The sequence below is a fragment of the Halopiger thermotolerans genome, assembly GCF_054654555.1.
The window spans coordinates 55946-112275 of the sequence record NZ_BAAIEU010000001.1; the positions used below are offsets into that span (position 1 = coordinate 55946).

Below are 56330 nucleotides of genomic sequence, written 5' to 3' on the forward strand. Positions count from 1 at the left end.
GAGGACTTGACCGACATTCGTGAGCGTACTGGTGCGTCGTGGGGACACAAGTGGGCGTTTGACCGACTGTACGAGTACGTTGAGTACAAGGCCGAAGAATACGGCATCACGGTCGAGAAGGTTGACCCTGAGAACACGAGTCGGCGTTGCTCTGAGTGTGGGTTCACGCACCCAGACAACCGCGAGGACGAAGACTTCGAGTGTCTGAAGTGCGGGTACAAAAATCACGCGGATTACAACGCCGCGAAGAACATCGGGTTACGGTATCTCCGTCGCAACCAAACTGGGGGCGACGGAGGCGCACCCTTGGGCGTGCGCTTGAACAGCGGGACGTTGAACGTGAACGGAGGCTATTCTCCTGCCGACGATGAGTCGGCCAGAACGGGAGTCCACGCTGAATCCCACCGCTTTAGCGGTGGGTAGCTCAAACGCACCGTAGCCCGTTCCATCGATCTCCTCGAGTATTCGTTCGAGATCAGTCTTAGACTGCATTCTTGGGCTGTAGTCTTCCCACAGGAGACAATGATGCTTTCGAGTTCCGGGATTAGAGCTACCAGCCGAATTCCTCGTTTCCTCGAAGTGGGAATTCCTCCCGTGCCATCGAATCCGACGACGGTTTTGAAACGATGCGATCAGTCCCCGCCGTCGGGTTCCGCGAGGAGTTCGTCGCCCGCACCCGTGTCGAACGAACTCTCTCCCTGTGGTTCGACTTCCTCAAGTGCCTGTTCGAAGTGCTCGTTCGTGAGCACTATCTCGTCGACCGGCGACTCCTCGCCCGCCGCCGTCGCAGTGACGTGTTCGCGAACGGCGATCTGGGCTGCTTCTCGGCAAATCGCCTCGATGTCGGCGCCGACGTAGCCCTCAGTACGCTCGGCCAACTCGTCGAGATCGACGTCGTCGGCGAGCGGCCGGTCGCGAGTGTGGACCTCGAAGATATCCCGGCGAGCGTCATCGTCCGGCTCGTCGACGGAGATGTGTCGGTCAAGCCGACCGGGGCGCAGGAGCGCGTCGTCGATCAGGTCCGGCCGGTTCGTGGCGGCGATGACGACCACGTCCTCGAGCTCTTCGAGGCCGTCGAGTTCGGTTAGCAGCTGCGAGACGACGCGCTCGCCCACGTTCGAGTCGCCGGCACCGCGCCCGCGCTCGGTCGCGATCGAATCGAGTTCATCGAAGAAGATCACGGTCGGGGCGTTCTCGCGGGCCTTCGAGAACACCTCCCGGACCCCCTTCTCCGACTCGCCGACGTACTTGTTGAACAGCTCCGGGCCCTTGATGGAGATGAAGTTCGAGTCGGCCTCGTTGGCGACGGCCTTCGCCAGCAGCGTTTTGCCGGTGCCGGGCGGACCGTGCAGCAGCACGCCCTTCGCCGGATCGAGCGCAACACGTTCGTAGGCATCGGCGTACGCGAGCGGCCACTCGATGGTTTCGCGGAGGCGCTCTTTCGTCTCGTCTAGGCCGCCGACATCGTTCCAGGTGACGTCGGGCGTCTCGACGAACACCTCGCGGAGCGCCGAGGGCTCGATCCCCTTCAGCGCCTCCCGGAAGTCACGGTCGGTGACATCGATGGATTCGAGCACCGACGCGTCGATCTCCTCGGTGTCGAGATCGAGTTCCGGTCGAAGCCGCCGGAGCGCGGTCATGGCCGCTTCCCGGGCCAGGTTCTCCAGGTCTGCGCCGACGAACCCATGGGTGTTCTCGGCGTATCGTTCGAGATCCACTTCATCGCCCAGCGGCATTCCGCGGGTGTGGATCTGGAGGACCTCCTCGCGGCCGTCGGTGTCTGGGACCCCGATCTCGATCTCTCGGTCAAAGCGACCGGGACGGCGCAGCGCGGGATCGACGGCGTCGACGCGATTGGTCGTGCCGATGACGGTGATTTCGCCGCGCTCTTCGAGACCATCCATCAGCGACAGCAGCTGTGCGACGACCCGCCGCTCGACGTCTCCCGAGACGTCTTCCCGCTTGGGTGCGATCGAATCCAGCTCGTCGATGAAGACGATCGCTGGCTCGTTCTCTTCGGCCTCCTCGAAGACGTCACGGAGCTGCTCTTCGCTCTCGCCGTAATACTTCGACATGATCTCCGGGCCGGAGATCGTCTGGAAGTGAGCATCGATCTCGTTGGCGACAGCCTTAGCGATGAGTGTCTTACCCGTTCCGGGTGGACCGTGCAGCAGGACGCCCTTCGGCGGATCAATGCCGAGTGCGCCGAACAGCTCCGGGTGGCGCATCGGTAGTTCGATCATCTCGCGGATCTGATCCAGCTCTTCGTCAAGCCCGCCGACGTCCTCGTAGGTTACGGTCGGCGCCGCGGTGCGGTCGGGAGCACTGTCGCCGCCTTCGCCCGGCGAGACCGCGACTTCGTCGGTCGACTGATCGACGACCTGGATGTCCGTCGAATTACGGATTACGACTGTCCCGCCTGGCTCTGTGTCGACGATCTGGAGCGGGACGCGCTGTCCGGATCGTCCGGAGAAGAGTCCGAGTCCCACCGAGAGCGGAATCTGTTGTCCGCTTGTCACTGGCTGGTCGGTGAGCTTGTCTCGCAGGTACGATCCGAGATCCCCCCTGATACGGAGGTTGCCCGGAAGGGCGACCGTGACACGCTCGGCCGGTTCGACCTCAGCCGGTTCGACCTCGACACGGTCGTCGATGCGGGCACCAGCAGCCTGACGGAGTTGGCCGTCGATCCGGATGATACCTTGACCGGTGTCTTCCGACTGGCCAGGCCACACGCGGGCGACGACGCGACCGTCCCGTCCTTCGATAGTGACGAACTCACCACTCGAGACGCCGAGTTCCTTCATCGCCTGTCTATCGATCGATGCGAGGCCGCTGCCTGCTTCCTTCCGTTTGAGTTGTTTAACGCGTAGTTGCATGGTTTCGTCTTGGAGGGGGCCACCTTCGGCGATGGGAACACGCCCCTGTTCAAGGGGGGACCGGCAGTAGCTCCCTCTTCATCTCTTAGAGGCTGTTAGTGCCATAGCCGAGGTGGCTTAGCTGCTTGGTACGCCCCTCTTCTGTTTCGAATATTCCATGGCAGTTCTGTTAAACCTACGGCCTGGACCCACATCGCGGGACGATTGCGGTTATGAAATGTCGCCGCGAAGGCGATAGCCCTGTACAGAGAACTGTGTTTAGCCGACGACATGCTCGGAGCGTCGTAATAATAAATAGACTCGATTCACAACATTTGAATCGAGACACAACCCGGAGACAGCTCCACGTCACGAGGTGATTCCTGATGAAAGAGAGCGTTTCCGGCCATTCGTCTTTAGCTAAGACTCACACCTCGGTTGTGTAGCGGTAGCGATCGTCTCTTGCAGTATCGGTCGTTGCTGGTGAATCTTCTGAGCATCCTCGATCAATCGCTCCAGCAGCGGCGGTGGCGAGTAACCGAGATACTCACCGAGTTCGTGGAGGATGAGCTGGGCGTGCGACCGGAAGGTCGCCGCCCAGCGTTCCGGCGGAAACACGATCTCGGTACTTCCCGAACGTCGCTTCGTGAACTGTGCTGAGTCATGGACGAACAGAGTGAATGCCGGTGTGGTAACTGAGTGAACAGGAAGTAGAATCCACGCATGAGGAGAAGTGAAGTAAGAAGGCTGAGATACGCTGTTCTAGGCGAATGCTGTTGCTCACCAGGAGCTTGCCCAAGGCCGCGGGCTGGCGTCAGCCCGCGGCCGGCGCGTATGCTTCTGGCACACCTGTTCCGTTCATTTCGATCTCCCAAGTCCGCTCTAGCTCTTCCTCTAATGCATGTCTGATCCAGTCAGAGAACGTCTTGAACGTGAATTCCTCGGGCAGGTCGCGCCCGCCCCGCTGGGGGCGGGCGACGACCGCCCATCGAAGCACAAGCCAGAGGTTCTCCAACAGGAATCCAACCAGGACGAACGCGAAGCGGATGATTGGGTCTTGTGTCGTCGTTACCACTCGTGCTTGGCGAAATACACGGTAGCTCGTTTCGATCGCTGACCGTTTCCGATAGAGCCGTTCGACTTGTTTCGGCGTGCGATCGGCCAGATCGCACGCCACATAGCCTCGCACGACCTCGCCACTTTTCCCGCGATCTCCGGCGTGATATGACACAGCGACCGCGAGCGGGAATTCCAGTTCCCGCTCGCGGCCTTTGTACATCCGATAGGTTGTCATGTACGAGCAGTGCGTATCCAGCTTCTTCCTCATGCGCTTGCCCTTCTTTTGGACGGGAACGACAGTCGCAGCAACCTCCCGTGAGCGGCGCAGAATACGTTCGTTGTAGAAGCCGCGATCAGCCAACAGAAGCTCTATCTCGAAGGGATAGGCCTCGACGCGGTCGAGGACGCGCTCGACCGCGTCGGCCTCTTTCTCATCACTACGGACGTACGTCATCGCCAACGTCACTGGCTTTCCGTTCGAGACGAGATACGCCGTGCAGTACCGGTGGCACGTCGTTGTTCCGTCTTTCGCGTGCATGCGACAGAGTTCACCTTCTTCATCGGCGTACGTTCCGTGGTAGGGGTTATCGACGAAGTCAATGGAGACGATCCTCGACCGATCAGGGTCGAGGATCGTCATCGCTAACTCTCTGAGAAGGCGGTTAGCAACCCGCTCAAGCCACTCCCGGTTGAGCGTATGTAGCCAGTCCATGACAGTATCGTCACAGACAGCGTTGTCGTTGTCCTTGCACGTCTCCCAGATGGACGTCTGATTGACTGCTGCAAGAATGACAACAGCCCAGATATCGCCGGGATCGAGGGGCGAGCCCTCGATCCCTGGCAAGGGGAGCTGGCAGATGACGTCTTCCGCTAAATCTTTCACGTCCGAATCCGAAAGAACACCGTCTGGCTGAGGGATACTGAACACATTCACTCAACCAGACATCTTCCTCATGAGACCAACGCTTTAGCTCCAGCTCTCACACCAGTCGGGAAGTACCGGATCTCGTCGTCAGCCTGCTCGGTGACCAGATCCAACAGCTCACGACTCACCAGCAGTGACAGCAACGCCGCATACAGCAGAATTCTCACGACATCCGGGTCGCTTGTGTCGAACTCATCCAACTCGTACTGCGTCTTCAGCTCACGGAACAGCGTTTCTACCTCCCAGCGACACCGATACAACGTTGCTAGATCCTCCGGGAAGAACTCGTCTCGAGGCAGATTCGTGATGTAGAGATGGTAGTCGTCGGCGTCCTCGTTGCGGACGCCGACGACGCGGAATCGCTTCGTATCCAGCGAGCGCGTTCCTTCGTACTGGCCTCGCTTGAACGCCGCTTCAACCTCTACGTCGATGTACTTCCGCGAGAGATCATCGACTACATCGTGGATCTGCTTGCCCTCCAAGGGAATGGCGCGGCCGCGCCATTCCCGTAACTCCTCCGTTATCACCGGATTCGCGCACTTCTTCAGCCGACTCACGAAGTAGCCGTCGTTCTCATCAATCAATGCGAACCGGCGGTACTTGAAGTACGCGAGGTCAAGCAGAACCAGCCGTCCTTGCAGCCACGAACCCGTCTTGAACAGTGTGCTGTCGTGCGTTTTCTCATCCGTTACGTCGATCCGTTCAATCGTCTCATCGGTGGCGTTGTGGAGCAGGTGGAGCTTCGCTCCAGCCTGCTCCTCGTGACGGGCCTGGAACTCATCAGAAAGGAACTCGTGCAACCGCAACACCGTTCCATCAGCGATCATCACGTCTCTGAACCGATCGATATCAGCGTCAACAGCGTCGGGAACAGCGACCTCGTCGAGCACGGCCTCGACGAGGTCGCGGAGGTACTCTGCCAACGTCGGCGTCAACCGGTGATAGAAGCCACCGGGAGAGATCGGTTCATCGGCTGTCGAGTTGTAACTGCGTACCCGATCTGGGCGCGGGGATACGAGACGAAGGACGCGACCGCATTCCGGGACGAACTCCGGGAGCGACCAGCACCCGACCTCGAATGTCCGGAGTGCCCGAACGACGACGTCCGCGTCGGAGAGAAGACGGCCGACGGCGCGAAGGTACAGCGCTGGTTCGACTGCCCGAACTGCGGGTACGAGGCACCCTCAAAAATCGTGCACGGTAATGAACGGTGAGTCACTGTCGAGTCTCGAAACGATCGAACGGTATAGTCCGTCGGTGTTCGAGTTCCTCTGGTGTCCAGTCTGTGGGCACGAGGTGTTCACTCACAACCCCTTCGAGGGGGTGTTCTGCAGGAACTGTAACACCCAGGTCGAACTCCAGGAATCCCGAGAGGGGCGCGGCTACGAGGAGGCCGTGCTCGCCTGCTTCGATTCTACCACCACCTGGAACCTCCACGTCGACGAGAAACTGCGTCGCGATCTGTCCGATGGATCGGCGCGCGTGAAGATCTTCGGCGCACCGAAGGCCTATGAGGTCGACTGGTGGAGTCCAGAGCCCGGTGAGGACTGGGAACCTGTCGAGCGCGGCGAGTTCGACGACGTCGAGGAACCTGACGAGGTGGGGCATTTAGCGTAGGCACTCCCCAGAATTCAGCTCGGTAGTCGATCGGGTGAACTCCGTTGTCGAAGAGGTCGTCTACGCTGTCTCAGCCACTATTCGGTCAATTAGTCCGTCGCGGAATAGTTGTCGTGTCATTCGTCTTTAGATAAGACACACAACCCGATTGCGTGACGGTAGCAAGTGTCTCTTGCAGGCTCGATTGTTGCGTGTAGATCCTCTGTACCCCTTTGAGCCGTCGTTCCAATAGCGACGATGGCGAGTAATCGAGGTACTCGCCGAATTCGTGGAGGGGAACTGGGCATTTGACCGGAAGGTCGCCGCCCACCGTTCTGGCAGAAACACGATCTCATCGTCCGTCTGTTCGGTGGCTAGATCCAACAGATCACAACTCACCATCAGCGACAGCAACGGTGCGTACAGCAGGATTTCCACAACATCCTGATTGCTCGTATCGAACTCGTCCAGTTCGTACTGCGTCTACAGCTCACGGAATAGCAATTCCCTCTCCAATCGACACCGGTAGAGCGTTGCTAGATCCGTCGATAGAAACTCCTCTCGCGTCAGAATTGTGATTACAAATGGCAGTCATCGGTGTCCGCGACAAGGACATCGACGACGCGGAACCGCTTCGTATCCAGCGACCGGGTCCCATTTTACGACCCACGCGTAAACTCGGCTTCAACCTCCACGTCGATGTACGTCCGCGAGAGGTCATCGACTACATCTTGAATCTGCTGCCTTCCAAGAAAATGGCGTAGCCGCGCCATTCCGTGATTCTTACGACGACGAACGTAGCCTAGACGAACCCGCCAGCGATAGTCGCACCGACGTCGAGAACAGCAAAATACCGCCGCCCACCATACCTCCAACGGCGAACGATATCGCCTCAATCAGCCCGACTTCGTCGGAACTCATGTGACGGTTCTCCGGTGGGAGCCCGCGGAAGGGCGTTATCCAACCTCGCCGAGCCCTGCATCAGCGCGAGAATCTGCAGGAAGTCGTCTCCAGAGACGAGTCCGAGAACCCTCCCTCCGTGTTCGACCAGCACGCAATGTGCGTCGGATTCACCTAGCTTCCGAAACAGCTTGAACGCATCATCGTCGCTGGAGATCGTCGGTGGGTCCTCGGTCATCACGTCATCAACCTTCGTCTCCTGACCGATCATCTCCGGGAGCGTCTGGATGTTCGCGAGCGTGACGACGCCTAGCACCGTCCCGGACTGATCGACGACCACGTATTCGGTTCGGCGGTCGCGCAACATCCGATCAATCAGTGCCTGGACCGATGTTCCGGCACGCACAGTTGGCAGTTCTGGGCGAATCAGATCGCGGACTCGGACACCACTCAGTAATTCCTGCGTCATGACGATCGTCGCCTCGGAGCGAGCAGCGAGGAAGACGAATCCGGCAATCAGCAGCAGCAGAATATCCAGGGTAAAGATACCGACGAGGGCGAGGAGGATCGCCACGACCGTCGCGACTTGCACTGCACGCTGGGTTGCCTCCACGAACGGCCGCGAGCGAGCAAGCAGGGCCCGCAGGATGCGCCCGCCGTCCATTGGGAACGCCGGCAGTAGATTGAACAGCGCCAGCCCCACGTTCGTCAGTCCGAACCAGCCGAAGACAAAGCCGGCCACGGGGGCCGACGGTGGCGTCACCTGAAGTAGCACGTATCCGAGAGCGCCGAGCAGCAGGCTTGTGATTGGGCCGGCGATAGCGATCCAGAACTCCTTGCGCCATTCCGTGGGGAGATCCTCGATATGAGCGACCCCTCCGAACAGCCACAGCGTGATCGAGCGGATCGTGAGATCATATCGGAGCGCGACCCACGAATGGCCGAGCTCGTGAATTGCGACGCCCACGAACAGGCTCACCGCCCCAGCAATTCCGATCAGCCAGGGTGTCGAACCCGACAGCAACCTGTCCGCCGTCATCGACAGTGGCGAGATGGAGTTAATGATCCCCGTCCACGTTTCGATGTACTGGGGACTGGCGAGTTGCCACGCGAGGAACGGGAGAATCACGAGCAGTGAGACGTGAATCTCGATCGGAATGCCCATCACCGTCGCGATCCTGTATTTGCTGCGCATGGCTACTGAAAGTCCGCTGGAGCAGCCTGTTCGTCAGACGATTCGCCACCCAGATCGTCGACGAGTTCCTCGTAGAACTCGTGCATTTCTTCCGTGACCGAGGGTTTGACTTTCCGAACAGCTTGCTCGAAGTGCTCCGCTTCGATTATGATCCCGTCAGCAGCCTCGTCGAGTTCTTCGGGCGATTCGACCCCGTCGCGTTCGATTGCCGTCACGGCCTCGTCCAGCGCAAGCATGCTCGCTTCTCGAACGATACCCTCGATATCGCCGCCCGTGTACCCATCTGTGTTCTCCGCGAGGGTGTCCAGATCGACATCGTCGTCTTCAGCCCAAAAATATGGAGCGGCACCCTTCTGTATCGGGACTACCTGTTTGAGTTTGACGTGCCTTGGGGAGTTTCGAGAGAGAACTTCCCCGAAGTGAAACTCCTCCGACGAAAGTGTGAACTCGGCCAAGACGCTCATAGTCTACCTTGGTGGCTGTGACGATAAATAGGTTCGTATAGCTTCCCTGAGAGGAAACGCCGTCCAGATCGTACATCCTGTGATGAGGGACATGAGAGGGAACAATCCCACTACTAGGTAGGTGTCGTAGATTCGCTGGCTGTTCGATCACTGCTCTGCCAGCGACGCAGGCGAATTGCGAGCGCGAGCAATAACACGCCGAAGACGATCGCGTAGGCGGCAATCAGCCAGACTACCGCGAGGGCGCCGGGTCCGGGAAAGAAGATGAGGAGAAGCCCAAAGATTACGGACGCGACGCCGCTTAGTGCAAGCCACCACTCGCTTTCGAGTTCCCGGCGGAGTTTGACCGCCGCGTACAGCTCAACGGCTCCAGTTATGAGGGCCCAAGCGGCGATGACGTACAGTAGTGCCACTGCCGAAATATTCGGCCACAGAAAGGCAACGATCCCCGCGATAACGCCGAGGCTTCCTTCAAGAAGAAACGGCCACGCAGTATCGCGATTTTGGGAGGCCCGGTATGCACTTACAAAGGCGAACACACCATCCACGATGGCGTACGCACCGAACAGGACCACTAGTACGAATAGTGTGAGACCCGGCCAGATGAACGCCAGTATGCCAAATACGATCGCTAGGGCGCCTCGGAGCGCAACCAGCCACCAGTTCTCTCCCGTGACGGTGAGTATACTTTCTGGAGTGTGGCTCTCTGTAGCGTGGCTCATTTGACCTACACCTAACTATGGTAACGACCCACAAGCGCAAAAAGGGCGAAGTTGCTGAGACAACCCATTTTTAACCGTTTAAAAGCCCCCGCTTTGGGGTATGCTGATCGAACTCGCCAAACCAGTAATACAAGATGTTTTGTCCAGCCGTTCACCGGTGCACTATTCCTCCCATCTAAGTCACGGAAATTGCTCACCGTTGACCAAGAATTGTATCGGGGTTGCAGCGCCGATCATGCAGAAATTGGCGCTCATACTGATGGCTCTGAGAGCCACTGTGTTCGTCATACGGAATGTTGTCGGAGCAGCGACGGACAGCGCTATTCTCTGTATTCCACGAATAGGCGGTGAGCACGACCAAACGTAAATGGGAGGAGCTCCGATGTAATCGACCTACGACGCCTTCTGGGGGGGTTTTACCTAGTATCGCGGCCAACGTCTACAGGTTATGGTCGCCACGGAATCGGTTGTCTCGTTGCTGGTCATCTTTGCCCTGTCACTGCTAATCGTCCGGATCGGGTCAATCGCACTTCGGATGACGGGGCTCTCTCCGGATGTCGCCTCGTTTCAATCGACGTCGGCGTTCTCCGGTGCGGGATATACGACAGAAGAGGCGGAACAGACAGTGGCGACACCGGAACGGCGGAAAATCATCAAGGCGCTCATCCGACTCGGGAGCGTGGGGTTAGTCAGTGTCATTGCGTCACTCGTCCTCTCGTTCACCGATGCTCAGGGTGAAAACCTTCTCAACCTCGTCTACATCCTTACCGGGGTCGTTCTACTGGTCCTCGCCGCGCGAAGCGAGTGGTTGAATCGATTGCTGACTCCGCTCATCGAATGGTCACTCGAACGGACGACGGACCTCGAACTTCGAGATTATACAGAAATGCTCGGTCTCCAGCGAGAGTACCGGGTTGCGGAAATTGACGTAGAGGAAGACGACTGGCTCGCCAATGAAACTCCTGATTCCTGTGACCTCAACGATGAAGGCGTCCTCCTGCTCGGTATCTCGCGGGAGGGGACGTACATCGGAGCGCCCGGTCTGGAAACGGAGATCGAGCCCGGAGACACGGTCCTCCTGTATGGAAAGGAAGATCGATTGATGGAGCTCTCAGAGCGCGTCGCGGGTGACGAGGCAGCCCACCAAGAGGCCATCGAAGACCACGAAGAAGAGTTGGAAGAGCAGGAGCGACGGACGAACGGCTGATTATCCCCGAGCCCCCTTCCTGTGTCCTCGCTACCGTTGATCACCCGCGTCATCCGTGATTCAATCGATTGGGATCTCCCTTCGACATAACGCTGATCGACTGATTGCCTCCTCCAAACCGGACTCCACCCACGGAGACGAGTCGTTCCTTATCTCTACACTCCACGAAGGGAGCACTATGCCGAGATCACACCCGTTCAGAATCAGCGACTTCGTTCAGCAGATCGTCGGCGGTCTCTTCGTCGCTAGCCCACTCGTGCTAACCGAAGAGACGTGGCGCCTCGCGGATGGGATGCAAATTCAGCATATTATGCTGACGACCGCCATCGTGTTCGTGGTCGGCTACGCGCTCCTCTACGAGACTGATAGCCAGCACAACATCGGGTCGGATAGTGACGCTGGCATCGGCGGAGTGATCCCTCGCCGATTCGTCTCGCTCATGCTTGTGGCGTACCTGTCGGTCGGACTCCTCGCATTCGCCTTCGCCGCTCCCTCGACGTTCGAGGAAACGCCTCTTGAGACGCTCAGGGCCGTCAGCATATGTGCGATCTTTAGTATGATCGGTGCCGCGACCGCCGACACGATTCTCGGACAGGGCTGAGGAATCGCTAGCTCCGCTAGTAGCGACCCCAATCACTTTTACCTATGCTAGCAAAGAACAAGACGAACTACTACCTGTACTGTACCGGTGGTGGAAAGCCGAGGAACGCTCTTCTGTAGGAGATTGTTGATACTGCTGAGCTATCGCTGTGGAGTCGAAGAGGACAAGGACACCGCGTCAGCGGTGTCCGACACGAATGATTCCGCTGGATGTGTTTGGGTCGGAATCGGTCGCAGCGGACCTGCTCCAACAGGTTCGCTGGCGTGACGGCGTTTCTTGTCCTCGCTGCCGTTCTGACCGAACAGTCAGAAACGGCAGCTACGGGCACTTTCAGCGGTATCTCTGTAAGGATTGCGGCCGCACGTTCAACGATAAGACTGGCACAATCTTCGCTCACTCGAAGATCGCACTCCGCAAGTGGCTGTTTTCGATCTACGCGTTTTTGCGGTTTAACACGAGTCTCAGGCAGTTACAGTGCGAAATCGGTGTCACCTACAAAACGATTCACAGGCGTGTCGAGCGCTTCGCCGAAGCGCTCGACGCGCCGTCACTCGATCTCCGTGGCCCGGTTGAAATTGACGAGTTCTACGTCTCTGCCGGCTTGAAAGGCCGCGAGCGCGACCGCTGGTCGCGCTCTCGCGGTCTCTCTCGACGCGGACGCGGAACGTATGATCAAGACAAACCACCCGTGTTCGTCCTCGTGGATCGTGGCACCGAGCAGCGGTACGTTGTGCCGGCGAAATCCGCAGACGAATCGACGATCCGGCTCCTGCTGACTGACCGCCAGCAGGAGCCTCTCACGGTCTATACCGACGGATTTCGTGCGTACGATCCGCTTGATGAAGATGAGCAATTCGACCGCGAATACGTCGTTCACGGAGACGGTGAGTACGCCGACGACACGGTCCACGTGAACACCTGCGAGAGCCACGCGTCGCTGGCGCGACGGTGGCTCTCGCCACATCGAGGCATCTCAAAAGATCGCCTCACACAGTATCTCCGAGCGTTCCAGCTCAGACGAGAACTCTACCGCAAACCCGGACGAGAAGCGCTCAAACACGCCGTCAAAGCAACTCTCTGAAATCAACAATGTGCTACACAAGAGCGGTCCTGATATCCTCCGCGATGGACTACGAGCGGTCGGAGAACATAGACCAGATTGATGTACGCCATGTGGTCCGCGATGTGATCACGAAGATCGGTGTTTGCCTCCCGTACTTCATTCAGAAAGTCCCGTCCCCGGTTGTTCGAGAGCGAAATGAACTCTTTGCGAATGTCGTCGATAGCATACTTCTCCGCGGTCTTGAGGGCTAGTGTATCGAAAACGCCGGTGATCAGGGAGATCGCATTGTCGAAATGGTACTGGACGTTGAGCTGCGTCCGGTTATCTGGCTCCTGGAAATACTGATACCCGATCTCATCGACGGCGATAAGCAAGTTCTGAAATCGGATGCTAAATCCCCGTAGATAGTCGTCAGCCGCGTCGGCCTCCACGTGATACCGCGGAACCAACGCCCGGAAGAGATGCCAGTACCAGCCGAACATTCCGACGGTGAGGTTCGGACTAGCGTAGAACTGCTCCCGATACCGGATATAGAGCCCGAGATACTCGACTGCCTCGCCGAGGCTCATGATATTCAACTGCCCACCGGGGAAGTGCGCTTCGAACCACCGTCGGTTGGTGAGGAGGACCGTTCGGTTCGTGATGAACAGGTGTCCCTCATCACGATGGTTGAGCGCGGCGTGGACGAACACCTGCCGGACTGTCGCCAGCTCTCGTTCGGTGACGTCCTCTACTTCGGTCGCATACGCGTCGATGTCATCGGAGAAGACTCGTGCTGTAGTCCGCCGAATCGCCCGTTCCTGATATCCGAACAGATACGAGAATGACGTGGTTGTTTGCTGCCCATCATCATCGCTCCGGACAACTCGAGCCCCGTTCTCTGCCGTCTCAATTGTATACGGTGGGATACACTCAAGCTCCTCATGCCGTGGCGTGTCTGGCGACCGAATGAATTCGAACTCGCGGTTCGCTGCATAGTCGAGTACCCGCTGGGCGGCATCGTTACCATCGGCGAGCTGCTCGTTCAGTGACGCGGTATCCACCAGTACGCGCAGCGGGTCCTCACCGTCACGTGAATCATGGTCTCGACGGATGATATCGCGTGGGTTCATAGAGAACGAGGCGGATACCCCGACCCTTGAGGTCGGGGAGGAAGCCGACAGCTGATGACACAAACCACGCACGATGGCAAGGCCGACTCCCACACGTCTGAATAAATACTTTCAAGTATCTCTAAGCACACTAATGAAGTATGGAGGTCGTCCGCAACATCCAGATAAAGCTCGACGTTCCCGAGGACGCTCACAGCGTTCTCGATGAGACGTTCGAGCAATTCCGTCAAGCGGCCCAACACGTCGCTGACGCTGGATGGAGCGACGACCCCACGCAGATCGAGGACACCAAGAACACGCTCCACGACCAAACCTACACAGAGGTTCGGGAGCAGACCAGTCTACAATCCAGTCTCGTCCAATCCGCCCGCAACCTCGCCGCAGACGCACTCGGCAACTGCAAAGACCGCATCCTCGACGACGGTAAGAAGGCAAGCAAGCCCGAGTTCCGAGGATCAGTTGTCGTGTACAACGGTCGCACCATCACCTATCACGACGACCACGTTACCCTTGCCACCGTGGACGACCGCGTGACCGCCGAGTTCGTCACTCCCAACGAGGAGGACGGCACTCCGTTTGCGGAGTATTGGACGGACGACTGGGAGAAAACCGAGGCAACGCTCCACAAACGGGACGGCACGTACTACCTCCACGTCGCAGTCGAGAAAGAAGTCGAACCCGCTGATTCTAGCGACGAGCAGACCGAGAACGGAGTGGTTCTCGGCGTCGATTTGAACGTGGACGGCTACCTCGCCGTCACCAGCACGGGAGCCTTCCTTGGCAATGCAGACTACCTCAACCACAAGCGTGACGAGTATGAGCGTCGGCGCGGCAACCTCCAACAGACCGGCACTCGCTCTGCCCACCTCACCATCAAGAGTATTGGCAGCCGGTTCGCTCGGTGGAGCGCGGACTACCTCCACCGCGTCTCGAAGGCCATCGTTCAGGAGGCCGTGGAGAACGACTGTACGGCGATTGCGTTCGAGAACCTGACGCATATCCGCGAGCGCATCTCGAACGCCTCGAAGTTCCAGCAGTGGGCGTTCCGCGAACTCCAACGCCACGTCGAATACAAGGCCGAAGAGTACGGTATCGACGTGGACGATGTTGCCCCTGCGTACACGTCGCAGCGGTGCAGTCACGGCGAGTGTGGGTTCACGCATGAGGACAACCGTGATGGTGACGAGTTTGAGTGTCTGAAGTGTGGGAAGGAACTCCACGCGGATTACAATGCCGCTCGGAATATCGGGTGGCGGCTTGTCCAGCACTGGCTCAAGTCTGGTGCTGGACGGGCCACCAGTCAACTGGCCCTCAAGTCAGGGACGCTGAACGCGAACGGTGATTACACGCCTTCCGCCTTGCGCGGGTAGAGCGGGAGTCCACTGACAAGCCTCGGGGCTTGACCCCGAGGCGGTTGACACCTGTGTCTCGTAGTGCCGGCAAGTCAACGCTGTGGGCACGTCAACAAGCCCCTCCACCTTGTTTTTGAATACGATCGGGATTTTGTATCGAATGACTAATTCGAACTCGATCCAATGTCACATCAAAAGCGGGACCAGCCAGAAGACGGGGTTGGAAGATACTGCCGACAGAATCTGCCACATCCGATTTGTTCATCCACAGTCCCCACAGTTCTTAACCAACACATATCTATTGGATGATTTGGTGTTGGTTAAGGAAGCTAAGAAGGATGAGGCAAGGCTAAAGCAGGTCTGAGACTATATTCTATGTAAGAAACGCAGGTATGAATGCCATAGAACAAACGCAAAATATACGCCAGGGGCTCTCGACTCGAGAAAGTCGACTCCTTGCACGACTCGCTGGCGCGGGGCACCAGATCATCTCCGTTGACGATATCGAGACGACGCTGGAGGTTCCCCCACACACCGCCCGCGAGATAGCAGCCCGGCTCACCGAGAAGGGCTGGCTCGACCGACTGTTTCCCGGCCGATACCTCATCATCCCACTCGCAGCCGGTGAAGAGGGCCTGTACACCACCCACGAGTACCTCATCGCCGCCCACGTCGCCGAGCCGATGTACATCGGCTACTACAGCGCCCTCAGCCACCACGGGCTGACCGAACAGGTCCCACGGACGGTGTACGTCGTTACGCCGACCCGAGCGCAAAGCCGGGAGATCCACGGTGTTTCGTACCGCGTCACGACAGTCACCGAGCGGAAATTCTTCGGCTGTGAGCCGACATCGATCGAGGGTACGACCGTTCAGGTCAGCGACCTGGAGAAGACGCTGGTCGACTGTGCGGACCATCCCGAGTTCTGCGGTGGCGTTCGGGAACTCGCAACCGCGATGCGTACTGCCGACGACCGTGGTGTCGACTGGTTCACTGTCGGCGAGTACCTCGAGCGCCTCGACAACGGCGCTGCGACCAAGCGGATCGTCTACCTCGCCGACAAGCTCGGCATTAATCTCCCGGCGCGTGAGGAACTCGTCGCGTCGTTCACGAGTGGCTACTCGCTGCTGGACCCGACGCGGCCCGACACCGGGTCGACCGACAGTACGTATCGCCTCCGGATCAACGTCGAGCCAGCCATGCTGGAGCCCACGGAGTCCTGACACGTAGCAAGCGGAAGCCCACTCCTTCAGGGCTGTCTCTTACCCACAAATCGAGTTGCTAGCAGAGACTGTCCAGTAACAAGAAACGATAGATGGCCCTTATTCGGCGGCTTCACCAGGTTTAGAACGGATTCCTGTTGTGAACTCGGGGCGATTTGAACACCCCCGTGATCGGGAGTCGATCTCATTTCGTCTCCCGCGTGTGTCTCGTCCAGTCACAGATCGCTGTCGAGAGCGAACGAGAGGCTTCTCTAGAGACTCCCAGACTTATGAGTAAGAGACAGTCCTTCAGGGGTGGGTGTAAGCGACAACATAGCCCATCAGTCCACGCGCTACGACTCGTCTGGATGTTCCACCGCCTCTAGACCGGCTTCGATAATCTCCTGATAGGCTTCTTCGAGGCTCACGTCTTGCTGTTCGGCGTAGTCTTTCACCCGCCCATTCAGTGTGTGCGAAATGTCGATGTTCGGTCGCATCGTTTGTGTCCAAAAGGCATTTAGACATTCAAGAACAAATGTCTGTTGTCGTGAGGCGAACCAATACGTTCGCGGTGCGACCGCTCTCCGAGCAGGATGAGCAGCTGCTCCGCGAGCTGTTGGACGCCTCCGCCAGCCTGTGGAACGAACTGAACTACGAACGCCGCCAGAACTTCTTCGACGGCGAATCGGTGTGGGACACCGCCGACTACCGCAAGCAGTACGTCGGCGTCCTCGGCTCCGCCACCGCCCAACAAGTCATCCGCAAGAACAGCGAGGCATGGCGGTCGTTCTTCGCCGCCCGAGAGGACGGCGAGGACACCGCTCCGCCCGGCTACTGGGGTAACGAGGACGAGGGGCGGGAGTTGCGAACGTACATCCGCAACGACCAGTACACTCTCGAAACCGGCGAGCGGAGCCGGCTCGAAGTCCCCGTCGGCCAAGACCTGAAAGAGGAGTACGGGCTTGGCTACCACGACCGTCTGCGCCTCGAAGTCACTGGCGACCCAAAATGGGACGGCGAGCAGGGTCGGTTGGAACTGTACTATGACGAGGTGGAAGACACGTTCAGGGCCATTCAACCCGTTACCGTACCTGATTCTCGACGGGATTCACCACTAGCCGAGGAATCGGCTGCCTTGGACGTTGGCGCGAACAACCTCGTCGCCTGCACCACCTCGACCGGCCAGCAGTACTGCTACGAGGGCCGCGACCTGTTCGCCCGCTTCCGCGACACCACTGAGGAAATTGCCCGCTTGCAGTCGAAACTCCGCGAGGGCCGGTACAGCAGTCGGCGGATCCGACGGCTGTACCGTACGCGGACACGCCGGCGCGACCACGCACAGGACGCACTCGTCCGCGAGTTGATGGAACGACTGTATGACGAAGGTGTTGCCACGGTGTACGTGGGCGACCTCACCGACGTTCTCTCGAAACACTGGTCGGCAGAGGTGAACGAGAAAACGCACCAGTTCTGGGCGTACCGGTCGTTCATCGACCGGCTTGCGACAACTGCTGAGGAGTACGGCATCACAGTCGAAGTCCGGTCGGAAGCGTACACGACGGCGGAGTGCCCCGCGTGTGGTGAGCAAGAGGATACGGAGCGGGACGGCGACGTGTTCCGGTGTTCGTGTGGCTACGAGGGGCACGCAGACCTCGACGCTTCGCGGACGTTTCTCGAACGACAGGCTGGCGTAAATCTGGACGTCGGGTCGATGGCACGGCCCGTGCGCCTCAAGTGGGACGACCATATCTGGTCGGAGTCACCACGCTCTCCCGCGAGGGTAAGTCCCAACGAGGAGCGCACAAACCGGAGTACCCGCAAGGGGAAACTTGCCTCCGTGGGAACGGCATAACCAACATCCCCACCAGAGGAATCCAACCCCTTCAGGGGTTGGAGGATGTCAACAAGGTACGAAGTCGGCATATTTTCTCTGCAGCGTCGAGAACGGTGCTGTTCAACGACGAACTATGGGTTTGTGCCACCATCGACGGCGTCGAGATCGGGCTCGTCGAACTCGAGGGCTTCCGCGACGACATCCGGAAGCTCCGGGCGAGGGGCCGATTCGTGGCGCTCGATTTTCTCGGTCTTCCGCGTGTTTTCGTAGAGGGCACGTGCGACCGGAAGCCCACGGAGATACTTGTAGTCGTGAAGGACCTCGACCCCCCGCTCGGTGAACCCGTAGAACTGTGAAGGGAGATCACGTTTCCCCTCGCTTGGTTCGTACGTGTGGCGTGCGAGGAGCCCGGCGTCGATCAACGTCTCCAACTGGTCTTTGATGGCCGCCTGGCTCTTCCCGGTCATATACTCGAGTTCGGCGAGCGACATCAGATGGGCGGGATGGCCCAGCAGCTCCTGAATGATGAGATGGCGCGTATCCTGGGACAACAGCTTGAACAGCCGCTGTTGTTCCGCGAACGGCCCCGCATCGGCCGCGCCAGTGTCGGTTTCGCTCATACGTGACGATACGAGGAGGGGCGCTATAACAGTTAGGGTCATCCAAGTTGGTTAAATCAGAAAAAATCAAAGTGATTCAGAAAGGATAAGGTGTTGTGGTTTGAATCGGCAGCTAATGACCGACCCAAGCCCGCCGCCGGACGCTGGGGAGATTATGGCCGTTGTTCACGAGGCCGTGGGGGGCATCGAACTTGAGCCTGCAGAGAAACGGGAAATATGGCGGTTCACCCAGCGTGAATTGCCGTATCTTTGGAGTCAGCGGACATCGTATTTCATCCTGGGAAGCTATCGCGACCCCTATATCCGTCGGCTTCGCGCCGTCCAGAACGAACTGACAAAGCAGCTCGGTGCGTATCCGTTCATCATGGGCGATCTCCTCGAGCTTCCGACTGACCGGCTCAATACGTTCGATATCATGCTTTCGCTGCTCGCGACGTACAGCGACTACATCGTCGGTGTCTTCGAGAAGGAGAGTGGTGGGGAGGCGCCTGAATTGGGCGAGATCGATGACCCACCGTATTTCGACAAGTCGTACGTGTTCCCGCGTGATTACGCGTGGGTGACTGACGAGAACCTTGACTCGACACAGCACGTCATTCAGGCTGCTCTCGAGATAGTGTTCGCAGACGATTTGTCGGCGGATGACGTCCAAGCAAAAATCGAGTCGCTCGTTGATCGCGCCCAAGAAAGCGGTCTCGACATCGACGAACAAGAGGTGTGGGATGTGATCGACGACCGGACAAATGAGGACGAAGAGCCGGCAACGTACAGTTGGGTTCATCTCAACAAGTTCCGCAAATTCGAACTCCACGAACGGTGCTTCCCGTGGACGACAGAGGACGAACTTCGAACTGAGGTTGACGAACTCCCATCCCCGACACCACGTCCGGAGTGGGAAGAGCGTGAGGGCCAGTGAATTATCCTGTCCTACTCGCTTGGCGGCACACTCATCATAGTGAGTCGGCTCGGTAGTTTACTCTCGGGTAAACTACTTTACTACGCCCGGTCGAATACATCGTCATGGAGGTTGGTTCGGGTGTCGGCGACGACACGACACCACGGGAAGTCATCCACTTCATTACACAGCAGACACGATTTTCGCTTATCAGCGATATTCTCGCTCACCCCCAACAGCACCCATCAATGTATGAACTCGAGGAGCTCAACCCCAGCGTGAGTGATGCCACCGTCTACAAGTACATCCAGAAGCTGATCGACGCCGGCATCGTCACGGAGGTCGCCCTGGACGACGACCAGCGCCGGCAGGGGTATCCCTGGAAGTTCTACGGCCTCACCGAGGAGGGTCGGGAGTTCTTGGAGACGCACAATCTGCTTGCCGCGGAGGAGACACTTCAGCAGATCTACGACACCATCGCCGATAAGCCCGAGAAGATGGTCAAGTACGAGAACGCGCCCCGTCCAGATTAGGAGTGGTTGTCAGAGAATAGGGAGCGATAGTCTGCCGTTATTCCCGGAGGTTAGCCTGACTGACCGACTTCACGGACGTAGCCGCTCCGCTCAAGATCAAATTCTTCGGCTACGAGTCGAGGCTCATCGAGGACACCGCCGTGAGCGTCGCAGATGTGTAAAAGACGACCGTTGACTGTACCGACCATCCCGAACTCTGTGGTGGCATCCAAGAATTCGTACAGGCGATAGTCGTCGCGGAGGATCGAGACTATTCGTGGGCGACGGTCGTTGAGTGCCTCCAGCGACCCGACAACGGCGCTGCGACCAAACGAATCGTCACTCGCCGACCAGCTCGGCTTCGACCTCCCGGCGCGTGAGACGTTCCTCAAGTCATTCACGAGCGAGTGTCCGCTCCTCGACCCAATGCGATCCGAACAGGGAAGCTACGACAGTGAGTATCATCTCCGAATCAACGTCGACTGGGAGAGACTCGATTCGATGGAATCCCGATGCCAGGTCGGTCCGAAAGGTAGCGTGAATTAAGATGCTCCCCCAAGTACAGCGAATCAGGTAGATGGGTCACGTCTATTATCACCATCCGGGCGACAATCAGTTCTCTCTTGATTTTGTCCACGAGGCTCCATCAGAGATCGTTGCCAGGATTGTCGAGTACGACGACGACGTGGCGGTGAAGGTTCGCAAGTACGATTTTGACAGCGAGTTTTTCAGTATCTATACCTCCCGCGTCGGTGGTGGGGACGTCGGCGATCTCGAATTCGATCTTGGCGAAGCACTCTCTGAGATGGGTGCTGATAACGGTACCATCGTTGCCCGGCTCCTTGAGATCTATCAAGCGCTCATAGCCCAGAATGAGGAAGAAGAAGGAGTTCCCGTTGAAGCGTACAAGAGCATCGACATCGATGCACTCCCAGATGCGCTCAACCGGGTGTCGTGGGAGGGCAGCGCGACTGATGTTGCAGGCCGTCTCGCCTCAAATCTCATTCTCAAACACGCGCTTCCGAATGCGAACCATCGGACTGCTGTTGCCCTGGTTCAGTTCTACCTTCGTCGGATTGCTCCCGATTTCTCGATGCCAGAGACATCCGTGGAAATCGACTCAGAGACATACGACTGGCGGGAGTGGGTAAACGAGTATATTAACGAGTCAAAGCGTCTCTTGACGGTTCGTCGGAAGAATGTGCTACTCAAACATCTCTCTGACTTCGGAGCGACAACGCTTGAACGGAAACACGAGGTCCAGATCGACCTGACGGCATACGAGCTGGATATGTATCCCGCAGAAGCGAAAACAGTCTACGCAACAGCGCACGAGGAGCTCTGGATCGAATTCGTCGAAGAGGCGGTTGAGCGCACCGACAACCCCGAGCTAATGGAAACCCCTGGGCTATCCAAGGCGGAGTTCGCAGAGAAAATTCGGACTCTCGAGTAAGCGGCGTGCGCTAGTCTTGGAGCGTCGCGACCGTGCGGCCGGTTTCTTCGGCCTCTTCGCTCCGCGACATCCCGTATGTTGCGAGAGCTTCCTCAACCGCGTCGTCCAGACTCATTGGTCAGGCAAATCTTGGCTCTGCCGACGGATAAAGTCTCGCACGATTTGCGTTTATCATTGCATCGGCCAACTCGCCAACCGTGCAGGACCGATCCCGCAAACAGTAGATAACCCGTAGCACCGTCCACTCTCATAGATTCCCATCTCTCCGATGTATTCATAATCATATCGGGTAGAGTGGAATACAGACTCTTGGCGCACAGATCGAGTCGTCAAATAGTGAGACAGTTGTGCAACCGTATTTTGGAGAGGCAATTCGATCTGCGAGTCCGAACTACTCGGGAGGCGACGTGAACAGGCGCCGATACTCGTCAAGCCACTCGATCTCGTGGTATGCCACGTCGTTCTGAATGTCGTATTCAAGCGGGAGTGGATCCGAACGGTGGGCTGTAAACGTGAGGTTGATCTCGATACAGGGCCCGTGCTCGGAGACGCACTCGAAGCCATCGTCAACGGGGTATACAACGCTAAACCAGCGAATCTGGAACCCAAAGTGGTCACACACATCTCTGACGACTGCAGCATCGCAATAGGGCGTGTGGACCCACAGTTCCCCGCCAGCGTACGCCTGATCTTTGACACACCAGACTGCATCGAGGGAGCGGAGAAACTCCGCAGCGCGATTGTAGTGCACTTCAGTCAGGCGGTCCCACCAGTGGTACTCCTCGACATCGTCAACGAGGAGCTGGAGGCAATCACCACACACATCATATGCCCGTTCACCGAGAGAGACTTCGTGGAGTTTGTCGTACTGGGTGGTGTCACAAGCATCGCACGGCGGGGAAGCACCACTACCCTGGCATCCAGTGGATGATCGCTGTTCGGTGGGGTTGGAATACCCGCTGTTTGCACTCCCTGGCTTCTGAGATTCGTTTGAGTCGGTATTCTCGGTCATTGGTATCTAACCGAGAACCGTCAGTCACGCCGTGTGACTGGGCTCCCGGCTAGCACCGGACCGGCGATCGGCCACTCATCTATCGCCACAGAGAGCAGGTTGGTGTAAATAGTTTCTGTGGGTCCAACCGAGAACACCGGCCAGCGTCCGGCTATCGACGACAGCCAATGCTAGGACATTAAACGTCGTGTGCAACCGTATCTTGGAGTGTGACTGCCGTGTCTGTGGGTAACACACCCTAACTAATTTTAATACAATTGCCACGATATTCCAGGCTGACGTCCGATACACCCCTCAAACCGAGAGAGTTCAACACGATGATCATCACTCGCCTCACCCCGCGGCGTGCTCGTTCTCGCTTAGCCGCGGCTCCCGTGTTCGGCGAGTGTCTACAAGATCAGCGTGCGAAGTGCCCGGGCGCAAACCGCCGGATCCACGTCGACTTCGAATACGAGAGTTCGACGCAATCCGGCGACGGCCGGACACTCTCACCCGCATAACTCGGCCCCCATACGGACTACCCGTCACGGGTCGGGGAACACGGGATTGCCGCCTGCCTGTGCCCAGTACTCGCTCAGGACACAGCCTGATGCGAGTGCGGGGTGCCAGGCTCGCGGCTGCTTGGTTTCCGTTCGTTCCGATACAGGAGCGAGCGGACTCCGTCCGCGCTGAGCGTACGGAAGTCGTTAGCCAACAGCTCCGCAGCGAGAGCTGCGGCTACGTCGAGCCCCGGAGTCTCCGCTGGCGAGGGACGCCGGACTTTGAATCCGGAGGTCGCCGGTTCGATTCCGGCCGGGGCGACATGCCGACGTGGTGTAATCCGGCGAGCATACGGTCGTGTCACGGCCGTGATCCGGGTTCAAATCCCGGCGTCGGCGTGGATGCGTGGCGTGGCCACGTGGGGATACCCATCGAGGTAGGCAGCCCGTTGGTGCGATCAGCTGGATCGTTCCGACGATGCTGGGCCCAGCAGGGTCTGCAACCTACATGAGCCGGTGTGGTATTCCCGGGAACACCCGAAGTACGCCCGCGCGATGAGACGCGCAACCACGACTACTCGGTCGCGGTTGCGCAGTTGGAAAGTCGTACAGATAGATAATCAACTGCCGAACGCTCGGCAGTCCCGTGAGCCGATGGTCCAGCGGACGACGATCTGTGCCTTGGGCGCACAGGACCGAGGTTCGAATCCTCGTCGGCTCACTGTGCCGCGACTGGGTATTGGGGAACCCAGCGGCCTGCTATGCCGTGGCCGTCTGCTATCGGTCTCCCGGTTCGAATCCGGGTCGCGGCGTCATGACAACGAATGTCTGCCCTGCCTGCGAGGAGGAAGCGTTCCGTCACGTCCCACTCGGTGAAACAACGTCCATCGACACGATTGGAAGCGTGAAAATCTGCGTCACCGAGGACGGCGCATACTTCCACGGAACGAGGTGACTGCCATCCATCCACTGGCCGATGACCCGTTCCAGACGAGGCCAACCCGCTCCAGTGGAGTAGCGGCCAAACTCCGGCCCTCTCACGGCCGAGCCCCCGGTTCGAATCCGGGCTGGAGCATTCTCCAACAGTCCGAGACCTCTCACTTCCAGCCGACTAGACTGAGGGACGGACAGCTGTGGAGAACTGAGAGATGCCCATGAGTGAGTTCCGAATTGTGTGCTGCGGGATAGGATAATGGCAGTCCACGGGGCTCATATCCCCGAAGTCCAGGTTCGACTCCTGGTCCCGCAATGGAGGACAACAATGGGACTATTCGATACAGTCGAACTCTACGACGACGTCCACCTGCCAGAGTACCCCGAAGGGATTACTCCTGCCGAGGACGTCGACTGGCAGACGAAAGGCATCGATCGACCGACCATGACCACATTTCGGATTACGGCGGACGGTCGGCTCCTCGAAGAGGAGTGGCACACCGAAGCGGTCCCGCCGGAAGACCGGCCATACGCGAGCCGTGACGACGTCGACGAGGACGATTTTCGCTACATGGCCGGCAGTCGGAACCGAGTCCACGACGGCTGGATCGAACGAGACGACTACCACGGCCGCTTCAAGCTCAAACACTCCTTCGAGGGTCTCGAGACACTCGTCACGTATCAAGTAACGTTCACGCACGGACAACTCGAGGGCTTCGAACGGCTGCAGTGACCCGTGCGTGCCCACACCTCGGTGCTTGATTTACTCTCCAGCGCTCCCGGAGTCTCCGTTGGCGAGAGACGCCAGTTTTTCAAACTGGAGGCCAGGGGTTCGATTCCCCTCGGGAGCACTCGGGGGGCTGGCCATGACAGCGCTTTCCCGTGTCTGACATAGCGGGCAGCCACGGATCCGTGACGCTGTCACGGTCAGCTTTCCCCAAGCGTGTGGTCGTCGAGGTGGTGCGTTTCTTCGCCCGCAAAGCACACCAACGGGAGTCATAGCCCGTCGCACCACCGGTTGCCCGACCGCACGTGGCGACCGTCGAGTCGGAGCGTTGCTTCGCTAGGAACTCGCAGGTTCAAATCCTGTCGGTGGCGCAGTCCATCGAGAACATCCCGGACAAAGAGCGTACGAGAGGACGCTCGACACCGGTTCCGCTCCGACAGTTTTCCGGTCGCCGTGTCGCCAGTGGCCGTCGATCTGGAGCGCTACGTCGATGGCACGCTACGGGTTCGAATCCCGTCGTTCGCTCCAGGAATTGTCCGGCCACTCGTGTTCCCGTAGCTCAGTCAGGACAGAGCACCGGCCTTCGAAGCCGGGTGTCGCACGTTCGAATCGTGCCGGGAACGTCCAGCCGAGCGATGCGAGGCTGGTTCGGGACGTTTTGCTCCCGAGGCTCGCTGCTCACAGAGCGTGTGGGCAGCTGCGATCGGAGTCGCCTATTGCGGCTCCGGGTGATAGGATGGAATTCAACACCCCAAAGCAAACGGTCGCGGAGGCAACGCGGACCACCAACTACGAAGGTGGGGACGCGTTCGAGCCTGCCGACCCCCGACTCGCACTGTACAAGCGCACGATCAACCAACTGCTGGAGGGCTCGTTCTACGAGACCGATGACGAACAGCTCGCTGCTGTCGTTCGCCAGTTCGATGCCGCCGCAAACGAGGACCCGGAGTTCGTCCTGAAGCTCGCGGCCTATGCGCGCCAGGAGCTCTACTTGCGGGACATCCCACAAGTACTGCTCGTGCTGGCAGCCAACGACGACCGGTTCAAGGACGACTCCCCCGAGTCGCTCATCCGCGAATGGGCGCCGGCGATCATCCAGCGGATGGACGAGACGGCCACCGCGCTCGCGGTCCACGATCAGCTCTTCGGCGTGACTGCGCCGTGGCCGCTTCGACGCGGGATCGAGGACGCGCTGGTGGAGATGGCCGACGCCTACACGCTGGGCAAGTACGACCTGTCGCGGCGCGAGGTGACGCTGCACGACGTCTTCAACCGCGTCCACCCCACGCCCGTCGACGCCGAGCAGGAAGCGCTCTTCGAACGGTTCATGCGCGGCGGCCTCGACGACTATCCCGACGTCGACCCGTTGCCGTCGCCCAACACGTGGGAGACGGTTATCTCCGAGCGCGGCAACACCCAAGCCGCCTGGGAACTGCTCATCGAGGACGACGAGTACACGCTGCCCATCTTCGCGTCGATCCGGAACCTCCGGAATATGCTCGAAGCCGGCGTTCCGGAGGACACCGTCGTGGATCACCTCGACCTGGAGGCAGTCCGACACGCGCCGCTGTACCCGTTCCGGTACTACCAGGCCTACACCGCGCTGCAAGACGCGGATGTCCAGGCACCAGCGGTCGAGCAGTGGCTCGAAGACGCAATTGATGTCGCGGTCGAGACGGTGCCGGGCGGATTCGGCGATACCTTTGTCGCGGTCGACCTGTCGGGATCGATGGATCAGCCGCTGTCCGCGAACAGCACGCTCCGATTGAAGGAGATCGGTACGTTGTTCGGTGCGATCCTGGCCGACCAGGGTGTCGACGTCGGCGGGTTCGGCGACGACTTCCAGACCGTTCCGATGCACGTCGACACGCCAGTCCTGCAGCGCCAAGCGGCGGTGTTGGCGATCGACGAAGACGTCGGGAACTCGACGAACGGCTGGAAGGTAATCGATTACCTCCGCGAGCGAGGTGAGCCCGTCGAACGCATCGTCGTCTTCACCGATATGCAGATCTGGGACAACACGCCGTTTACAGCCCGCGATTCCCAGACGGTCAAGGACGCGTTCGATGCGTATCGGGACGAGGTGTCTGCGGACACCGCGCTGTATCTCGTCGATCTCGCGGCCTACGGCGACCTGGTGACGCCAGAAGGCTACGAGAACGTCTACAACATCTCGGGGTGGTCGGAGAACGTCCTCTCGTTCATCGAACACGCCGAGAATCCGAAGCAGATCATCGATGAGATCGAGGCGTTCGAGCCGACCTAGCCCTGTTCGGATCTTTTCTTTGAGGATGCGCGAGTGGTGGAGTTCGGAAACACGCGGTCGTGCCACGACCGAGACGGACGTTCGAATCGTCCCTCGTGCACTCGGAGTACAGTTGTCGAACATCTGGCCCGTGAGACGCGCCTCAACGGAGATGATAATATGGCAGTATCCAATACCACCGACCTAGACTCGACGACAATTGCCGTCGTGACGATTCGAATCCCCTGCGGCGCGGATGGGGACCTCGTCACTGACACTGAGAAGCGTATCTCGCGGCCCGAAACTATCGATGACGTCACGATTGACGAATTGGATAGTATCGAGCCACAGCTGTCGGCAACACTCATTACCGTCGAAATTACGGTCCGGTGGGCTACGGCGATTGGCGAGGAGGAAGTCAGAGACAGACTGGCTGGTGTCTCGGGACTTGAGTCAGTCAGACGGATTGCATAGGCCGTTCAGAACGGCATAGCCGAAAGTGTAGTAATCTATTTGACTGTTACCAGGATATTGGTAATTATTAGATGTACGAACCGTTTGATGAGACGGCTGTTAGAGTGTTGCTCGCGGTCAATCCTGGGGATTCGATCCGAACGGTAGCCCAACATCTCCACACCCCCTACGAAACGGTTCGACAAGCAGTCAATCAACTAGAGGATGCAGGGTATCTTCGATATGATGATGGACTGTTCGTGACCGACGATCGCGTCCGTAAGGCGGCACGAGACCTGCTGGCCACGAGTGCCGCCGTGAATCCACCGTCCATCGAAGAGGCGTACGTACTCCCACAGTTCGGTGACTGGCCTTCGCCTTTACACAGGTGGACGCCGTCTACGTGTGGACCCAAGGGGGCTATCAGGTTGGTCGCGAGCCCGGAGACTACCCGCTCTTTCTTGCCGTCCTTGAGAATGACATCGACGCCTGGCAGCGTTTTTTCGAACGGTTTGGAATCCCAACAGGATTTGAGCGACAACCGGAGGAATCATTTGAAGGTCCTCTCCAAGTCGTCCTCAACGAGCGTTCGGTGCTCAACCCCGACCACGTCGAAGGATATCCAGTCATCTCTCGGCGCGAGACGATAGAGTTCATGCGGAAGCATTATGCGACGTTTCAGTCAGCACTCGCTATGCTCGATCGCATGTACGACGATCTCGATCTCGACGTTTCCTACCGTGAGTCAGAAAGAGAATGCTGGTGAGTTTCACAGCAGCAATTGAATTATCGACCTCCTCCACGGTGAGGTTTAATTGATTACCGTTGGTTTGACATCGACAGCGTTCCCGGGTTGCTATTTTTGAATAGTTTGCTATTCATACTCTTCAACCCGTGACGAGTCGATATCTGATTAACCAACAAATCTATGCCGATACGCACTTTGTTGGTTAACACGAGGGGACCGCTGATGTCCTACGAACCACCGACGCCGCCGGCGGAACTCCCGACAGACCTCGTCAATACGCTCAACGAGTCCTCTTCTGAACAGCTCCAGTACGTTGCCCGCTACGCTGAAGAGCTAGCTGAGCACAAAGCTCGCGAGGCACGTCTCGAAGAGGACTCAGATGAAAGGGCTCTGGTGAATCGCTAGATGGCGTCGACTTCGACCGTTAGAACTAGGGAAATGAAGCGGGAAATCGTCGATGCCTATGTCGAAAATCTCCCGCTTCACGAGCAAGGCGGTTCGGTTAGCTAAAAATGCTGTCGGTGGGCGAGGCGAAGTCGCCGCCCCCGAAGGGGGTGGCGGCTTCGCCGACTACGCGGTCGTGTCGCTGCACTGTCTGCGGGTTTACCTCGACAAGTCCTATCGAGACGCTCTTGATTTGCTGAGCGAGATGCCACAAATCCTCGGGGAGATCGGCCTCAACGAGGCCGATCTCCCACATCACTCCACGTTAGTCAAGGCGTTTGATAGATTACAGATGAAGATCTGGCGAGTGCTGCTGCGCCTGTCGGCGCAGCTGCACGACCCATCTGGTCACGCCGCCATCGACGCCACGTTCTTCGACCGTGAAACCGCGAGCAAGCACTACTGTCGCCGGACGAATTACCGTGTTCAAACACTGAAAGCGACGGCGCTCGTCGATACGGAAACCCAAGCGATCCTCGACGTTCACTGCACCACCGGAAAACCGCACGACACCCAGCTCGGCTGGCAGGTCGCCCGCCGCAACGCGGGCGACCTGACCAGCCTCGCCGCCGACAAAGGCTACGACTGGAAGCAATTACGCGAAAAACTCAGAGAAGAGGGCGTGAGACCACTGATTAAGCACCGCATCTTCCGGCCCATCGACCACGCGCATAACGCGCGGGTCGATGGGCCTCGCTACCGCCAAAGGTCGATGTGTGAGACCGTCTTCTCCGCGATCAAGCGCACGCACGGCGACGCCGTGCGTGCTCGAGCCTGGTACCGAGAATTTCGTGAACTCGTGCTGAAGTGTGTCGTTCACAACATCAAGCGAGCCGTGATACCGTGAAATCAAGCGCAGTATTGCGATTCACCAGAGCCGATGAAAGCGAAATCGAAGAACGCCCCGACGATTTGCCGGACGACGTCCCGGCGAAGGCCACGATCACGATCAAGGAGATTAACGACAACCGCTACTACTACTGGCAGTGGCGAGAAGGCGAAAAAGTGCGTTCCCAGTATAAAGGCCCCGTCAGTCCCGACGAGTAGACGATAGTGAACTGTAGCTGAGTGTTTGTTCAGCGCAATTAGTAGCAGAGGACACGCCCCAGAGTGTGAATGGATTCAACCCACCCCACACCCCTCAGTGTGAATGGGTCCGGTCAGTCCAAACAGGTAACACTCGGAGAGAAGATACCCACCCCACGTTTCCGTCGTAACTGGAGGTCGGTGGAGGGAACGCAGCCACGATCGAGGGGATCACACCCCCCACGTTTCCGTCGTTTCGTCACCCGGCCAAAGTCGATTATCGGTACTTCCCGACTGGTGTGAGAGCTGGAGCTAAAGCGTTGGTCTCATGAGGAAGATGTCTGGTTGAGTGAATGTGTTCAGTATCCCTCAGCCAGACGGTGTTCTTTCGGATTCGGACGTGAAAGATTTAGCGGAAGACGTCATCTGCCAGCTCCCCTTGCCAGGGATCGAGGGCTCGCCCCTCGATCCCGGCGATATCTGGGCTGTTGTCATTCTTGCAGCAGTCAATCAGACGTCCATCTGGGAGACGTGCAAGGACAACGACAACGCTGTCTGTGACGATACTGTCATGGACTGGCTACATACGCTCAACCGGGAGTGGCTTGAGCGGGTTGCTAACCGCCTTCTCAGAGAGTTAGCGATGACGATCCTCGACCCTGATCGGTCGAGGATCGTCTCCATTGACTTCGTCGATAACCCCTACCACGGAACGTACGCCGATGAAGAAGGTGAACTCTGTCGCATGCACGCGAAAGACGGAACAACGACGTGCCACCGGTACTGCACGGCGTATCTCGTCTCGAACGGAAAGCCAGTGACGTTGGCGATGACGTACGTCCGTAGTGATGAGAAAGAGGCCGACGCGGTCGAGCGCGTCCTCGACCGCGTCGAGGCCTATCCCTTCGAGATAGAGCTTCTGTTGGCTGATCGCGGCTTCTACAACGAACGTATTCTGCGCCGCTCACGGGAGGTTGCTGCGACTGTCGTTCCCGTCCAAAAGAAGGGCAAGCGCATGAGGAAGAAGCTGGATACGCACTGCTCGTACATGACAACCTATCGGATGTACAAAGGCCGCGAGCGGGAACTGGAATTCCCGCTCGCGGTCGCTGTGTCATATCACGCCGGAGATCGCGGGAAAAGTGGCGAGGTCGTGCGAGGCTATGTGGCGTGCGATCTGGCCGATCGCACGCCGAAACAAGTCGAACGGCTCTATCGGAAACGGTCAGCGATCGAAACGAGCTACCGTGTATTTCGCCAAGCACGAGTGGTAACGACGACACAAGACCCAATCATCCGCTTCGCGTTCGTCCTGGTTGGATTCCTGTTGGAGAACCTCTGGCTTGTGCTTCGATGGGCGGTCGTCGCCCGCCCCCAGCGGGGCGGGCGCGACCTGCCCGAGGAATTCACGTTCAAGACGTTCTCTGACTGGATCAGACATGCATTAGAGGAAGAGCTAGAGCGGAGTTGGGAGATCGAGATGAACGGAACAGGTGTGCCAGAAGCATACGCGCCGGCCGCGGGCTGAGGTCAGCCCGCGGCCTTGGGCAAGCTCCGGGTGAGCAACAGCATTCGCCTAGAACAGCGTATCTCAGCCTTCTTACTTCACTTCTCCTCATGCGTGGATTCTACTTCCTGTTCACTCAGTTACCACACCGGCATTCACTCCGTTCGTCCATGACTCAGCACAGTTCACGAAGCGACGTTCGGGAAGTACCGATAGTGAATCCACCGACTACTTCTCCTCGACGTGGCGGACTTCGGCCGCAACCCCGCGGGTGCTCTCGGCCATCTCGCAGCCGAACATCTCGGCGCGCCCGACGGCGAAGGCCTTCGGGCCCTCGACGATCACCTCGTCGCCGACGCGGATGTCCTCGTCGGCGTCGACGACGCCCGGCGCGAGCACGCTGCCGTGGGGAACGAAGCCGTCGATCTCGACGCGCTTGACCGGCGCGTCGCTCTCGAGCCAGCGGCGGGCTCCTTCGAGCGTAAAGGAGAGGGTGCCGTACTGGGGAACCATCGTCGCGAGTTGCTCGTCGTCGTTGTCTCGGACCTGAATCTTCGGATACCGACTCGTCGTCTGGATGTCCTCGAAGAGATCGTCGCCGGCGCCGTCGCCGAGCAGGTAGTCCGCGATGGCCCTGACGGTGTTGTGCTCGCGCTCGCGCTTGGAGTACTTGAGCTCGCCCGAGAGCGCGTCGGAGAGGTTCGCCAGCGACTCGTCGTCGGTCGGGTGCTCCGCGACGGTGTAGGTGATATCGAGGTCGAGTTCGTCCTCGACACGCTCGACGATGTCGCGGTAGCCCTCGTCGGGGACGTGGGCGACGATCTTCGGATAGTCGTTGCGCTCGAGGTATCGGCGCAGGACTTCGCTGACGAACTGCTTCTCGTCCTCGGACCACCGTCCCGTGACGACGGTGTCGTAGTGCTGGGCCGGGTAGGTCGTCTCGAGTTCCTGGGGAACGACGCCGATCGGCGAGGTCATCGAGACGAGGTGGGCGCGCCACTGGATGACGTCGTGGAACTGCCGGTGGCTCTGGGACTCGCTGTAGGGTTTGGTGGCCGAGCACGGAACCAGCACGAGCGGGTTGTCGAACCGGTTGCGGTACCGGGTGGTCACGCGGTCGGCGAAGCGCTGGATCTCGACGCGGCGAAGGGTGTCCTCGGTCGCGGCGCTGATCTGCGCATCGCGGAGAATCGGCGTGCGCTCCTCGAGGTAGCCCCACTGGTCGTCGAGTTCGCGCACGGCGGCGGTGAGCCACTGGTCGTGGCGGGCCTGCCCCTCGACGTAGTCCCGCAGACGGCCGTCTCGGATCCGCCGGCGGACGATCGCCAGTTCGGCGGCGAGGGCGTTGCGGTTGTGCTCGGCGCAGTCCTCGCGGGTGAACTCCTCGCGGGGCTGCTGGCACGCGGGGCAGTTACAGGGCAGTTCGTCGAGGTCCTCGAGGAAGTAGGCCTCGTCGGTCGTCAGGTACCGACCCTCGGTGCCCTTCACGACGGCCGCCGTCGCGTCGAACAAGTCGACGCCGGCGTACGCGAGGACGGCGACGTTGCGCGGCGTCGCGACGCCCGAAAAGAGGAGAGCGGTATCGGCAGGGATCGACTCGCGGACGTTCACGACCGTCTCGACCAGCGCCGCGCCGTGGCCCATCGCGGACTGGACGTCCGAGACGGCGTAGGCGTCCGTCCCGTGGTCCTCGACGTGGTCGCTCGAGACGACAGCGACGCTGGGGTAGTCGACGTCCGGGTATTCGACGGCGAATGATTCCTGCACTTCGTCGGCGGTGCCGCCCGGAAACGCCCGGTGCGGGAGGACGGTGAGCGTCGAGTCGTCGCCCTCGGGCACCTCGCGATCGCTCGACCACAGGGAGCCCGCGTCCTCGAGCAGGTCGTCGACGAGCGCGGGGGTCGTGTGGGACTCCGCGAGTCGCAACTCGCCCACGCGCGCGGCCCCGTCGCGCTCGTGCACTTCGAAATACTCGGTCATACCCGAACTGGGTGGGGGAACGCGAAAGAGGCTGTCGGTCGCGTCCGGCGACCGGAGAGCGACTACGCCCGTCCCTGAAAGGCCGCCGTCGCGGAGGTTCGACCGCGGTTGAACGAGAGGATCTTGAGTTCGATCGGGTCGCCCACCTCGAGGGCGTCGGGGACGTCCTTGACGAAGACGACGAACCCCTCGATCTTGCAGACGGCCCGGCGCCCGCCGGAGTGGTGGTGCGTGAACTCGTGGACGGCGGCCGTCCGCACGTCGCCGATGTCGACCGGCGGCTCGCGGTTCTGGGCTTCGCGGTGGCGCTGCCAGGATTCGCGCTGATCAGCCGAGCGGCCGCCGAGGACGCGCGTCAGCAGCCACGTCGCGAGGATGAGGGCGACGATCAGCACGACGACGGCGGACGCGGTCCAGAGCATCGGTCTCGTGCGTGGCAGGGATCCCCACCACCTTGGACGTTCTGGATCCCGTCGGCGGCGCTCGAACGGCGCGCCCGCGGTCGACGAACCCAAAGCGCTTCCCCCTGCGCGAAAAACTCGGTCTATGGGGTTCGAACTGGACGATATCGACAGGGGCATCCTGCACCGGTTACAGGACGACGCGCGACACACGACGGCGGCGGACATCGCGGGCGAGGTCGGCGTGACCGCCAACACCGTCCGCAACCGCATCCAGCGCCTCGAGGAGGAAGGCGTGATCGCAGGCTACGTGCCGCTGATCGACTACGAGCGGACGGGCAAGTCGATGCACATGGTCGTCCAGTGCACGGTGCCGATCCACGAACGCGGCGAGGCGGCCAAGACGGCCCTCGAGATCGACGGCGTCGTCGGTGTCCGCGAGCTCATGACCGGCGACCGCAACCTGCGGATCGACCTCGTCGCCGCGGACACCGACGAGATCACGGCGATCGTCAGCCGGCTGCAGCGGGCCGGAATCGACGTCGGCGAGGAAGAACTGCTCAAAGCCGAGTACCGACAGCCGTTCGATCACTTCGGGGCCGACGTCGTCGAGGAGTAACCCGACCATTCGCCGTTATCTTCACCATCGAAATCGGGTTTTGATTTCGAAAACCGAAACTTGAGACGATATTACCGGGTGGAAGTGAGAACAGCCGCTATCCTTTTATGTACCCGAGCGGTTGAATAGAACGTGAATCACTCATCTATCGGGTCGACGGACGGCGGGTTCGAGGAGTCCGTGAGCATCGGCGTCATCACGGCGATTGCGGAGCGACGCGGCGTCGAGCCGACCGAGTTGCCGCCGCTGTACGAATGGATCGACCCCGACGCGCTGGACGCGCTCTTCGAGCCGACGCGCTCGAGTCGACGCGGCGGTCGGATCTCATTCACCTACGACGGCCACGACGTCGTCATCGACTGCGACGACGGCCTCGAGATTGCGATCGACGGCACGCCGGCGACCGAGATCGAACCGGCGGCGCTGGCCGTCGAGTCCGCCGACGGCTTCCGATCCGGCGTCTGAGACGATAGAACGACCCTCGAACCCCACTTGCCCGTCTTCGCGGTCACGCAGTCCCGCGATCCTACGGTCTGCAGTCCGAACGGACGCGGCCGAAGATTTTCTATTTCGTTTTCACCCGCGAGCGATCGGACCGCTACGACTCAGCGAGATCGATCAGCTCGACCGAGTCGGGCACGCGCTCGAGGACGTCGGCCGGCCAGCCCCGGTGGGCGAGCGCGAGGTCGGTGTCGGGGTTCGCCGCGGCGAGTTTGGCGACGCCGTCGGCCGCGGCCGCCTGCGCCGCGCGATCGGTCCGCGCCGGCACCTCGGCGGTGAGCGGATAGCTCTTCGAGAGCGCCCGCGGGAACGGCCCGAACGGCGGTTCGACCCGCCACGAGTCGTCGTACCGGTCGCTCCGCGGCGCGTCGCCCTCCGTCAGGAGCAGCGAGTCCGGCACTGAGAGCCGCTCGAGGCGCTCGTGGTGGCGGAGCACCTCGGGGCGGCGCGCGCTCTCGTGGGAGACGTGGAAGAAGGTGCCCTTCGAGACGGGATCGGACCGCTCGAGTTGCGCGGCGTGGTCGAGCAGCGTCCGGTAGCCGTCCAGCATCGTCGGGTGAGCGCGGGCGCGTTGCTCGACCAGTTCGAGGAGGTTGCCGGCGCGGATGGCCTGCTTGACCCGCCGGATTTCCTCGAAGGTGACGTGGAGGTTGTGCGCGGCCAGTTCCTCCTCGCGGGCGCGGTCGGGCAGCGCGCGGAGGTCGTCGGGCGAGTGCTCGGTGCAGACGGGACAGGAGCAGGGCAAGTAGTCCAGGTCCTCGAGTTGGCGCGTGCCGCGGACGGTGAGGTAACGGTCGTCGCGGGCGTACAGCGCGTAGGCCGCGGAGTCGAACAGGTCACAGCCCAGCGCGACGCCGAGCGCGAACATCATGGGGTGGCCGGCGCCGAACAGGTGGACCGGCGCGTCGGCGCCCAGCCCGCGCTTGGCGGCGGCGACGACGTCGACCATGTCGTCGTACCGGTAGTCGTTCATCAGCGGGACGACCGCGCCGACCGGGAAGACGTCGAGATCCGTCGCGTCGGCGTGGCGCCCGGCTTCCTCGCGGAGGTCCGGATACGTCGACCCCTGCACGGGCGCGGTGACGAGCATGTCGCCGGTGTCGACGGTCTCGGCGACCTCGAGCCGTTCCTGCGTGGTCGCGAGTTCGTCTTCGGCCCGCTCGCGGTCGACGTCCGGCGGTGTCGGGATGTCGACCGGCGTCCCGATGTCCGAGCCGATCCGGTGCTGAAAGTCGAGGATCTCCTCGGTGGTGACGTCGATCTCGCCGTACTCCGAGAGCTGGAAGGAGCCGGAGTCGGTCATGATCGCACCGGGGAAATCGAGCACCTCGTGGAGGCCGTCCTCGAGGGCTCGTTCGCGGACGTCGTCCGTACCGTGGATGATGTAGGAGTTCGTGATGAGGATCTCGGCGCCGAACTCCTCGGCCATGCGGCGCGGACTGATCGTGTCCAGGTTGGGGTTGATCACCGGCAACAGGGCGGGCGTCTCGACGGTGACGTCGGCTCGGGGGACGGTCAACTCACCGATTCGCCCGCCGGCGTCGGTGTCCCGGATCTCGAAGCACTCGCGCATCGGCCGTCCGTTGGCGGGGCCCACGTAAGTCAGTGCAGGTTTCGGCCGGCCGGACGCCCTCGGCATCTCGAGGAGTCGGCCGATCGAATCGGAGTAAACCTTCCGTTCTCCGGCGGTTTCGGCGCTCGTGCGGCACTCGCAGGCGCAATTCGGATGGGCTAGTCGGACGGAACTCGTTTCGACGTCGATTACGGTCATCGATCTCAATACGGTGAAAACGGGATTAGCGACCGTTCCAGAATTCAAACCGGGTGTTTCTCCGAGAGAAGTCCGTAACAGTCGCCCCGTTTTAGCTGTCGGTCGGCGGTAGTCCCGAGCGCATGGTTTCACGATCACAGCAACTCGGCGTGGTTCTTGTGGCACTGCTGGTCGCCATCTCGGGGGGTCCTGCCCTCGCGGGTGCGACAACAACAGACGACGCCGAGGCGGGAGACATGAGCGCAACGCTCCAGGACGTACAGGTCGAGACGCTCGAACTAGAGAACGCAACGGTCGAGAACGCGACGATTGAGGAGCTGAACGTCGAGCAGTTCGACGCTGACACGCAGCCGCTCCAGGACGAACTCGACGTGAGTGGCGAGAACGAAACCGGCCTCAACGCCACCGAAAACGTGTCCGACGAAGTGACGCTCTCGAACATCCAGTTCGAACTGCTCGAGCTCGAGAACGTCTCGGTCGAGGAACTCGAATACGACGCTAACGAGACCAACGCGACCGACGGCATCGAGTCTGACGTTGGCATCAACGAGAGCAACGAGAGCAGTCAGCCGAGCCTGATCAACGAGAGCGTCGACACGCTCACCGTCCAGGATCTCACCATCGAGACGATGGACGTCGAGCAGCTCTCGATCGACGAGATCACCGTCGAGGACGGCGCCGGAGAGATGCAGTACAACGAGACCAACATCACTGACGAGTACAACGAGACCAACGTAACCGACGACAACGAAACCGCCATCGGCCTCGAGGACGACAATGAGACGGACATCGGCCTCGATGACAACGAGACGGACGTCGGCCTCGAGGACAACGAAACCGTCATGAACGAGACGGACAGCGAACAGCAACTCGAGTCGCTGACCGTCGAGCAGTTCGACGTCGAGGAGCTCTCCGTCGACTCGATGACGGTCCAGCAGGTCGAGGAAGGAACCGATGACGTCGAGACGGACATCGGCCTCGACGACAACGAAACCGCCCTGAACGAGACGGACGGGATGACCATCGCGCAGGTCTCCGCGTCCATGATCGAGGTCGGCAACGCGACCGTCGACTCGCTGACGTTCGGTGACGCGTCAGAGCTCGCGAGCATCAGCGACAACGAGACCGAGATGAACGACACGGTCGTCATCGAGGACAACGAAACTGAGATGAACGACACAGAGATCATCGATGACAACGAGAGCGAGATGAACGACACGGATGTCATCGGCGACAACGAGAGCGAGATGAACGACACGGTCGTCATCGGCGACAACGAAACTGAGACCGAACCGTAATCGATCGGCGCACGGCGCATCGCACGCGACCGGCTGGTCTTGATTCGCCGATCGTTCCTTTTTTCGTCGCGGCAGAACCGGGATCACTACTGCCACCGCTCCGCCGTACGCGCGGCGTCGACGTCCCGAGACGGGCACTGTCGCGGTCAGTAACGTTTTGTTCCTGTACATGTTCTATAAGGCGGTAGCGGTTGCAGGCAGAACGCTAACGCCGGCCGACCGCAGGGATCGAATGCACCGCTCGAGACACCCGTCGAAACGGGCCCGAAGAACGGACGATTAGGGCTCTGCGGGCTGATTCTAACTCGGTGTTTCCGCGAGATAATGCTGTAACAGTCGCCTCGTTTTAGCCGGGAAACGCCGGTAGAAGCGAGTGCATGGTTGCACGATCGCACAAAATCGGTGTGGTATTCGCGGCGCTGATGGTTACCCTCTCGTTTTCGGGCGGGGCTGCCCTCGCAGGTGCGGCAACGGGGACAACAGCGACCGACGACGCCGAGGCGGGAGACGTGAGCGCAACGCTCGAGAACGTACAGGTCGAGACGCTCGAACTACAGAATGTAACGGTCGAGAACGCGACGATCGAGGAGCTGAACGTCGAGCAACTCAACGCCGACGCTGAGCAACTCCAGCAGGAACTCAACGCGACCGACGGCGGTAACGAGACGAACGCGACAAACGCGACGAACGCGACGAACGCAACGAACGCCACCGGACCGGCCGCCAATCAGAGCGTGACGATGTCCGGTATCCAGATGGAACAGCTCGTGCTCGAGAACGTCTCGTTCGAGGAGCTCCAGCTCGGCGGGCAGATGGCAGCCGGCAACGAGACCGCCGCCGGCGCGAACGAAACAGCTAACGAAACGGCCAACGAGACCGGCATGAACGAAACCGCCGGTCAAGACCTGATCGAGGAAGGGACGGAGCAGCTGTCGGTCCAGAGTCTCACCATCGAGACGATGGACGTCCAGGAGATGACCATCGAGGAGCTGCAGGTCGAGGAGAGCGGTGGCGTCCTCAGTCAGATCGGCGACTTCATCGGCGGTATCTTCGGCGGCGGCGGAGACGGCGCCGGGAACCAGACCGGCAACGAGACGAACGCGACGAACGCGACCGCCGGAAACCAGTCCGCGCAGGAGATCGAGTCGCTGACGATCGAGCAGTTCGACGTCGACGAAGTCATGATCAACCAGATGATGGTCGAGAACCTGCAGGAAGCCGAGGCGATGAACGAGACGGCTGCGAATGAGACCGCGATGAACGAGACGGCGGCGAACGAGACGGCGGCAAACGAGACCGCGATGAACGAGACCGCGATGAACGCGACGGCCACCGGTGAAACTATCTCGCAGGCGTCCGCGGCGCAGATGGAGATCGGCACCATGAGCGCACAAAACATCACCATCGAGGATCCCGGTAACCTCGAGAACGTGATGATGGGCAATGCGACCGACGGAAACGCCACGGCCGGGAACGAGACAGGTAACGAGACGGGTAACGAAACGACGTAGGACGACAACTAAATACCGCGATTGAGACGAGACTCGCGGTACGAACGGAACGGCGAGGCGCCGGAGAGGTGCCGATCGCTCGAGGCGGTCGCACCGACGAGTCGGTGACGGCCGCTACCGGGCGGGAACCGCGCAGTAGACGATCGCTTTTTTGCGGGCCGTGAGACGGTACGGTGTCCGTTCAGAGATGTACAGCGGATGGTGACGGAGCCTGGCCCGGTCGAGTGGACCGTCGCCGTCCAGCGTGATCGCAGCCGTCCAGAAAAGGACAGAAGACTACGCCGGACCGGAACCGTCCCCGCGACGATTACGCCGTCGCCTCGAGCAACTGGTAGTACGACAGCGCGAGCACTGTCCGCCCGTCGCGGACGTCGCCGCTGCGGACGGCCTCGAGCAGGTCGTCGAACGCCAGCGTGGTCGCTCTGATGCTCTCGTTGTGGTCGAGCCGTTGGTCGCTGGTCGGCCGGCAGCCGCGGGCGACGAAGAAGTGCAGCACCGAGTCGGCGATGCCGTTGGCCGGCTCGACGGTCACCAGCGGCTCCAGTTCGTCGGCTTCGTGACCGGTTTCCTCGCGGAGTTCGCGGCGGGCGGCCGCCTCGAGGTCGTCGTCTTCGGGTTCGACGCCGCCGACGGGGAGGCCGCGGTTGACGCGGTCGACGGCCTGGCGCCACTCCTCGATGGAGACGACGTCGCCGTCGGAGGTGAACGGGAGGACGCAGACGCTTTCGGATTCGGAGACGTAATCGAACTCGGTTTCGGTGCCGTCCGGCAGGCGAACGGACTCGTTAACGACGTCGAACCCCGGACAGGAGTAGACGACGTCCCGATCGACGGTCTCCCAGGCGAGCGGATCCGATGACATACCGGACCGTAGGGACGGCGGGATGAAAAACGACCCGTCCCAGTATGGACCGGAATCCGTCCGGGTTAGCGGTCCATAGTCGCCCTACGTACCGCGTTCTCGGCGGCGTCGCTGGCGTACCGCATCTATAACAAAGCCACAGATCGGTGAACGTTAGGACTCAGAGGGTGATCCATGGATCAGCTAACCGGATTCCAGCGTGACTTGCTGTACGTGATCGCAGGAAAGGACCGTCCGTCGGGACAGGAGATTCTCGACGACATCAACCGCTACATCGACCAGCCGGTGACCCACGGCCGACTGTATCCGAACCTCGACACGCTCGTCGAGAAGGAGCTGGTCGAGAAGGGGCAACTCGACCGGCGGACGAACTACTACGCGCTGACCCCGAAGGGACGGCGCGTACTGGAACAGCGCCAGGAGTGGGTCGACCAGTACGTCGACGTCTAACTCCTGGCTTTTCGGCGCTCTTCCTTCGGTGTCGTCTCGCTTCCGCCTCGTCGCGGGTTCAGCGATAGCGTCGGCGACGGCAACGGCGACGATATCGATCCCACAGCCGAGTCATTTCCGTCTGAGAACCGCCGCTCGAGCGCGAGGAGGACCGTCCTCGCCGACCGCCAGACCGGCGGACTCGCCCGCCGATCGTGAGCATCGAGCGTCTCGAGCCGCCGCGCGATTCGCGTGGCTGATCCCGATACGGGCCCCGCAGTGACGCGGGTCGCGTCGATAGCGGTGGCCGGGGGTTGCGGTGGCAGTGGCGGTGCCGGTGGCGGAGACGGTGCCGGTGCCGATGGCGATGATGGGACCGGTGGCGGTCACGGTAGCGGTGACGGTTCCGCAGCGGTAATACGAGTGACCGACGGCCCGCGTAGGGTCAGCAAACCAGCGGAAAACGTCCCCTACAGTTCACCGGAGCGGGCTGTACGGCGTCGTTTACGCGGAGTAGTGGCGCGGGCGAATCAACGCCTGGCGTGATGTGACAGCGTTGTCGGTCTCGGTATCGAAAGAAAGGCGGTCAGCGCATCGGTGCAGCGTCAGCGACGGCCACGGACGTGCGTTCGTTAGTAGTCGCCTGTCGACTCGTTGTCGCCTGTCGACTCGTTGTCGACGGCCGATTCGTTATCGACTGCCGACTCGTTGTCCATCGCTGAGCCGTCGTCGGTCGCCGACTCGTTGGTGGTCTCCGACTCGTTCGTGACGTCCGAATCCGCAGCTGACTCGTCGTACTCGTCGTCCTCGGCCGTACCCATCGGCTCGTCGTCGGACGGGTCGGCGTCGTCGCCGTTCGCGTCCATCGTTCCGTCGAGGAGGACGACGGTCTCGAACGCGCGGTCCGCCTGAGCGTCCGTCTCGTCGCCCTCGAGATCGGAATCGGTCTCGTTGTCGCCGTCGCTTTCGTTGGTCTCGAGGCCGCCGGATTCGTCGGCGGCGGCAGCGGCCGACTCGAGGTAGCCGATCGCGTAGACCGTGTAGGCCCGACCCTGCTCGACCTCGAGGTCGACGGTGGCGACGGGCTCGGGGGCCTCGGACTGGCCGCCGTCCGAGGCGGTCGAGCGGTCGGCGGCCTCGTCGGACTGACCGTCGGACGCGTTGTGAGCGTCCTCGTCGCCGGTCTGAGCGTCGGCGCCGTCGTCGTGGGCGGACGCATCGGCGGCGGCGGTCTCGTCGGTTTCCTGGCCGACGACGCGACCCTCGACCGCATCGGCGGGGTAGATCTCGAGCGTCGTCTCGCCGGCGTAGACGCCGACGTACCCCGACGGCTCGGTGTACGCGACGTCCTCGAAGATCACCTGCCCGCTGTCGACGGCGACGTCGACGGCCGGCGCGTCCGGGGCGGCGTGGACCAGTCGGACCTGGCCCGCGTCGGCGCCCTGGACCGCCTCGGCGACCTCCTCGGGCGGCCGGTCGACGAGCAGGAGGACGTCGAACGTGCCCGCGTCCGCGGACGCGTCCGCGAAGCCGGTGCTACCGTCGGTCGCGTTTCCGGCCGTCGCCCGGTCGTCGGTCCCGTTCTCGAGGGCAGTGCCGTTGGCGTCGCCCTCGGTCGCGGTGTCGTTCTGTACGGTTCCGTTCTGCGCGGTGTCGTTCCCCGCCGTTCCGTCCGCGCCGGCGCCGTCGCCGAGTCCGTTCGCGGCGTCTTCGGCCTGGAGCTCGCCGATCGCGGCGGCCGTGTAGTAGCCCGAGCCGACGACGACCCGTTGCTCGTAGACGACGGCCTCCGCGTCGCCGGCCGCCGTGATCGTCAGGGTGTAGGTCCCCGGGACGATCTCGAGGTACGGCGAGACGTCGCCGTACGCGACGTCTGTGAGGATTTGCTGGTCGTTAACGTAGACGTCGACCGGCGGCGCGTCGGGCGAGAAGTGCGCGACGCGGATCGCGCCGGGATCCTCGTCCTCACCCGGTTGTGCGTTCTCGTCTCGTTCGTCGTCCTCGTGTTCGTTGACCGCGAGGACGGAGTTCGACAGGGCCGACCCCGCGCCGACTACGCCGATCGTCTTGATGGTTGAGCGTCGTGAGAGCGTCATGCAGCAGTCGGAACCGGGGGTGTCGAGACGAAAAACGGGGCAGTCAGTTACCGTGATTGTCGGCTCGTTTATTTTGTCTGTCTCAGCGTAGGAGTCCCGTAACGGATCGAAACGCCGACCTACACGCGAATATGAGAGCGTGTGGCGTACCGGCCCGAGACGTCGGAATCGACGATCGGTCCGTGTTTCCCCAAAGCGACGGGACGGTCACGCTAGCGTGTCGAGCGGTTGTCGTTTCCGGGCGTGGGCCTGCAAACCGACCGGGAGCAACGCCGCTCGAGCGCTCGAGCGATAGTGGGGCTCGAGCCGGCCGTCGCACAACGGCTCAGCCGCGCATCTCCGCGTCGACGGCGGTTCGCACGACTCGAGCGAAGCCGAGCGTGGCGACGAAGGTCCCCGCGAGCACGAGGAGCGCGAACAGGACGGCGCCGAGCCCGACGGCGCCGAGGTTCGAGTACGCAAACAGCGGTTCGGTGACGGCCCGGGCCAGCGCGATCGCGAGCAGCCCCGCCGCGATGCGGATCGACGCGCGCCAGTAGGCGCCGTACTCCTCCGGCGAGAGTTCCATGCGCCGTCGTGCGAACCCCGCCGTGAAAAGCGCTCGCGTCTCGACTACTCGTCGGACCGGTCGCGACCGCGAACGCCGGCCGCGATCTCGCCGGCGACCCGCGCCCCCGTTCGTCGCTCGACGCGTCGCGTCTCGAACACCTCGCGGGCGCTCTCGGCGGCCCGCTCGTCGACGTCGAACTCGAGGTCGGGATCCGAATACTCGACGCCGGTCAGCACGAGCGGCTCCGCCGGCGCGGGCGGGATCCCCTCGTGGCCGGGTAGCGGCGCCGGCGCCAGCGCCCGGTCGACGGCCTCGAGCGACGCCTCGCCGGTGCCGACCCGGCGAGCGAGCGAGACGAGTCGCCGGACCAGTTCGCGGGCGAAGCCACCCGCCGTGACGGTGACGACGAGGTAGTCGCCGTCGCGGGTCGCCTCGAGGGTCGGCGCCCGCTCCGTATTGTGGTCGGCCGGCGTGAGGTTGTGAAAGTCGTGCTGACCGGAGAGGGCGTCGCAGGCTGCAGCGAAGCGCTCGTCGTCGATGCTCGAGGGCGGTGCGTAGAGGTGGTAAGCGTACTCGCGGCGAGTCGCGTGGTGGGTCGCGTGGAAGTCAGCGGGCGCGTCGGCGCTGGCCCACGCGCGGACGTCCGCGGGGAGTTCGCCGTTCAGCGCCCGCGGCGCGAGCCAGTCGGGCGCCTTGAAGGCGATCGTCTGCGCGAGTGCCGAGACGCCCCGATCGGTTCGGCCTGCCGCGGCGTAGCCGGCGGGTTTGGCGGCGTCGGGCTCGAGGACCTCGAGCGAGCGCAGGGCGTCGAAGACGGCGCCCTCGACGGTCGGGACGTCGGGCTGGCGCTGGTACCCGTAGTAGTCTGTGCCGTCGTAGGCGAGTCGGAACGCGCGCATCGAGGCCATCGGTGGTTACTCGAGCGACGCGGGGCGGCGTGTTAGGGGCGTCGAACTCGCCCTGGACCGTCTGGTGGGACGAGGAGAGGAGGCTACTCCTGGGCCGTCTCCCGATCGTCGTCCGTAATATCCGAGATCCAGCTCAGCGCGGCCATCGCCTGCGGAAATCCGGCGGTCGGGATCGAGAGGAGGGCGACCTGTTTCAGCGTCTCGGGCGGGATATCCTCCTCGAGACCGCGCCGGACGTGGGAGTGGACGGCACCCTCGGACTGGACGGCGACGGCCATCCCGAGTTTGACGAGGCGCTTCGTCTCGTCGTCGATCGGACCGGCCTCGGCGGCGGCCGCGCCGAGGTCGGCGTAGGCGTCCCAGACGTCGGGGTACTCCGCGGCGAGTTCGCCGGCGGTCGCGGGCAGTTCTTCGGCGGGGTTCTCGAGGTCGTCTGCCATGGCGGTCGCGACGACACCGCGGGCGAGGTTAATGGTTGGCGGGGTCCCGGGCCGTCACCTCCCGACCGGCCGTTTATTGACGGCGACACCCGACGCTCACCCATGACGACGCGCCCGGTGCTGATCGACGCGGACCCCGGCTGCGACGACGCCGTCGCGATCCTGCTGGCCCTCGAGCGGAGCGCCCTCGAGGTCGTCGGGCTCACGACCGTCCACGGGAACGCGCCCGTTTCGGACACGACGCGGAACGCCCGGGCGATCCTCGAGCTGGTCGACCGGACCGGCGCCCCCGTGGCGGCGGGCGCGGACCGGCCGCTGAACGTCCCGCTCGAGACGGCCGAGGAGATCCACGGCGAGGGCGGCATTCGGGGCGAACTGCCGGACCCCACGCCGGCGACGCAACCCGCCGACCTCCACGCCGCGCAGTTCATCGTCGAGCGAGCGCGGGCCCGCGACGGCGACCTGGCGCTGGCGGCGATCGGGCCGCCGACGAACGTGGCGCTGGCCCACGCCCTCGAACCGGACCTCCCTAACCTGCTCGACGAACTGATCGTCATGGGCGGGGCCGCGTTCGCGCAGGGCAACGCCACGCCGCTGGCGGAGGCGAACTTCCACTCGGATCCGCACGCGGCCCGGCGGGTCGTTCGGGACTGCGAGCCGACGCTGGTCGGCCTCGACGTGACGACGCGGGCCACCGTTCCGCCGGATCGGCTCGAGTCGCTCTCGGGAGGCGGGGACGAAAACGGCGACCGTAACCGCGACGATCCCCTCGCGCGGTCGATCCGCGCGTGGCTCACCTACTACGACCGGGCACGCCGCGAGCGGTACGATATCGAGTCGGCGGCGCTGCACGACGCGCTCGCGGTCGCGGGACTGATCGACGACGGCGTGCTCGAGACCGAGAGGTACCCGCTGGAGGTCGGCGCCGACGGCGACCTCGCCAGAGGCGCGCTGGCGGTCGACTCCCACGGCGTCACGGGTGAGCGGTCGAACGGGGCCGTGGCGCTCGAGGCCGACTACGAGCGGTTTCGAGAACTGGTCGCCGAGTCCCTCGAGCGGTACCTGTCGAGCGCCGAGTCGGGGAGCGAGGCGACCGTCGAAACCGACGGTCCGTGACCGCGGATACCGCCCGCCGCGCCGAGACCACCGTCCGAACGCATTCGCGGTCCGAGTCGATCGGCGGCCGCGAGACGGTCAGCGAAGCGTCCGGTGGACGCAGTGATACGTCCGGACGAGGACACAGTCGAGGAGTCAAAGATCAAATCGTTTTGTCGACAGTTCCCGTCAGGCCGTGCTACCGTGGTAGACAGTTCCGAAGCTGAAACGGAGATCGTTCGCCGAACGCTGGAGACGGACGGATCCGCGCCGGCGATACAGATCGTCGAGGCCGTCGCGGATATCGAGGGGACGGAACCGATCAGGTTACCGACGCTGTACGACTGCATCGACGGAATGCTCGCCGACCTCTTTTTCCATCCGCCCGCGCCGGAGGCCCAGATGGTCGTCGAGTTTAGCTACGCCGGGTATCGAATCACGGTCGAACAGGACAGGACGGTGGAGTTCGTGAAGCCGGAGCGACGGTCGGTCCCGCGGGGCCGTCGCCGCGACCGCGAACGGATCCGCGGAGTCGTCTCCGGTACAGCCTCTCGTCCCGTCCGCGAATCCGTGTCCGGAGCAGCGTCTCGGCCCGCGTGGACCGGCGACTCACCCGTCCCCCGTCCACGGGTGTACGTCCTCCCAGTCGCTCGGCAGGACCGGCCCCTCGAGCAGCGGGTCGTCGGTTCGCTCCATCCACTCGCGGAGGATCGCTCGGAGTCGGTCGTGCGCGGCCAGAGCGTCGGCATCGGCCGGCTCGCCGTCCGCGAGCAGGTTTCGCTCCTCGAGCGGATCGACCTCGAGGTCGTACAGTTGCGCGTAGGGGCGCCGCTCGCCGTAGCACTCCTCGCGCACCTCGCGGCCGGCGTCGCTGCAGTAGACGTCCCTCGTGAGGGAGACGGCGGGGAGGCGCCAGACGTTGCGCACGTACTTCCAGCGGTCGGTGCGGACCGCGCGGATCGGATTGTACCGGTCGTGCCAGGTCATCTCGGCGAAGACGTGATCGCGGGGCTCGTATCCGCGGTCGGTGGCGGCGTCCGCCTCGTCCGCCTCGTTCGCCCCGTCTGCGAGCAGCGGAACGACGCTTCGCCCGGCGACGGTCCGCTCGGGCCGCGGTGCGTCGGCGAACTCGAGCAGCGTCGCGAAGACGTCGACGTTGCTCACGAGGTCGTCGACGACCAGCCCGTCGTCCGCGACGCCGGGGCCCCGCAGCAGGAGCGCGGCTTCGATCCCCCGATCGAAGCACGACCCCTTCGCGCGGGGCATGGCGAGCCCGTGTTCGGTCGTGAAGACGACCAGCGTCTCGTCGGCCAGCCCCGCGTCCTCGAGCGCGTCCAGCACCGTCCCGACGCCGTCGTCGATCGCCGCGAGCATGCCGTGCATCCCGGCGACGTCGGACCGGATCCCCGGTCGGTCGGGCAGGAACGGCGGCAGTTCGACGGTCGCCGGGTCGGGCGCCCCGTAGCGGTCCGACTCGAAGCCGAACCCGTCCCCCGCGACCCGGTGGAGCTCGAAGAAACCGACGGACGCGAAAAACGGCGCGTCGTAGCCGCCGGCCTCGAGGAAATCGGCGAACTCGGCGGCGACGTCGCGGGCGCGGGCGGACTCGTGAGTCGACGGCGGCGTGTCGGGCGTCAGCGGCCGGTTCGCGTGGATTCGATCGTAGCCCAGCCGCTCGAGGTGCTCGGTGACGTGCTGGAGCCCGAAAAGGTGCGTCTCGTAGCCCGCCTCGCCGAGCAGTTCCGGGAGCAGCCGCTCCGCGGAGTCGAGTTCCCACTCGCCGTGGGCGAGCCCCAGCATCCCGTTCTGGTGGGGGTAGCGGCCGGTCTGCAGGCTCGAGCGGCTCGGCGAGCACTGCGGCGCGGTGACGAAGTGGCGATCGAAGCGGACGCCGTCGGCGGCGAACGCGTCGATCCGCGGCGTGTCGACGGCCGCGCCGTAACAGCCTAGGAACTTCCCGAGGTCGTGGCAGTGGACGAGGACGATGGTGGGGCGTTGGGACCGTGCCATGTCGGGAGAGGACGTAGCGCGGCCACAGTAACCTCCTTTCCCCGGCATATTCGGGGCGGGTGGCCTTCCCCGCGAGCGACGAAGCGAATATCAGGTATGGACGACTCTAACGGAAGTGAATCGACGTCACATTCGACCGTTCGGAACGTCGTTTTCGTAGTTCTCGATACGGCCCGGGCGAAAAGTGTCGGCGAGCAAACGACTCCGACCCTGTCCCAACTCGCCGCGGAGGGAACCGCCTTCGACAACGCCTTCGCGGCTGCCCCGTGGACGCTGCCCTCCCACGCCTCGATGTTCACCGGAACATACCCGTCGGAGCACGGCACCCACGGCGACCACCTCTTTCTCGACGACGACCTCCGGACCCTCCCCGAAGCGTTCGCCGAGAACGGCGTGCAGACGGTCGGCGTCTCGAACAACACCTGGATCACCGAGGAGTTCGGCTTCGATCGGGGCTTCGACGAGCTCCGCAAGGGCTGGCAGTACATCCAGTCCGACGCCGACATGGGCGCGGTCGTCCGCGGCGAGGACCTCCGCGAGAAACTCATCGCGACGCGGGAACGGCTGTTCGACGGCAACCCGCTCGTCAACGCCGCCAACATCCTCTACAGCGAGGTCTTCCAGCCCGCCGGCGACGACGGCTCCGATCGCTCGACGACCTGGATCCGCAACTGGCTTACGGAGCGGGACGACGATCCCTTCTTCCTGTTCTGTAACTTCATCGAACCCCACGTCGAGTACGACCCGCCCCGCGAGTACGCCGCCGAGTTCCTCCCCGACGGCGCGAGCTACGAGGCGGCGACGGCGATCAGGCAGGATCCCCGGGCCTACGACTGCGAGGATTACGACATCTCTGATCGGGAGTTCGCCATGCTGCGCGGGCTCTACCGGGCCGAACTCGCCTACGTCGACGACCAGATCGCCGCGCTCCGCTCGGCCCTCGAGGCGGCCGGCGAGTGGGAGGACACCCTGTTCGTCGTCTGCGGAGACCACGGCGAACACGTCGGCGAGCACGATTTCTTCGGCCACCAGTACAACCTCTACGACACGCTGATCAACGTCCCGCTGGTCCTCCACGGCGGCCCGTTCACCGGCGGCGGCCGGCGGCGCGAGCTGGTCCAGCTGATCGACCTGCCGGACACGCTGCTCGAGACGGCCGGGATCGACGATCCGACCCTGCGCGAGCAGAGTTCCGGTCAGTCGCTCCACCCCGCCTCGGACGCCGACCGCCGCGAGGCCGTCTTCGCGGAGTACGCCGCTCCCCAGCCCTCGATCGAGCGCCTGGAGGCCCGCTTCGGGGAAATTCCGGATCGGGTCCGCGAGTTCGACCGACAGCTCCGCGCCGTGCGGACCCGCGAGTACAAGTACGTCCGCGGGGACGACGGGTTCGAGCGCCTGCACTACCTCGAGACCGATCCGCGCGAGCGGACCGACGTCTCGGACGCTCACCCCGACGTCGTCGAGCGGCTTCGCGAGCGTTTCGAGCGTCAGTTCGAGCCGCTCGCGGGGTCGCAGTCGGAATCGGACGCGGACGACGCGCAGACCGAGGAGGTCGAGATCCGCGAGGGGACGAAGGACCGGCTGGCCGATCTGGGCTACCTCTGAGCGCTCGAGCGGCCGCGAACGTCGACGCGAGGCCGGTCGGTATCAAGCGCACAATCGTACACGCGGGGACGTTTCCGGCGCCCCTCGCAATCCGGTCGCGTGTCTCCCACTCCCACGACCGCGACGCCGTTCCCGACCCGGCGGACGTACGACCGCTCGACCGGCGAGTTGACGATCGCCGTCGACGCGTTCCCGGCGCCGATCGACGACGTGACCGTCGCCGTCGGCTCGAGTCGCCTCCGGATCCGCATCGAGCACGACGGGCGCGTCTACGATCGAACGGAGGTCCCGCCCGGGAACGACCGTGCGTTCGCGACCGACGGCGAGGCCATCTACAACAACGGCATCTTGACCGTCAGCGTCGGGACGACGCGAGACTCGCGATAGCGCCGGCACAGAGAGCGAGCGCGAAGCGACGGAGCCCTCGAGCAGCCCGACCGGGTCGCGCTCGCCTGCAGCACGTTTTTGGCCGCGAATCCGGAGAATGCGTGCACAGAGCAGCGTCTCCGGCGCTCCCACTCGCCATGTCCACGCACGAGGGCAATTCTGCGGTCGCCGACGACGGGTTCGTCCCCTTCTTTCGCCGCTACACGAAGACGTGGGTCCACGCCGTCGCGACGGCCGGGCTCACGGCCTTCGGGACGCTGACGTTCGTCAACCGCTGGTTCGTCGTCCTCGCGCTCGGCTCGTACGTCGTTCCGCCCGTGGCGCTCTACCTGTCCGGCGGCGTCGGCGGGACTCGAGGGGACCGGGCGCCCGACCGAGCGGGCGGCGAACGATCCCACGGCGAGCGGACCCGCGACCGGGACCGCGAGGAGCGGCCGCTCGAAGCCGACGCCGCCGGGGCGAGCGAAACCCGGAGCCGACGAACCGAGGGCTCGAGCACCGGCGACGCCGAACCGGGGGTTGAAACGACTGCGTCCGTTGGCTCCAGGACGGCGGCCGAGGCGCCGGCGTCGGCGGACGCGCCGTCGTCCGACGAACCGCCCGCTCGAGCGGACGAGCGAAACGAGGACGGTGGACGCCCCGAACGCGACGAAGACGCCGACCGCGACGCACGCGGCGAGTGGCGACCCGTCGACGTCCCCGCGACCGGGACGCTGTTCGACGCGGTCGCAACCGAGGCCGGCGACGCGTACGCTGTCGGCGGGGGCGGCCTCGTCGTCGCGGACCGCGGGCAGGGATGGACGACCGTCCTCGAGGACGGCCCTGCCGCGCGGGGGAACGACCTCCGGGGCGCGGACGCGACGGCCGACGGCGCGGCGGTGTGGGTCGCGGGCGATAGCGGCGCGGTCGGCCGAATCGACGCTGAGACCGGCCGACACACCGATCACACGGCGCCCGCCGATCGCACCGACAACCTGCTGGGCGTCGCCGTCGGCGGACCGGCCGGCGGCGAGACCGTCCTGCTCGTTACCGGCTCCGGCGAGGTGCTTAGGGGCCAGTATGCCGATGGAAGCCCTGGCGAAGATGAAGGCCCCGTCGAGTGGGACGAGCCGATCAAACCCGGCAGCGGCTCCAGCCTGGCCGGCGTCGCGCTCGCCGACGAGGCGGTCGGCTACTGCTGTGACACCAACGACGGCGTCTTCGAGACCGACGACGGCGGCCAGTCGTTCGAACGAGTCGGCCCCGCGGGCGCCGACGGAACGCTCGAGGCCGTCGCGACGGCCGGCCCGGACGACTGTCTGGTGAGCGCGGACGACGGCGTCGTCCACCGCTACGGCGCGTCGGGAACGTGGACGCCCGAGCGAGTCGCCGACGCGGCGCTGCCGGGGCTCGCGCGCCGCGGCGATCGGACGGTCGCTTGCGCCGCCGACGGGGCGATCCACGAGCGCACCGCCGAATCGGCGTCGTGGGAACGGCTCGAGACCGACGCGGACGCGGCGCTACTGGCCGTTTCGATCGGCCCTGATCGCGCGGTCGCCGTCGGAGAGGCGGGGACGGTGCTCGAGCGCCGCTCCTGACCGCGGGTAGATGGTCCGGCCCCTCAAGAGGGATCGCGGTCAAAGCAACATCGTGCGCCCGCCGCCACTGCCGACGCTGGAAGGTTTATTGACAACCGTGTGGGCCATCCGACATGGCGATGTCACCGCGAACGAACGTGCTTCGACAGACCCTCGCAGACGACGAGGTCGCGCTGGGCGTCCTCGAGAACACCTACTCGCCGACGCTGGTCGAGTTCTACGGCGAACTCGGCCTCGACTTCGTCTGGATCGACCTCGAGCACGCCGGGCCGAGCCCGTTCGACGGCGAGCGCCTCGAGGACCTGCTGCGGGCGGCGGACGTTTCGGGGACGGAACTGCTCGTGCGGCTGCCCGAGCCCGATCCGGGGATGGTCCGGAAGACGCTGGACGCGGGCGCCCGGAACGTGTTCGTCTCGCGGATCGAGACGGCCGAGGACGTCCGGCGGGCCGTCAAAGCCGCGCGGTTCACCTACGACGGCGAACCCGGGAAGCGCGGCTTCGCCAACCCCCGCGCGAGCCGGTGGGGGACGACCGACGACTACGCGGCGACCGAGGACGAAGAAATCGTCGTCGGCGTGACGATCGAGAACCCGACGGCGGTCGAGAACCTGGACGACATCCTGTCGGTCCCCGAACTCGGCTTCGTCTTCGCCGGGCCGCTCGACCTCGCGGTCTCGACGGGCCACCCGGCGAGCCGACCCACGAGGACGTCGAGGAACACGTCGACGAGATCCGCGAGCGGGCGCTCGAGGCCGACGTCCCCCTCGGCGGCCTCGGCTTCGGGATGGACGACGTCAACGAGAAGGCCGAGGCGGGCTATCAGATACTGAACCTCGGGAGCACGACGGGCGCGCTGGGCGGCGTCGTCCGCTCGTGGTTCACCGAGTACGAGGGCGAGCGGTAGCGCGGCGGTCGGCACACGCCCGGCCGCGCGACCGGCGGTCGCCGTCCGAGCGTCGAGCCTCGGTCGGCGCTCGAGCGGTCCCGTCACGCCTTTTCCCGTCCGGAATCCACATTCGCGTATGCTCCACGGCGAGGAGTTCCGGCTCGTCCGCTTCCTGTTCCAGCGCGGGCTCGCGCTGCTGTATCTGCTCGCCTTTCTCGTCGCCGCCTTCCAGTTCCGGCCGCTGGCCGGCGAGGACGGCCTGCTTCCCCTCGAGCGGTACGTCGAGGGCGTCTCGTTCCGGGACCGACCGAGCCTCTTTTATTTCTATCCGAGCGACCGCGTCATCGGCCTCGCGGCCTGGGCCGGCGTCGCGCTCTCGGCGCTGGCGCTCGTCGCGGCACCCTACTGGCCCGTCGTCCCCGACGCCGCCGCAACGCCGACCTCGATGGCGCTGTGGGCCGCGATGTGGGCGCTGTACCTCTCGTTCGTCAACGCCGGGCAGCTCTTCTACGGCTACGGCTGGGAGTCGATGCTGCTCGAGACGGGCTTTCTGGCGATCTTCCTGGGCGCCGGACCCGCGGCGCCGCCGGTCGTCGTGCTCGTCCTCCTCCAGTGGGTGCTCTTTCGCAACATGTTCGGCGCGGGACTGATCAAGCTCCGCGGGGACGAGTGCTGGCGCGACCTCAGTTGTATGGACTACCACTACGAGACCCAGCCGATCCCGAACCCGGTCAGCTGGTTCGCCCATCACCTGCCGGAGCGGTTCCACCGCGTGGAGACGTTCGGGAACCACGTCGTCGAACTGCTGGTGCCGTTCCTCTACTTCGCCCCCCAGCCCTGGTCGTCGGCCGCCGGCGCGGCGACGATCGGCTTCATGGGATGGCTGATGCTCACCGGCAACTTCGCGTGGCTGAACGCGCTCACGATCGTCCTCGCCGTCGCGACCTTCAGCGACGGCGTCCTCGAGGCCGCGCTCCCGCTGCCGATCGCCGCGCCCGAGACGGTCGCGACGCCGACGTATCTGCAGGTGCTGGCGATCCTGCTGGCCGTCTTCGTCCTCGCGCTGAGCGTGCGCCCGGCGCGGAACATGCTCTCGCCGAATCAGACGATGAACACCGCGTTCGATCCGCTCCACCTGGTCAACACCTACGGCGCGTTCGGCTCGATCACCCGCGACCGCTACGAGATCGTGATCGAGGGGACGACCGACGAGGAGGTCACCGAGGACACCGAGTGGCGCGAGTACCGGTTCAAGGGGAAGCCGACCGACCCCGAGCGACGGCCGCCCCAGATCGCGCCCTACCACCTGCGGCTGGACTGGCAGCTCTGGTTCGCCGCGATGGCGCCGACGCCGCGGCGGAGCCCGTGGTTCCTGCGCCTGCTCGAGAAGCTGCTCGAGGGCGACGACGCCGTGCGGGGGCTGCTCGCCGAGGATCCGTTCGCGGAGGCCGGCGAGACGCCGGCGTACGTGCGCGCGATCCGATACCGCTACCGGTACACGACGCCCGAGGAGCGGGCCGAAACCGGGCGGTGGTGGCACCGGGAACGCGTCGGCACCTACGTCTCCCCCGTCTCGACCGCGGAGTTACGGGTTCGAGGGCGGTTAGCTCGGTGATCGAGCGGGCACGCGCTCGCGATGACCGGCGGTCGACAGTCGAGATAGCACGGCTCGACTCGAGTCGGGGTCGCGAGCGGAGGAGGAATGTAAATCCGCTGAATATAGGCGCGAGTTGCCGTTTCCAGTCGATTGCTACAGGCTCGTCTCGGCCGTCGGCCGTCGTTCAGCCGCTACACGCCGTTCCTGAAGCGGATCGCTACGGCTCGTAGCGACCGAATATCAGTTGTCAGACCGCAGCCACGTGGCGTACGGTCGACCCTATCGATCGGCAACGCGCCAATTTCTTACGTACCGTTCCGGGGTAGAGGGGCGTCGGATGAAACGACGACGCGTCGTACAACTGACAGCATTGAGTGGACTCACGCTCCCGCTGGCCGGCTGCGCCAACGAAGCGGCTGAGGGAGACGAGAACGAAACGGACAACGAGACCGAGACGGAGACCAACGAAACCGACGCGGAGACGTCCGAGGACGGGGAAGGCGACTCCGTGGACGAACCCGAGGACCAGGAGTTCTCGGGCAGCGGCGACGACGCCATCGAGGACGTCTCTATCGAGGGCGGCCTCACCGTCGTCGACGCGACGTTCGAGGGCGACGAGGAGTTCGAAGTCCGGCTCATTCCGCAAGACCGCGTCGATACGGGTGGTGATGGCGAAGACGATACCGGCGGCAATCGATCCGCCGCGGGCGACGAGGATACCGACGGCAACGAGACGGACGTCAGCGGTGCCGGAAACGAGACGGACGACGGTGCCGCGGGCAACGAAACGGACGACGGCGACGAGAGCGGCGGCGGAGATGAAGACGAGTCGGCGGAAGAACCGGAGAGCGTCCTGTTCGTCAAATCGGAGTTCGTCGACTCGGGCGAGTACGAGGGGCAGACGGCCCACCCCGTCGTCGAAGGGACGTACGTCCTCAGCGTCGTCGCCGACGGCGACTGGGAGGTGACCGTCAGCCAGCCGCGCGCCGAGAGCGGGGAGGAGCCCCCGATCTCCGTCGACGGCTCCGGCAACGAAGTCCACGGGCCGTTCGAGTTCGACGGCTCGCACCAGCCGTCCGGCGAGTACGACGGCGAGTGGATCGTCGCCGACATCTACCCGGTGTCGGACGACCCCGTCTTCATGTTACACGAGGGCAACATCGAGAACCCCTCGGAGTTCGAGTTCGAAGGCGTCGGCTACCTCTCGGTTAAATCCGACGGCGAGTGGACGGTCGAGATCGAGTAGCCGCAGCAACGCTTTTCCGGTTTCGCGCGCTCGAGCGGCCGATTTCTGCGCTCGAGCGTTTCGGGCGTCCCGAGCGTCTCGGGGGTCTCGATCAGATTGCTCGAGCGTCTCGATCAGCGTCGATCGGAGCGCTCGAGCCGGCGGCTTATCGCTCGTCGTTCGATTCCGACTCGGATTCGGACTCCGACTCCGACCCCCGCCTTGCCGGCGGCGTCTTCGAGACGATGCGACCCCACAGATCCCGGTTGTCCGCGACCCAGCGGTAGCCGGTCTCGCGGAGGCGGCCGTAGTCCTCGAAGTTCCGGAGGAAATTCACCACGTCGCGGACGCCGCCGCCTTCGACGCGCGCGAGCGTCTCCTCGATCGAGGCCCCGCATGAGTAGACCCCCTCGTCGGTTATCAGGTGCGAACACGCCTCGTAGTGTTCGGGGAGCTGCTCGCGCAGTTCGGGCGTGAGGTCGCTGAAGCCGACGATGCGGACGTCGTTCGTTCGGTCGTCGAAGTACTCGGCCCACCACGTACAGAAGCCGCAGTCGTCGTCGTAGACGAGCGTTGCCTCGGCGTCGTGTTCGGCCATGGCGAGACGTACGGGCCGCGGACACAAACGCTTGACTTCGCCTCGCGCTCGCGGCGATCGGGGAGCAGAGTATTAGGCCGTTCGCGAGAACGCGGAGATATGGAGCGGTTCGTCGAACTGATCGTCGCCGGCGGACTCGCGCTCGTCGCCGGCCTCTGGCTCGCGGCGCTGTTCGAGGGGCGGTCGGGCCCCTGGCTCGGCGGCGTCGGGCTCGCCGTCCTGGGGACTGTCGCCGTCTTCGCCGGCATCTGTAGCGAACTGACGGTGGGACCGCTCGAGGGAGAGGGGTAGCGGAAGCGCTCGAGCGGCCGTCGGCTCGACGTGTCCCATCCCGTCGTGTGTCGTCTCAGCATCTCTCATCCTACCGTGCGTCGTCTCGCCGCGAGCGATAGTCGCTCCGCCGGAACATTATTGACGCGAGTCGCAAATGCGAGGGTATGAGCAGCGCGGCCCGGTCGCTGTCGGAACCGGAGGTGCTGGCCCACACCAAGCGGCGCCTCTTTCCGGACGACGCCGACGACGGGACGCCCTCCTACGTCGTCGCCGACACGCAGTTCGCGAAAGACGAGTGGCTCCCCGGCCGACCAATCGAGCCGGCGATCCGCGACCGGCTCGCCCCGTTCAACCACGTCGAGATCGGCGGCGGGTTTCCGGACCTGGTGGGCGTACGCGACCTCGAGTCCGATTTCGTGGCGGTCGAGCGGGTCGGCGACGAGCCGCCGCTGATCGCCATCGAGGCGAAGGGGTACGCGAGCGGCGGCGTCGACACGGAACTCGGGATCGTGCAGGCGTACGATCGGCTCCACGAGGCCAACGCGGCCTACGTCGCCGCCCCGGTCGACA

At 62.8% G+C, this 56330-nt stretch carries 47 protein-coding genes, 9 tRNA genes and 9 pseudogenes (2 of these 65 running past the window's edge); 44 read left to right on the plus strand and 21 right to left on the minus strand.

Going from position 1 to position 56330, the window contains the following annotated elements; translation table 11 throughout:
- Positions 1-423: the final stretch of an RNA-guided endonuclease InsQ/TnpB family protein gene (locus ACYQ26_RS00300; protein ID WP_459806324.1), read on the plus strand. 834 nt of this gene lie to the left of the window's left edge; 423 of the gene's 1257 nt are visible here — the last part of the coding sequence; its start codon lies beyond the left edge, outside the window; the stop codon is at positions 421-423.
- 209 nt (positions 424-632) lie between these two features.
- Here ACYQ26_RS00300 and ACYQ26_RS00305 read toward each other — a convergent pair whose 3' ends face one another.
- From ACYQ26_RS00305 to ACYQ26_RS00320, 4 genes and pseudogenes are all read right to left on the minus strand, one after another.
- Positions 633-2876, minus strand: a complete 2244-nt coding sequence (locus ACYQ26_RS00305; RefSeq protein ID WP_459806325.1) for a CDC48 family AAA ATPase — start codon at positions 2874-2876, stop codon at positions 633-635.
- 399 nt (positions 2877-3275) lie between these two features.
- A pseudogene (locus tag ACYQ26_RS00310) lies at positions 3276-3479 on the minus strand (IS4 family transposase); the annotation flags it as partial.
- 190 nt (positions 3480-3669) lie between these two features.
- Positions 3670-4842, minus strand: coding sequence for an ISH3 family transposase (locus ACYQ26_RS00315; RefSeq protein WP_459806326.1), 1173 nt, complete (start codon positions 4840-4842; stop codon positions 3670-3672).
- A gap of 62 nt (positions 4843-4904) precedes the next feature.
- Positions 4905-5831 (minus strand): annotated as a pseudogene (locus tag ACYQ26_RS00320) (IS4 family transposase); the annotation flags it as partial.
- Here ACYQ26_RS00320 and ACYQ26_RS00325 point away from each other — a divergent pair.
- Together ACYQ26_RS00325 and ACYQ26_RS00330 are read left to right on the plus strand one after the other, a co-directional pair.
- Positions 5823-6053, plus strand: a pseudogene (locus tag ACYQ26_RS00325) (DUF7568 family protein); the annotation flags it as partial. The pseudogenes ACYQ26_RS00320 and ACYQ26_RS00325 sit on opposite strands and share 9 nt — an antisense overlap.
- Complete coding sequence (locus ACYQ26_RS00330) at positions 6043-6456, plus strand: DUF7567 family protein (RefSeq protein WP_459806327.1); 414 nt, start codon at positions 6043-6045, stop codon at positions 6454-6456. The pseudogene ACYQ26_RS00325 and the gene ACYQ26_RS00330, both read left to right, overlap by 11 nt.
- Positions 6457-6541: 85 nt before the next feature.
- Here ACYQ26_RS00330 and ACYQ26_RS00335 read toward each other — a convergent pair.
- The 4 genes and pseudogenes from ACYQ26_RS00335 to ACYQ26_RS00350 form a co-directional block, all read right to left on the minus strand.
- Positions 6542-7213: pseudogene (locus ACYQ26_RS00335) on the minus strand (IS4 family transposase); the annotation flags it as partial.
- A gap of 114 nt (positions 7214-7327) precedes the next feature.
- Positions 7328-8530: a site-2 protease family protein gene (locus ACYQ26_RS00340; RefSeq protein WP_459806328.1), complete on the minus strand. Its 1203-nt coding sequence runs from the start codon at positions 8528-8530 to the stop codon at positions 7328-7330.
- A 2-nt stretch (positions 8531-8532) separates the two neighbouring features.
- Positions 8533-8994 carry a hypothetical protein gene (locus tag ACYQ26_RS00345; RefSeq protein ID WP_459806329.1) on the minus strand — a complete coding sequence of 154 codons (462 nt, stop codon included), beginning with the start codon at positions 8992-8994 and terminating at the stop codon, positions 8533-8535.
- A 113-nt stretch (positions 8995-9107) separates the two neighbouring features.
- Positions 9108-9716, minus strand: a complete 609-nt coding sequence (locus ACYQ26_RS00350) for an HdeD family acid-resistance protein (protein WP_459806330.1) — start codon at positions 9714-9716, stop codon at positions 9108-9110.
- A gap of 448 nt (positions 9717-10164) precedes the next feature.
- Between ACYQ26_RS00350 and ACYQ26_RS00355 the strand changes: the two genes are divergently transcribed.
- The 3 genes from ACYQ26_RS00355 (at position 10165) to ACYQ26_RS00365 (ending at position 12605) form a co-directional block, all read left to right on the plus strand.
- Complete coding sequence (locus ACYQ26_RS00355; RefSeq protein ID WP_459806331.1) at positions 10165-10923, plus strand: TrkA C-terminal domain-containing protein; 759 nt, start codon at positions 10165-10167, stop codon at positions 10921-10923.
- Between the two features lie 178 nt (positions 10924-11101).
- On the plus strand, positions 11102-11524 hold the full coding sequence (locus tag ACYQ26_RS00360; protein ID WP_138247161.1) for a DUF2391 family protein: 423 nt from the start codon (positions 11102-11104) through the stop codon (positions 11522-11524).
- 196 nt (positions 11525-11720) lie between these two features.
- Positions 11721-12605, plus strand: coding sequence for an IS1595 family transposase (locus tag ACYQ26_RS00365; protein ID WP_458262711.1), 885 nt, complete (start codon positions 11721-11723; stop codon positions 12603-12605).
- Positions 12606-12607: 2 nt separating this feature from the next.
- Here ACYQ26_RS00365 and ACYQ26_RS00370 read toward each other — a convergent pair whose 3' ends face one another.
- Positions 12608-13699 carry a hypothetical protein gene (locus tag ACYQ26_RS00370; protein WP_459806332.1) on the minus strand — a complete coding sequence of 364 codons (1092 nt, stop codon included), beginning with the start codon at positions 13697-13699 and terminating at the stop codon, positions 12608-12610.
- A gap of 140 nt (positions 13700-13839) precedes the next feature.
- On the opposite strand from ACYQ26_RS00370, the gene ACYQ26_RS00375 reads away from it, so the two are divergent.
- From ACYQ26_RS00375 to ACYQ26_RS00385, 3 genes are all read left to right on the plus strand, one after another.
- Positions 13840-15069, plus strand: a complete 1230-nt coding sequence (locus tag ACYQ26_RS00375) for an RNA-guided endonuclease InsQ/TnpB family protein (protein ID WP_459806333.1) — start codon at positions 13840-13842, stop codon at positions 15067-15069.
- Between the two features lie 374 nt (positions 15070-15443).
- Complete coding sequence (locus ACYQ26_RS00380; RefSeq protein ID WP_211087934.1) at positions 15444-16274, plus strand: type IV toxin-antitoxin system AbiEi family antitoxin domain-containing protein; 831 nt, start codon at positions 15444-15446, stop codon at positions 16272-16274.
- Between the two features lie 514 nt (positions 16275-16788).
- On the plus strand, positions 16789-18105 hold the full coding sequence (locus ACYQ26_RS00385; RefSeq protein WP_459806334.1) for an RNA-guided endonuclease InsQ/TnpB family protein: 1317 nt from the start codon (positions 16789-16791) through the stop codon (positions 18103-18105).
- Positions 18106-18218: 113 nt separating this feature from the next.
- Here the strand turns inward: ACYQ26_RS00385 and ACYQ26_RS00390 are convergent, their stop codons facing one another.
- Positions 18219-18707: a helix-turn-helix domain-containing protein gene (locus ACYQ26_RS00390; protein ID WP_049987548.1), complete on the minus strand. Its 489-nt coding sequence runs from the start codon at positions 18705-18707 to the stop codon at positions 18219-18221.
- 115 nt (positions 18708-18822) lie between these two features.
- Between ACYQ26_RS00390 and ACYQ26_RS00395 the strand changes: the two genes are divergently transcribed.
- From ACYQ26_RS00395 to ACYQ26_RS00405, 3 genes are all read left to right on the plus strand, one after another.
- Positions 18823-19623 carry a DUF8170 family protein gene (locus tag ACYQ26_RS00395; RefSeq protein ID WP_459806335.1) on the plus strand — a complete coding sequence of 267 codons (801 nt, stop codon included), beginning with the start codon at positions 18823-18825 and terminating at the stop codon, positions 19621-19623.
- 104 nt (positions 19624-19727) lie between these two features.
- On the plus strand, positions 19728-20135 hold the full coding sequence (locus tag ACYQ26_RS00400; protein ID WP_459806336.1) for a transcriptional repressor: 408 nt from the start codon (positions 19728-19730) through the stop codon (positions 20133-20135).
- Between the two features lie 556 nt (positions 20136-20691).
- Positions 20692-21567, plus strand: a complete 876-nt coding sequence (locus tag ACYQ26_RS00405) for a DUF8172 family protein (protein WP_423751836.1) — start codon at positions 20692-20694, stop codon at positions 21565-21567.
- A 391-nt stretch (positions 21568-21958) separates the two neighbouring features.
- On the opposite strand, the gene ACYQ26_RS00410 is transcribed toward ACYQ26_RS00405, so the two are convergent.
- Complete coding sequence (locus ACYQ26_RS00410) at positions 21959-22579, minus strand: hypothetical protein (RefSeq protein ID WP_222923659.1); 621 nt, start codon at positions 22577-22579, stop codon at positions 21959-21961.
- 725 nt (positions 22580-23304) lie between these two features.
- Between ACYQ26_RS00410 and ACYQ26_RS00415 the strand changes: the two genes are divergently transcribed.
- The 17 genes and pseudogenes from ACYQ26_RS00415 (at position 23305) to ACYQ26_RS00495 (ending at position 31162) form a co-directional block, all read left to right on the plus strand.
- Positions 23305-23380: transfer RNA gene (locus ACYQ26_RS00415), tRNA-Gln, on the plus strand.
- A 3-nt stretch (positions 23381-23383) separates the two neighbouring features.
- Positions 23384-23457 (plus strand) — tRNA-Asp (locus ACYQ26_RS00420).
- A 249-nt stretch (positions 23458-23706) separates the two neighbouring features.
- Positions 23707-23779: transfer RNA gene (locus ACYQ26_RS00425), tRNA-Pro, on the plus strand.
- A 4-nt stretch (positions 23780-23783) separates the two neighbouring features.
- A tRNA-Ser gene (locus ACYQ26_RS00430) sits at positions 23784-23870 on the plus strand.
- Positions 23871-24061: 191 nt separating this feature from the next.
- A tRNA-Glu gene (locus tag ACYQ26_RS00435) sits at positions 24062-24133 on the plus strand.
- 103 nt (positions 24134-24236) lie between these two features.
- Positions 24237-24307 (plus strand) — tRNA-Met (locus ACYQ26_RS00440).
- 12 nt (positions 24308-24319) lie between these two features.
- Positions 24320-24724: a hypothetical protein gene (locus tag ACYQ26_RS00445; RefSeq protein ID WP_141463192.1), complete on the plus strand. Its 405-nt coding sequence runs from the start codon at positions 24320-24322 to the stop codon at positions 24722-24724.
- 42 nt (positions 24725-24766) lie between these two features.
- Positions 24767-24842, plus strand: a tRNA-Glu gene (locus tag ACYQ26_RS00450).
- A 424-nt stretch (positions 24843-25266) separates the two neighbouring features.
- Positions 25267-25341 (plus strand) — tRNA-Arg (locus ACYQ26_RS00455).
- A 113-nt stretch (positions 25342-25454) separates the two neighbouring features.
- A complete protein-coding gene (locus ACYQ26_RS00460) occupies positions 25455-26984 on the plus strand; it encodes a TROVE domain-containing protein (protein ID WP_222923661.1) in 1530 nt (509 codons plus the stop codon).
- A 27-nt stretch (positions 26985-27011) separates the two neighbouring features.
- Positions 27012-27084: transfer RNA gene (locus tag ACYQ26_RS00465), tRNA-Gly, on the plus strand.
- Between the two features lie 59 nt (positions 27085-27143).
- Complete coding sequence (locus tag ACYQ26_RS00470) at positions 27144-27437, plus strand: hypothetical protein (protein ID WP_222923662.1); 294 nt, start codon at positions 27144-27146, stop codon at positions 27435-27437.
- 71 nt (positions 27438-27508) lie between these two features.
- Positions 27509-28182 (plus strand): annotated as a pseudogene (locus ACYQ26_RS00475) (MarR family transcriptional regulator).
- A gap of 204 nt (positions 28183-28386) precedes the next feature.
- Positions 28387-28566, plus strand: a pseudogene (locus ACYQ26_RS00480) (hypothetical protein); the annotation flags it as partial.
- 61 nt (positions 28567-28627) lie between these two features.
- Positions 28628-29455 carry an IS5 family transposase gene (locus tag ACYQ26_RS00485; RefSeq protein WP_459806717.1) on the plus strand — a complete coding sequence of 276 codons (828 nt, stop codon included), beginning with the start codon at positions 28628-28630 and terminating at the stop codon, positions 29453-29455.
- Between the two features lie 29 nt (positions 29456-29484).
- A pseudogene (locus tag ACYQ26_RS00490) lies at positions 29485-29655 on the plus strand (DUF6788 family protein); the annotation flags it as partial.
- A 334-nt stretch (positions 29656-29989) separates the two neighbouring features.
- Positions 29990-31162: an ISH3 family transposase gene (locus tag ACYQ26_RS00495; RefSeq protein WP_459806279.1), complete on the plus strand. Its 1173-nt coding sequence runs from the start codon at positions 29990-29992 to the stop codon at positions 31160-31162.
- A gap of 207 nt (positions 31163-31369) precedes the next feature.
- On the opposite strand, the gene arcS is transcribed toward ACYQ26_RS00495, so the two are convergent.
- Together arcS and ACYQ26_RS00505 are read right to left on the minus strand one after the other, a co-directional pair.
- Complete coding sequence (gene arcS, locus ACYQ26_RS00500) at positions 31370-33121, minus strand: archaeosine synthase subunit alpha (RefSeq protein ID WP_459806337.1); 1752 nt, start codon at positions 33119-33121, stop codon at positions 31370-31372.
- A gap of 62 nt (positions 33122-33183) precedes the next feature.
- Positions 33184-33543, minus strand: coding sequence for a TRAM domain-containing protein (locus ACYQ26_RS00505; RefSeq protein WP_459806338.1), 360 nt, complete (start codon positions 33541-33543; stop codon positions 33184-33186).
- Positions 33544-33667: 124 nt separating this feature from the next.
- Between ACYQ26_RS00505 and ACYQ26_RS00510 the strand changes: the two genes are divergently transcribed.
- Both ACYQ26_RS00510 and ddfA read left to right on the plus strand, forming a co-directional pair.
- A complete protein-coding gene (locus ACYQ26_RS00510; RefSeq protein ID WP_459806339.1) occupies positions 33668-34141 on the plus strand; it encodes an Lrp/AsnC family transcriptional regulator in 474 nt (157 codons plus the stop codon).
- A 132-nt stretch (positions 34142-34273) separates the two neighbouring features.
- Positions 34274-34606, plus strand: coding sequence for a DdfA family disk-determining factor (gene ddfA / locus ACYQ26_RS00515; protein WP_459806340.1), 333 nt, complete (start codon positions 34274-34276; stop codon positions 34604-34606).
- Positions 34607-34739: 133 nt separating this feature from the next.
- On the opposite strand, the gene tgtA is transcribed toward ddfA, so the two are convergent.
- Positions 34740-36215, minus strand: a complete 1476-nt coding sequence (gene tgtA, locus ACYQ26_RS00520; protein WP_459806341.1) for a tRNA guanosine(15) transglycosylase TgtA — start codon at positions 36213-36215, stop codon at positions 34740-34742.
- Positions 36216-36535: 320 nt separating this feature from the next.
- Here tgtA and ACYQ26_RS00525 point away from each other — a divergent pair, with 320 nt between their 5' ends.
- Together ACYQ26_RS00525 and ACYQ26_RS00530 are read left to right on the plus strand one after the other, a co-directional pair.
- On the plus strand, positions 36536-37711 hold the full coding sequence (locus ACYQ26_RS00525) for a hypothetical protein (protein ID WP_459806342.1): 1176 nt from the start codon (positions 36536-36538) through the stop codon (positions 37709-37711).
- Positions 37712-38133: 422 nt separating this feature from the next.
- A complete protein-coding gene (locus ACYQ26_RS00530) occupies positions 38134-39222 on the plus strand; it encodes a hypothetical protein (RefSeq protein ID WP_459806343.1) in 1089 nt (362 codons plus the stop codon).
- 307 nt (positions 39223-39529) lie between these two features.
- Here the strand turns inward: ACYQ26_RS00530 and ACYQ26_RS00535 are convergent, their stop codons facing one another.
- Positions 39530-40084, minus strand: a complete 555-nt coding sequence (locus ACYQ26_RS00535; RefSeq protein ID WP_459806344.1) for an NUDIX hydrolase — start codon at positions 40082-40084, stop codon at positions 39530-39532.
- A 174-nt stretch (positions 40085-40258) separates the two neighbouring features.
- Between ACYQ26_RS00535 and ACYQ26_RS00540 the strand changes: the two genes are divergently transcribed.
- Positions 40259-40534 carry a PadR family transcriptional regulator gene (locus ACYQ26_RS00540; protein ID WP_013881082.1) on the plus strand — a complete coding sequence of 92 codons (276 nt, stop codon included), beginning with the start codon at positions 40259-40261 and terminating at the stop codon, positions 40532-40534.
- A gap of 611 nt (positions 40535-41145) precedes the next feature.
- Here the strand turns inward: ACYQ26_RS00540 and ACYQ26_RS00545 are convergent.
- From ACYQ26_RS00545 to ACYQ26_RS00560, 4 genes are all read right to left on the minus strand, one after another.
- A complete protein-coding gene (locus ACYQ26_RS00545; RefSeq protein WP_459806345.1) occupies positions 41146-42609 on the minus strand; it encodes a DUF4397 domain-containing protein in 1464 nt (487 codons plus the stop codon).
- Between the two features lie 325 nt (positions 42610-42934).
- Positions 42935-43177, minus strand: a complete 243-nt coding sequence (locus ACYQ26_RS00550; RefSeq protein ID WP_459806346.1) for a hypothetical protein — start codon at positions 43175-43177, stop codon at positions 42935-42937.
- Positions 43178-43221: 44 nt separating this feature from the next.
- A complete protein-coding gene (gene truA / locus ACYQ26_RS00555; protein ID WP_459806718.1) occupies positions 43222-44058 on the minus strand; it encodes a tRNA pseudouridine(38-40) synthase TruA in 837 nt (278 codons plus the stop codon).
- Positions 44059-44150: 92 nt separating this feature from the next.
- The gene (locus tag ACYQ26_RS00560) at positions 44151-44507 is read right to left on the minus strand and encodes a carboxymuconolactone decarboxylase family protein (RefSeq protein ID WP_459806347.1); all 357 of its coding nucleotides are present in this window, start codon (positions 44505-44507) and stop codon (positions 44151-44153) included.
- Between the two features lie 102 nt (positions 44508-44609).
- Between ACYQ26_RS00560 and ACYQ26_RS00565 the strand changes: the two genes are divergently transcribed.
- Together ACYQ26_RS00565 and ACYQ26_RS00570 are read left to right on the plus strand one after the other, a co-directional pair.
- Positions 44610-45623, plus strand: coding sequence for a nucleoside hydrolase (locus ACYQ26_RS00565; protein ID WP_459806348.1), 1014 nt, complete (start codon positions 44610-44612; stop codon positions 45621-45623).
- 183 nt (positions 45624-45806) lie between these two features.
- A pseudogene (locus tag ACYQ26_RS00570) lies at positions 45807-46058 on the plus strand (HalOD1 output domain-containing protein); the annotation flags it as partial.
- 153 nt (positions 46059-46211) lie between these two features.
- Here ACYQ26_RS00570 and ACYQ26_RS00575 read toward each other — a convergent pair.
- A complete protein-coding gene (locus tag ACYQ26_RS00575) occupies positions 46212-47612 on the minus strand; it encodes a sulfatase family protein (protein ID WP_459806349.1) in 1401 nt (466 codons plus the stop codon).
- 96 nt (positions 47613-47708) lie between these two features.
- On the opposite strand from ACYQ26_RS00575, the gene ACYQ26_RS00580 reads away from it, so the two are divergent.
- The 6 genes and pseudogenes from ACYQ26_RS00580 to ACYQ26_RS00605 all read left to right on the plus strand — a co-directional run bounded on the left by ACYQ26_RS00580 (position 47709) and on the right by ACYQ26_RS00605 (position 54910).
- The gene (locus tag ACYQ26_RS00580) at positions 47709-49217 is read left to right on the plus strand and encodes a sulfatase (protein WP_459806350.1); all 1509 of its coding nucleotides are present in this window, start codon (positions 47709-47711) and stop codon (positions 49215-49217) included.
- Positions 49218-49316: 99 nt separating this feature from the next.
- Positions 49317-49604: a hypothetical protein gene (locus ACYQ26_RS00585; RefSeq protein ID WP_459806351.1), complete on the plus strand. Its 288-nt coding sequence runs from the start codon at positions 49317-49319 to the stop codon at positions 49602-49604.
- A 137-nt stretch (positions 49605-49741) separates the two neighbouring features.
- Positions 49742-51181 carry a WD40/YVTN/BNR-like repeat-containing protein gene (locus tag ACYQ26_RS00590; protein WP_459806352.1) on the plus strand — a complete coding sequence of 480 codons (1440 nt, stop codon included), beginning with the start codon at positions 49742-49744 and terminating at the stop codon, positions 51179-51181.
- Between the two features lie 113 nt (positions 51182-51294).
- Positions 51295-52085: pseudogene (locus ACYQ26_RS00595) on the plus strand (HpcH/HpaI aldolase family protein).
- Positions 52086-52203: 118 nt separating this feature from the next.
- Positions 52204-53682 (plus strand): lipase maturation factor family protein, encoded by a 1479-nt coding sequence (locus ACYQ26_RS00600; protein WP_459806353.1) that lies wholly within the window; start codon positions 52204-52206, stop codon positions 53680-53682.
- Between the two features lie 352 nt (positions 53683-54034).
- Positions 54035-54910, plus strand: coding sequence for a hypothetical protein (locus tag ACYQ26_RS00605; protein ID WP_459806354.1), 876 nt, complete (start codon positions 54035-54037; stop codon positions 54908-54910).
- 145 nt (positions 54911-55055) lie between these two features.
- Here ACYQ26_RS00605 and ACYQ26_RS00610 read toward each other — a convergent pair whose 3' ends face one another.
- Positions 55056-55487 (minus strand): DCC1-like thiol-disulfide oxidoreductase family protein, encoded by a 432-nt coding sequence (locus ACYQ26_RS00610; RefSeq protein ID WP_459806355.1) that lies wholly within the window; start codon positions 55485-55487, stop codon positions 55056-55058.
- 99 nt (positions 55488-55586) lie between these two features.
- Here ACYQ26_RS00610 and ACYQ26_RS00615 point away from each other — a divergent pair, with 99 nt between their 5' ends.
- A complete protein-coding gene (locus ACYQ26_RS00615) occupies positions 55587-55778 on the plus strand; it encodes a hypothetical protein (RefSeq protein WP_459806356.1) in 192 nt (63 codons plus the stop codon).
- Positions 55779-55924: 146 nt separating this feature from the next.
- A protein-coding gene (locus ACYQ26_RS00620) for a hypothetical protein (RefSeq protein WP_459806357.1) crosses the window boundary here: on the plus strand, positions 55925-56330 show its 5' end (the start). The gene runs 842 nt beyond the window's last position; 406 of the gene's 1248 nt are visible here — the first part of the coding sequence; its start codon is at positions 55925-55927; the stop codon falls past the right edge of the window.

Excerpts from the sequence above, each read along its gene's own strand:
- ACYQ26_RS00330 (WP_459806327.1), top strand. The coding sequence starts at position 6,043 with ATGAACGGTGAGTCACTGTCGAGTCTCGAAACGATCGAACGGTATAGT.
- ACYQ26_RS00505 (WP_459806338.1), bottom strand. The coding sequence starts at position 33,543 with ATGCTCTGGACCGCGTCCGCCGTCGTCGTGCTGATCGTCGCCCTCATC.
- ACYQ26_RS00445 (WP_141463192.1), top strand. The coding sequence starts at position 24,320 with ATGGGACTATTCGATACAGTCGAACTCTACGACGACGTCCACCTGCCA.
- ACYQ26_RS00530 (WP_459806343.1), top strand. The coding sequence starts at position 38,134 with ATGGTTACCCTCTCGTTTTCGGGCGGGGCTGCCCTCGCAGGTGCGGCA.
- truA (WP_459806718.1), bottom strand. The coding sequence starts at position 44,058 with ATGCGCGCGTTCCGACTCGCCTACGACGGCACAGACTACTACGGGTAC.
- ACYQ26_RS00575 (WP_459806349.1), bottom strand. The coding sequence starts at position 47,612 with ATGGCACGGTCCCAACGCCCCACCATCGTCCTCGTCCACTGCCACGAC.
- ACYQ26_RS00350 (WP_459806330.1), bottom strand. The coding sequence starts at position 9,716 with ATGAGCCACGCTACAGAGAGCCACACTCCAGAAAGTATACTCACCGTC.
- ACYQ26_RS00385 (WP_459806334.1), top strand. The coding sequence starts at position 16,789 with ATGTCTGTTGTCGTGAGGCGAACCAATACGTTCGCGGTGCGACCGCTC.
- ACYQ26_RS00400 (WP_459806336.1), top strand. The coding sequence starts at position 19,728 with ATGGAGGTTGGTTCGGGTGTCGGCGACGACACGACACCACGGGAAGTC.
- ACYQ26_RS00375 (WP_459806333.1), top strand. The coding sequence starts at position 13,840 with ATGGAGGTCGTCCGCAACATCCAGATAAAGCTCGACGTTCCCGAGGAC.
- ACYQ26_RS00580 (WP_459806350.1), top strand. The coding sequence starts at position 47,709 with ATGGACGACTCTAACGGAAGTGAATCGACGTCACATTCGACCGTTCGG.
- ACYQ26_RS00340 (WP_459806328.1), bottom strand. The coding sequence starts at position 8,530 with ATGCGCAGCAAATACAGGATCGCGACGGTGATGGGCATTCCGATCGAG.
- ACYQ26_RS00560 (WP_459806347.1), bottom strand. The coding sequence starts at position 44,507 with ATGGCAGACGACCTCGAGAACCCCGCCGAAGAACTGCCCGCGACCGCC.
- ACYQ26_RS00405 (WP_423751836.1), top strand. The coding sequence starts at position 20,692 with ATGGGTCACGTCTATTATCACCATCCGGGCGACAATCAGTTCTCTCTT.
- ACYQ26_RS00485 (WP_459806717.1), top strand. The coding sequence starts at position 28,628 with ATGTCGAAAATCTCCCGCTTCACGAGCAAGGCGGTTCGGTTAGCTAAA.
- arcS (WP_459806337.1), bottom strand. The coding sequence starts at position 33,121 with ATGACCGAGTATTTCGAAGTGCACGAGCGCGACGGGGCCGCGCGCGTG.
- tgtA (WP_459806341.1), bottom strand. The coding sequence starts at position 36,215 with ATGCGCGAGTGCTTCGAGATCCGGGACACCGACGCCGGCGGGCGAATC.
- ACYQ26_RS00390 (WP_049987548.1), bottom strand. The coding sequence starts at position 18,707 with ATGAGCGAAACCGACACTGGCGCGGCCGATGCGGGGCCGTTCGCGGAA.
- ACYQ26_RS00610 (WP_459806355.1), bottom strand. The coding sequence starts at position 55,487 with ATGGCCGAACACGACGCCGAGGCAACGCTCGTCTACGACGACGACTGC.
- ACYQ26_RS00460 (WP_222923661.1), top strand. The coding sequence starts at position 25,455 with ATGGAATTCAACACCCCAAAGCAAACGGTCGCGGAGGCAACGCGGACC.
- ACYQ26_RS00550 (WP_459806346.1), bottom strand. The coding sequence starts at position 43,177 with ATGGAACTCTCGCCGGAGGAGTACGGCGCCTACTGGCGCGCGTCGATC.
- ACYQ26_RS00535 (WP_459806344.1), bottom strand. The coding sequence starts at position 40,084 with ATGTCATCGGATCCGCTCGCCTGGGAGACCGTCGATCGGGACGTCGTC.
- ACYQ26_RS00590 (WP_459806352.1), top strand. The coding sequence starts at position 49,742 with ATGTCCACGCACGAGGGCAATTCTGCGGTCGCCGACGACGGGTTCGTC.
- ACYQ26_RS00380 (WP_211087934.1), top strand. The coding sequence starts at position 15,444 with ATGAATGCCATAGAACAAACGCAAAATATACGCCAGGGGCTCTCGACT.
- ACYQ26_RS00345 (WP_459806329.1), bottom strand. The coding sequence starts at position 8,994 with ATGAGCGTCTTGGCCGAGTTCACACTTTCGTCGGAGGAGTTTCACTTC.
- ACYQ26_RS00565 (WP_459806348.1), top strand. The coding sequence starts at position 44,610 with ATGACGACGCGCCCGGTGCTGATCGACGCGGACCCCGGCTGCGACGAC.
- ACYQ26_RS00395 (WP_459806335.1), top strand. The coding sequence starts at position 18,823 with ATGACCGACCCAAGCCCGCCGCCGGACGCTGGGGAGATTATGGCCGTT.
- ACYQ26_RS00305 (WP_459806325.1), bottom strand. The coding sequence starts at position 2,876 with ATGCAACTACGCGTTAAACAACTCAAACGGAAGGAAGCAGGCAGCGGC.
- ACYQ26_RS00470 (WP_222923662.1), top strand. The coding sequence starts at position 27,144 with ATGGCAGTATCCAATACCACCGACCTAGACTCGACGACAATTGCCGTC.
- ACYQ26_RS00365 (WP_458262711.1), top strand. The coding sequence starts at position 11,721 with ATGATTCCGCTGGATGTGTTTGGGTCGGAATCGGTCGCAGCGGACCTG.
- ACYQ26_RS00545 (WP_459806345.1), bottom strand. The coding sequence starts at position 42,609 with ATGACGCTCTCACGACGCTCAACCATCAAGACGATCGGCGTAGTCGGC.
- ACYQ26_RS00600 (WP_459806353.1), top strand. The coding sequence starts at position 52,204 with ATGCTCCACGGCGAGGAGTTCCGGCTCGTCCGCTTCCTGTTCCAGCGC.
- ACYQ26_RS00540 (WP_013881082.1), top strand. The coding sequence starts at position 40,259 with ATGGATCAGCTAACCGGATTCCAGCGTGACTTGCTGTACGTGATCGCA.
- ACYQ26_RS00615 (WP_459806356.1), top strand. The coding sequence starts at position 55,587 with ATGGAGCGGTTCGTCGAACTGATCGTCGCCGGCGGACTCGCGCTCGTC.
- ACYQ26_RS00525 (WP_459806342.1), top strand. The coding sequence starts at position 36,536 with ATGGTTTCACGATCACAGCAACTCGGCGTGGTTCTTGTGGCACTGCTG.
- ACYQ26_RS00355 (WP_459806331.1), top strand. The coding sequence starts at position 10,165 with ATGGTCGCCACGGAATCGGTTGTCTCGTTGCTGGTCATCTTTGCCCTG.
- ACYQ26_RS00360 (WP_138247161.1), top strand. The coding sequence starts at position 11,102 with ATGCCGAGATCACACCCGTTCAGAATCAGCGACTTCGTTCAGCAGATC.
- ACYQ26_RS00510 (WP_459806339.1), top strand. The coding sequence starts at position 33,668 with ATGGGGTTCGAACTGGACGATATCGACAGGGGCATCCTGCACCGGTTA.
- ACYQ26_RS00370 (WP_459806332.1), bottom strand. The coding sequence starts at position 13,699 with ATGAACCCACGCGATATCATCCGTCGAGACCATGATTCACGTGACGGT.
- ACYQ26_RS00410 (WP_222923659.1), bottom strand. The coding sequence starts at position 22,579 with ATGACCGAGAATACCGACTCAAACGAATCTCAGAAGCCAGGGAGTGCA.